Annotated in this window: 63 protein-coding genes and 1 pseudogene (1 of these 64 cut by a window edge); 9 read left to right on the plus strand and 55 right to left on the minus strand. The window is 27.5% G+C overall.

All coding sequences use genetic code 11. The annotated features are described in order from the left end of the window. Positions 1 to 11 precede the first annotated feature (11 nt). The 5 genes from cmk to BHW04_RS07650 form a co-directional block, all read right to left on the minus strand. Positions 12 to 668, minus strand: coding sequence for a (d)CMP kinase (gene cmk, locus BHW04_RS07630; RefSeq protein WP_186835352.1), 657 nt, complete (start codon positions 666 to 668; stop codon positions 12 to 14). Between the two features lie 76 nt (positions 669 to 744). Further along, positions 745 to 1,962: an NAD(P)/FAD-dependent oxidoreductase gene (locus BHW04_RS07635; RefSeq protein ID WP_302699322.1), complete on the minus strand. Its 1,218-nt coding sequence runs from the start codon at positions 1,960 to 1,962 to the stop codon at positions 745 to 747. 78 nt (positions 1,963 to 2,040) lie between these two features. Continuing rightward, positions 2,041 to 2,937, minus strand: coding sequence for a MurR/RpiR family transcriptional regulator (locus BHW04_RS07640; protein ID WP_186835354.1), 897 nt, complete (start codon positions 2,935 to 2,937; stop codon positions 2,041 to 2,043). Positions 2,938 to 3,050: 113 nt separating this feature from the next. Then, entirely contained in the window at positions 3,051 to 3,596 is a 546-nt protein-coding gene (locus BHW04_RS07645) for a tRNA (mnm(5)s(2)U34)-methyltransferase (protein WP_186835355.1), read from the minus strand. Positions 3,597 to 3,599: 3 nt separating this feature from the next. Further along, complete coding sequence (locus BHW04_RS07650) at positions 3,600 to 4,319, minus strand: pseudouridine synthase (protein WP_186835356.1); 720 nt, start codon at positions 4,317 to 4,319, stop codon at positions 3,600 to 3,602. Between the two features lie 188 nt (positions 4,320 to 4,507). Here BHW04_RS07650 and ilvA point away from each other — a divergent pair, with 188 nt between their 5' ends. Next, entirely contained in the window at positions 4,508 to 5,713 is a 1,206-nt protein-coding gene (gene ilvA / locus BHW04_RS07655) for a threonine ammonia-lyase (protein ID WP_302699323.1), read from the plus strand. A gap of 48 nt (positions 5,714 to 5,761) precedes the next feature. Here ilvA and pyrE read toward each other — a convergent pair whose 3' ends face one another. The 10 genes from pyrE to BHW04_RS07705 form a co-directional block, all read right to left on the minus strand. After that, positions 5,762 to 6,433 carry an orotate phosphoribosyltransferase gene (gene pyrE / locus BHW04_RS07660; RefSeq protein WP_302631433.1) on the minus strand — a complete coding sequence of 224 codons (672 nt, stop codon included), beginning with the start codon at positions 6,431 to 6,433 and terminating at the stop codon, positions 5,762 to 5,764. Between the two features lie 81 nt (positions 6,434 to 6,514). Beyond that, positions 6,515 to 7,519 (minus strand): hydrogenase expression/formation protein HypE, encoded by a 1,005-nt coding sequence (hypE, locus tag BHW04_RS07665; RefSeq protein ID WP_302699324.1) that lies wholly within the window; start codon positions 7,517 to 7,519, stop codon positions 6,515 to 6,517. Then, a complete protein-coding gene (hypD, locus tag BHW04_RS07670; protein ID WP_302699325.1) occupies positions 7,519 to 8,604 on the minus strand; it encodes a hydrogenase formation protein HypD in 1,086 nt (361 codons plus the stop codon). The genes hypE and hypD overlap by 1 nt, the downstream gene beginning before the upstream one ends. Further along, complete coding sequence (locus BHW04_RS07675) at positions 8,594 to 8,833, minus strand: HypC/HybG/HupF family hydrogenase formation chaperone (protein WP_186835361.1); 240 nt, start codon at positions 8,831 to 8,833, stop codon at positions 8,594 to 8,596. Before BHW04_RS07675 ends, hypD begins: the two co-directional genes overlap by 11 nt. Positions 8,834 to 8,950: 117 nt before the next feature. Next, on the minus strand, positions 8,951 to 9,865 hold the full coding sequence (locus BHW04_RS07680) for a S66 peptidase family protein (protein ID WP_186835362.1): 915 nt from the start codon (positions 9,863 to 9,865) through the stop codon (positions 8,951 to 8,953). Positions 9,866 to 9,967: 102 nt separating this feature from the next. Next, entirely contained in the window at positions 9,968 to 10,903 is a 936-nt protein-coding gene (locus tag BHW04_RS07685) for a hypothetical protein (RefSeq protein WP_186835363.1), read from the minus strand. 119 nt (positions 10,904 to 11,022) lie between these two features. Beyond that, on the minus strand, positions 11,023 to 11,751 hold the full coding sequence (locus BHW04_RS07690; RefSeq protein WP_186835364.1) for an HAD-IB family hydrolase: 729 nt from the start codon (positions 11,749 to 11,751) through the stop codon (positions 11,023 to 11,025). 67 nt (positions 11,752 to 11,818) lie between these two features. Then, on the minus strand, positions 11,819 to 12,631 hold the full coding sequence (locus tag BHW04_RS07695; protein ID WP_302622950.1) for a TerC/Alx family metal homeostasis membrane protein: 813 nt from the start codon (positions 12,629 to 12,631) through the stop codon (positions 11,819 to 11,821). Positions 12,632 to 12,801: 170 nt separating this feature from the next. Further along, complete coding sequence (locus tag BHW04_RS07700; protein ID WP_302622951.1) at positions 12,802 to 13,767, minus strand: YbgA family protein; 966 nt, start codon at positions 13,765 to 13,767, stop codon at positions 12,802 to 12,804. Between the two features lie 59 nt (positions 13,768 to 13,826). Next, a complete protein-coding gene (locus tag BHW04_RS07705) occupies positions 13,827 to 14,813 on the minus strand; it encodes a hypothetical protein (RefSeq protein WP_302622952.1) in 987 nt (328 codons plus the stop codon). 298 nt (positions 14,814 to 15,111) lie between these two features. Here BHW04_RS07705 and BHW04_RS07710 point away from each other — a divergent pair, with 298 nt between their 5' ends. Then, positions 15,112 to 15,933 carry a tyrosine-type recombinase/integrase gene (locus BHW04_RS07710; protein WP_302622953.1) on the plus strand — a complete coding sequence of 274 codons (822 nt, stop codon included), beginning with the start codon at positions 15,112 to 15,114 and terminating at the stop codon, positions 15,931 to 15,933. Positions 15,934 to 15,976: 43 nt separating this feature from the next. Here BHW04_RS07710 and pdxR read toward each other — a convergent pair whose 3' ends face one another. Next, positions 15,977 to 17,425 (minus strand): MocR-like pyridoxine biosynthesis transcription factor PdxR, encoded by a 1,449-nt coding sequence (pdxR, locus tag BHW04_RS07715; protein ID WP_302699326.1) that lies wholly within the window; start codon positions 17,423 to 17,425, stop codon positions 15,977 to 15,979. 42 nt (positions 17,426 to 17,467) lie between these two features. After that, on the minus strand, positions 17,468 to 17,965 hold the full coding sequence (locus tag BHW04_RS07720; protein WP_302699327.1) for a hypothetical protein: 498 nt from the start codon (positions 17,963 to 17,965) through the stop codon (positions 17,468 to 17,470). Between the two features lie 204 nt (positions 17,966 to 18,169). Here BHW04_RS07720 and BHW04_RS07725 point away from each other — a divergent pair, with 204 nt between their 5' ends. Beyond that, positions 18,170 to 18,778 (plus strand): methyltransferase, encoded by a 609-nt coding sequence (locus BHW04_RS07725; protein ID WP_302699328.1) that lies wholly within the window; start codon positions 18,170 to 18,172, stop codon positions 18,776 to 18,778. Positions 18,779 to 18,856: 78 nt separating this feature from the next. Here the strand turns inward: BHW04_RS07725 and BHW04_RS07730 are convergent, their stop codons facing one another. The 17 genes from BHW04_RS07730 to BHW04_RS07805 all read right to left on the minus strand — a co-directional run bounded on the left by BHW04_RS07730 (position 18,857) and on the right by BHW04_RS07805 (position 36,387). Continuing rightward, positions 18,857 to 19,693 carry a deoxyribonuclease IV gene (locus tag BHW04_RS07730; protein ID WP_302699329.1) on the minus strand — a complete coding sequence of 279 codons (837 nt, stop codon included), beginning with the start codon at positions 19,691 to 19,693 and terminating at the stop codon, positions 18,857 to 18,859. Between the two features lie 124 nt (positions 19,694 to 19,817). Next, entirely contained in the window at positions 19,818 to 20,771 is a 954-nt protein-coding gene (gene uvsE / locus BHW04_RS07735; RefSeq protein ID WP_302699330.1) for a UV DNA damage repair endonuclease UvsE, read from the minus strand. A gap of 112 nt (positions 20,772 to 20,883) precedes the next feature. Beyond that, on the minus strand, positions 20,884 to 22,266 hold the full coding sequence (locus BHW04_RS07740) for a L,D-transpeptidase family protein (RefSeq protein WP_302699331.1): 1,383 nt from the start codon (positions 22,264 to 22,266) through the stop codon (positions 20,884 to 20,886). A 171-nt stretch (positions 22,267 to 22,437) separates the two neighbouring features. Next, positions 22,438 to 23,028 (minus strand): zinc dependent phospholipase C family protein, encoded by a 591-nt coding sequence (locus BHW04_RS07745; RefSeq protein WP_302631424.1) that lies wholly within the window; start codon positions 23,026 to 23,028, stop codon positions 22,438 to 22,440. Between the two features lie 142 nt (positions 23,029 to 23,170). Then, positions 23,171 to 24,091 carry a putative ABC transporter permease gene (locus BHW04_RS07750; RefSeq protein ID WP_302631423.1) on the minus strand — a complete coding sequence of 307 codons (921 nt, stop codon included), beginning with the start codon at positions 24,089 to 24,091 and terminating at the stop codon, positions 23,171 to 23,173. Positions 24,092 to 24,302: 211 nt separating this feature from the next. Further along, positions 24,303 to 24,566 (minus strand): manganese efflux pump, encoded by a 264-nt coding sequence (locus BHW04_RS07755; protein ID WP_441294418.1) that lies wholly within the window; start codon positions 24,564 to 24,566, stop codon positions 24,303 to 24,305. A gap of 337 nt (positions 24,567 to 24,903) precedes the next feature. Further along, complete coding sequence (locus BHW04_RS07760) at positions 24,904 to 27,453, minus strand: ABC transporter permease (protein ID WP_441294419.1); 2,550 nt, start codon at positions 27,451 to 27,453, stop codon at positions 24,904 to 24,906. A gap of 9 nt (positions 27,454 to 27,462) precedes the next feature. After that, entirely contained in the window at positions 27,463 to 28,164 is a 702-nt protein-coding gene (locus tag BHW04_RS07765) for an ABC transporter ATP-binding protein (RefSeq protein WP_022212420.1), read from the minus strand. Between the two features lie 119 nt (positions 28,165 to 28,283). Next, on the minus strand, positions 28,284 to 28,724 hold the full coding sequence (locus tag BHW04_RS07770; protein WP_302699332.1) for a hypothetical protein: 441 nt from the start codon (positions 28,722 to 28,724) through the stop codon (positions 28,284 to 28,286). Between the two features lies 1 nt (position 28,725). Continuing rightward, the gene (locus BHW04_RS07775; protein ID WP_302699333.1) at positions 28,726 to 29,214 is read right to left on the minus strand and encodes a MerR family transcriptional regulator; all 489 of its coding nucleotides are present in this window, start codon (positions 29,212 to 29,214) and stop codon (positions 28,726 to 28,728) included. Between the two features lie 142 nt (positions 29,215 to 29,356). Continuing rightward, positions 29,357 to 29,881 (minus strand): tetratricopeptide repeat protein, encoded by a 525-nt coding sequence (locus BHW04_RS12290; protein WP_441294421.1) that lies wholly within the window; start codon positions 29,879 to 29,881, stop codon positions 29,357 to 29,359. A gap of 6 nt (positions 29,882 to 29,887) precedes the next feature. Next, positions 29,888 to 30,220, minus strand: a complete 333-nt coding sequence (locus tag BHW04_RS12295) for a tetratricopeptide repeat protein (RefSeq protein ID WP_441294420.1) — start codon at positions 30,218 to 30,220, stop codon at positions 29,888 to 29,890. Positions 30,221 to 30,464: 244 nt separating this feature from the next. Then, a complete protein-coding gene (locus BHW04_RS07785; RefSeq protein ID WP_302699334.1) occupies positions 30,465 to 32,009 on the minus strand; it encodes a sodium-dependent transporter in 1,545 nt (514 codons plus the stop codon). Positions 32,010 to 32,199: 190 nt separating this feature from the next. Beyond that, positions 32,200 to 33,609 carry a vWA domain-containing protein gene (locus BHW04_RS07790; RefSeq protein WP_302699335.1) on the minus strand — a complete coding sequence of 470 codons (1,410 nt, stop codon included), beginning with the start codon at positions 33,607 to 33,609 and terminating at the stop codon, positions 32,200 to 32,202. A gap of 3 nt (positions 33,610 to 33,612) precedes the next feature. Next, positions 33,613 to 34,743, minus strand: coding sequence for an ATP-binding protein (locus BHW04_RS07795; protein WP_022212415.1), 1,131 nt, complete (start codon positions 34,741 to 34,743; stop codon positions 33,613 to 33,615). A gap of 11 nt (positions 34,744 to 34,754) precedes the next feature. Next, positions 34,755 to 35,558, minus strand: a complete 804-nt coding sequence (locus tag BHW04_RS07800; RefSeq protein WP_302631421.1) for a hypothetical protein — start codon at positions 35,556 to 35,558, stop codon at positions 34,755 to 34,757. Between the two features lie 220 nt (positions 35,559 to 35,778). Continuing rightward, positions 35,779 to 36,387: a 50S ribosomal protein L25 gene (locus tag BHW04_RS07805; protein ID WP_022212413.1), complete on the minus strand. Its 609-nt coding sequence runs from the start codon at positions 36,385 to 36,387 to the stop codon at positions 35,779 to 35,781. A gap of 363 nt (positions 36,388 to 36,750) precedes the next feature. Here BHW04_RS07805 and BHW04_RS07810 point away from each other — a divergent pair, with 363 nt between their 5' ends. Beyond that, complete coding sequence (locus tag BHW04_RS07810; RefSeq protein ID WP_022212412.1) at positions 36,751 to 36,894, plus strand: hypothetical protein; 144 nt, start codon at positions 36,751 to 36,753, stop codon at positions 36,892 to 36,894. Positions 36,895 to 36,962: 68 nt separating this feature from the next. Here BHW04_RS07810 and BHW04_RS07815 read toward each other — a convergent pair. The 3 genes and pseudogenes from BHW04_RS07815 to BHW04_RS07825 form a co-directional block, all read right to left on the minus strand. Then, positions 36,963 to 37,066 (minus strand): annotated as a pseudogene (locus BHW04_RS07815) (IS3 family transposase); the annotation flags it as partial. Between the two features lie 131 nt (positions 37,067 to 37,197). Further along, on the minus strand, positions 37,198 to 37,392 hold the full coding sequence (locus BHW04_RS07820) for an HTH domain-containing protein (protein ID WP_022212410.1): 195 nt from the start codon (positions 37,390 to 37,392) through the stop codon (positions 37,198 to 37,200). Between the two features lie 223 nt (positions 37,393 to 37,615). Beyond that, positions 37,616 to 37,819 (minus strand): cysteine-rich CWC family protein, encoded by a 204-nt coding sequence (locus tag BHW04_RS07825; protein ID WP_022212409.1) that lies wholly within the window; start codon positions 37,817 to 37,819, stop codon positions 37,616 to 37,618. A 196-nt stretch (positions 37,820 to 38,015) separates the two neighbouring features. On the opposite strand from BHW04_RS07825, the gene BHW04_RS07830 reads away from it, so the two are divergent. Then, positions 38,016 to 38,306 (plus strand): hypothetical protein, encoded by a 291-nt coding sequence (locus BHW04_RS07830; protein ID WP_022212408.1) that lies wholly within the window; start codon positions 38,016 to 38,018, stop codon positions 38,304 to 38,306. Positions 38,307 to 38,437: 131 nt separating this feature from the next. On the opposite strand, the gene BHW04_RS07835 is transcribed toward BHW04_RS07830, so the two are convergent. The 7 genes from BHW04_RS07835 to BHW04_RS07865 all read right to left on the minus strand — a co-directional run bounded on the left by BHW04_RS07835 (position 38,438) and on the right by BHW04_RS07865 (position 43,477). Next, entirely contained in the window at positions 38,438 to 38,881 is a 444-nt protein-coding gene (locus tag BHW04_RS07835) for a zinc ribbon domain-containing protein (protein WP_022212407.1), read from the minus strand. Between the two features lie 219 nt (positions 38,882 to 39,100). Continuing rightward, on the minus strand, positions 39,101 to 40,123 hold the full coding sequence (locus tag BHW04_RS07840; protein ID WP_022212406.1) for a bifunctional adenosylcobinamide kinase/adenosylcobinamide-phosphate guanylyltransferase: 1,023 nt from the start codon (positions 40,121 to 40,123) through the stop codon (positions 39,101 to 39,103). Continuing rightward, positions 40,120 to 40,890, minus strand: a complete 771-nt coding sequence (locus BHW04_RS07845; RefSeq protein ID WP_022212405.1) for an adenosylcobinamide-GDP ribazoletransferase — start codon at positions 40,888 to 40,890, stop codon at positions 40,120 to 40,122. Before BHW04_RS07845 ends, BHW04_RS07840 begins: the two co-directional genes overlap by 4 nt. 39 nt (positions 40,891 to 40,929) lie before the next feature. Further along, positions 40,930 to 41,451: a bifunctional adenosylcobinamide kinase/adenosylcobinamide-phosphate guanylyltransferase gene (locus BHW04_RS07850; RefSeq protein ID WP_302699336.1), complete on the minus strand. Its 522-nt coding sequence runs from the start codon at positions 41,449 to 41,451 to the stop codon at positions 40,930 to 40,932. Positions 41,452 to 41,569: 118 nt separating this feature from the next. Further along, positions 41,570 to 42,634: a nicotinate-nucleotide--dimethylbenzimidazole phosphoribosyltransferase gene (gene cobT / locus BHW04_RS07855; protein ID WP_302699337.1), complete on the minus strand. Its 1,065-nt coding sequence runs from the start codon at positions 42,632 to 42,634 to the stop codon at positions 41,570 to 41,572. 73 nt (positions 42,635 to 42,707) lie between these two features. Continuing rightward, positions 42,708 to 43,121, minus strand: coding sequence for a hypothetical protein (locus tag BHW04_RS07860; protein WP_022212402.1), 414 nt, complete (start codon positions 43,119 to 43,121; stop codon positions 42,708 to 42,710). A 23-nt stretch (positions 43,122 to 43,144) separates the two neighbouring features. Next, complete coding sequence (locus BHW04_RS07865; RefSeq protein ID WP_022212401.1) at positions 43,145 to 43,477, minus strand: hypothetical protein; 333 nt, start codon at positions 43,475 to 43,477, stop codon at positions 43,145 to 43,147. Between the two features lie 158 nt (positions 43,478 to 43,635). Here BHW04_RS07865 and BHW04_RS07870 point away from each other — a divergent pair, with 158 nt between their 5' ends. Then, the gene (locus tag BHW04_RS07870) at positions 43,636 to 44,508 is read left to right on the plus strand and encodes a S66 peptidase family protein (RefSeq protein ID WP_302699338.1); all 873 of its coding nucleotides are present in this window, start codon (positions 43,636 to 43,638) and stop codon (positions 44,506 to 44,508) included. On the opposite strand, the gene BHW04_RS07875 is transcribed toward BHW04_RS07870, so the two are convergent. The 9 genes from BHW04_RS07875 to BHW04_RS07915 all read right to left on the minus strand — a co-directional run bounded on the left by BHW04_RS07875 (position 44,505) and on the right by BHW04_RS07915 (position 54,246). Further along, complete coding sequence (locus tag BHW04_RS07875; protein ID WP_022212399.1) at positions 44,505 to 45,464, minus strand: M28 family metallopeptidase; 960 nt, start codon at positions 45,462 to 45,464, stop codon at positions 44,505 to 44,507. The genes BHW04_RS07870 and BHW04_RS07875 overlap by 4 nt on opposite strands. Positions 45,465 to 45,542: 78 nt before the next feature. Then, positions 45,543 to 45,794 (minus strand): hypothetical protein, encoded by a 252-nt coding sequence (locus BHW04_RS07880; RefSeq protein WP_022212398.1) that lies wholly within the window; start codon positions 45,792 to 45,794, stop codon positions 45,543 to 45,545. Between the two features lie 375 nt (positions 45,795 to 46,169). Beyond that, positions 46,170 to 46,541, minus strand: coding sequence for a methylglyoxal synthase (gene mgsA, locus BHW04_RS07885; protein ID WP_022212397.1), 372 nt, complete (start codon positions 46,539 to 46,541; stop codon positions 46,170 to 46,172). 41 nt (positions 46,542 to 46,582) lie between these two features. Then, on the minus strand, positions 46,583 to 47,359 hold the full coding sequence (locus BHW04_RS07890) for a tetratricopeptide repeat protein (RefSeq protein WP_302699339.1): 777 nt from the start codon (positions 47,357 to 47,359) through the stop codon (positions 46,583 to 46,585). A 52-nt stretch (positions 47,360 to 47,411) separates the two neighbouring features. Then, entirely contained in the window at positions 47,412 to 48,284 is an 873-nt protein-coding gene (locus BHW04_RS07895; protein ID WP_302699340.1) for a DMT family transporter, read from the minus strand. Between the two features lie 307 nt (positions 48,285 to 48,591). After that, entirely contained in the window at positions 48,592 to 49,572 is a 981-nt protein-coding gene (locus BHW04_RS07900) for a hypothetical protein (RefSeq protein ID WP_302699341.1), read from the minus strand. Positions 49,573 to 49,592: 20 nt separating this feature from the next. Next, on the minus strand, positions 49,593 to 50,171 hold the full coding sequence (locus tag BHW04_RS07905; protein WP_302699342.1) for a TetR/AcrR family transcriptional regulator: 579 nt from the start codon (positions 50,169 to 50,171) through the stop codon (positions 49,593 to 49,595). 72 nt (positions 50,172 to 50,243) lie between these two features. Next, positions 50,244 to 50,981: a DeoR/GlpR family DNA-binding transcription regulator gene (locus BHW04_RS07910; protein ID WP_302699343.1), complete on the minus strand. Its 738-nt coding sequence runs from the start codon at positions 50,979 to 50,981 to the stop codon at positions 50,244 to 50,246. Between the two features lie 16 nt (positions 50,982 to 50,997). Then, complete coding sequence (locus BHW04_RS07915; protein ID WP_302699344.1) at positions 50,998 to 54,246, minus strand: DEAD/DEAH box helicase; 3,249 nt, start codon at positions 54,244 to 54,246, stop codon at positions 50,998 to 51,000. A 165-nt stretch (positions 54,247 to 54,411) separates the two neighbouring features. On the opposite strand from BHW04_RS07915, the gene BHW04_RS07920 reads away from it, so the two are divergent. Further along, positions 54,412 to 54,840: a tetratricopeptide repeat protein gene (locus BHW04_RS07920; protein ID WP_022212389.1), complete on the plus strand. Its 429-nt coding sequence runs from the start codon at positions 54,412 to 54,414 to the stop codon at positions 54,838 to 54,840. A gap of 35 nt (positions 54,841 to 54,875) precedes the next feature. Here BHW04_RS07920 and BHW04_RS07925 read toward each other — a convergent pair whose 3' ends face one another. Continuing rightward, positions 54,876 to 55,487: a DNA-3-methyladenine glycosylase gene (locus tag BHW04_RS07925; protein WP_302699345.1), complete on the minus strand. Its 612-nt coding sequence runs from the start codon at positions 55,485 to 55,487 to the stop codon at positions 54,876 to 54,878. 150 nt (positions 55,488 to 55,637) lie between these two features. On the opposite strand from BHW04_RS07925, the gene BHW04_RS07930 reads away from it, so the two are divergent. Further along, positions 55,638 to 56,414: a J domain-containing protein gene (locus tag BHW04_RS07930; protein WP_302699346.1), complete on the plus strand. Its 777-nt coding sequence runs from the start codon at positions 55,638 to 55,640 to the stop codon at positions 56,412 to 56,414. Between the two features lie 20 nt (positions 56,415 to 56,434). Next, positions 56,435 to 57,343 (plus strand): DUF5685 family protein, encoded by a 909-nt coding sequence (locus BHW04_RS07935; protein ID WP_302699347.1) that lies wholly within the window; start codon positions 56,435 to 56,437, stop codon positions 57,341 to 57,343. Positions 57,344 to 57,381: 38 nt separating this feature from the next. Here the strand turns inward: BHW04_RS07935 and BHW04_RS07940 are convergent, their stop codons facing one another. After that, positions 57,382 to 57,671, minus strand: partial view of a hypothetical protein gene (locus BHW04_RS07940; RefSeq protein WP_186835267.1) — the 3' portion only. 502 nt of this gene lie beyond the right edge of the window; only the last 290 of its 792 coding nucleotides appear in the window; its start codon lies beyond the right edge, outside the window; the stop codon is at positions 57,382 to 57,384.

Raw genomic sequence — 57,671 nt, forward strand, 5'->3', positions numbered from 1 at the left:
TCAATATAATTTTATTTTAATATATTTTCAATATAATTACAAATTATTTCAGTAACTTCATTTATATTATAATTTGAACTATCTATTTCTATTGCATCATCAGCTTTTCTTAATGGATCAACTTCTCTTGTGCTATCTATAGTATCTCTTCTAATTATTTCATTTAATATTTCATCATAATTAACTTCAAGACCTCTTTCAGTTAATTCTTTAAATCTTCTATTAGCACGTTCTTTTGCACTAGCAGTTAAAAAAAATTTGCATTTTGAATCTTTTAAAACCACAGTTCCAATATCTCTTCCATCCATAATAACATTATATTTTTCTGCAATATTTCTTTGTAACTGAACTAACTTAGATCTAACTTCTGGTATAGATGCATAGTTTGAAACTATTGCACTTATTTCTGGCATTGTAATTTCTTCTTGCACGTTAATTCCGTTTAAAACTAAATCATCATTTTCAAAATGAATTTCCATAGTATCAACTAATTTTACTAATTTTTCTACCTCTTCTGGCTTAATATGTTTACGTTCGGCCATTAAAGCAACTGCTCTATACATTGCTCCGGTATTTATATACATAAGATCAAATTTCTTTCCTACTATCTTTGCTATAGTGCTTTTCCCTGCACCAGCTGGTCCATCTATTGCAACTGATATTCTCATATTATACCACCTTTCAAAACTATATATTATTTTTATACTTTAAAATTATATAATCATTATTTAAAGTTCACAAGTGTTATAAATATTTTCCTGCCAAATATCCTGTAGATAATGCTATTTGTACATTATATCCACCTGTAAAAGCATCAATATCTATAACCTCACCAGCAAATGATAAGTTATTAATAATCTTTGATTTCATTGTTGAAGGATCTATTTCTAAAGTAGATACACCACCTGAAGTAACTATTGCTTCTTCTAAAGGTCTTAACCCCTTTACTTTACCTTTTATACCCTTAATAACACTTACAAGATTTTTTCTTTCTAACTTAGTAATTTCATTAACCTTCTTATAGTCATCTATCTTTGAAAGTTTTATTATTAATGGAATCATTTTTTGTGGTAATAAATCATCTAATGAATTTCTAAAATCCTTATTAATATATTTTTTAAAATCTTTTTGTACTCTTAAATCTAGCTCTTTATCATCTAAAGATGGTTTTAAATCAATAGAAATTGAATATGTATCTTTATAATCTATATATCTTGATCCTGAAAGTACTATAGGTCCAGATATTCCATAAGAAGTAAATTTCATTTCTCCTTGATTTGAATATCTAACCTTATTCTTACTATCTAGTATATCTAACTTAACATTCTTTAATGTTAAACCCATCAATTCTTTAAACCAGTCTCCATTTAATTCAACTGGTACCAATGAAGGTTTTAAATCAATTATTTTATGTCCTAGTTTTTCTGCTAAAACTTGCCCTTCACCTCTTGAACCAGTTAAAGGATAAGATGCTCCACCAGTGGCAATTATAAAATAATCAGCACTAACTTTTTGACTATTATTTATTTCAACTGATTTTATTGTATTATTTTCAAAGAATACATCTGTAACTTTAGAATTTAATTTAATATCCACCTTAGCCTTACTTAGTTTTTTAGATAAAGCTTTTATTATATCTGATGATTTATCAGACTCAGGGAATATTCTTCCACCACGCTCTATCTTTAATTTTGTTCCTTCACTTTCTATCATTTCTATAACATCATTATTAGTAAATGAATATAAAGCACTATATAAAAAATGCGGATTACCAGGAATATAATCAAAAAAGTCGCCAATATCTTTACCATTTGTTATATTACATCTTCCTTTTCCTGTGATAAATAACTTTTTAGCTATTTTTTCATTACCATCAACTAAAACAACATTATGGTTTTCAGCAGCTGTGATGGCAGCCATTATACCTGCTGGCCCTGCTCCTATTACCATTACCTTAGACATAATCTTTTCTCCTTTATGTTAAAAATTAAAGGAATTAACTTTTGCTAATTCCTTTAGTGTTACAATTACAATATTTCTTTAAAATTCATCATCATTATTATGATTATAAGAATATACATTATATTCTTTCCAAATCTGTTCCAGACTGTTAAAGGTAGTTGAAACACTTTCTTTCTGTCTTAATCCTACTGCAATTAGTAATGCATTAATAACAGACAATGGTGCTACTAATGAATCAACAAAGGAAGCCATATTGCTTTGAACAATTAAAGCATAGTCTGCTCTTTGTGCAAGTGGTGATATGATGCTATCAGTTAAAGCAACAATTGTAGCTCCCCTATCTTGTGCAAAACTTAATACATCAATAGTTCTATTAGCGTATCTTGGGAAGCCTATTCCTATTACAAGGTCACCTTCACCTATATTAATCATTTCTTCAAAAATATCAGAAATACCATAACCTACAGTTTTTACATTCTGCAATATTACATTTAAATAAAATCCTAAAAATTCTGCAAGAGCCATAGAACTTCTAAGTCCAATGATATAAATTCTTTTTGCTTCAAAAATATTATTTACAACATCTTCAAATGTTGAATAATTTATTTTTTCCATAGTTGCTCTAATATTTTCCATATCAGACTTTAAAACACCTTTAAGCGTATATCCATTACAAATATAATCGTTTGATAAATCAAGTCTTTGAACAGTTGTAAGCTTATTTTTAATCAGTTCCTGTAAAGATTTTTGTAAACTTGGATATCCAGAGAAACCTAGTTCAATAGCAAAACGCACTACTGTAGATTCAGACACCCCCACCGAATTTCCAAGTTTAGCTGCAGTCATAAATGCAGCTTTATCATAATTTTTAAGTATATATTCAGATATTAATTTCTGGCCCTTACTTAGTTTAGGAAACTTATTATGAATAATGGCCATTAAATCTTGAGCTTCATCGTTGTTGGTTTTATCCATTGTTAAATCCTTTCTTTTTTCAAATAATTAGCTTAAATTATTTTAGCACTTATAATAAATATTATCAATTATATTATAAATTTAAAATTCTATTTTTCAATATAATATCAATTTCATTTCTTTTCTATCACTATTAATAATGGTGCCGATTTTGCTCTATTTAAATATTCATGAAGCATGACTCCATATATGTTTTTAGGTAAGTTTCTTACATACTCCATGATAAAGTTTTCTTCATTTTTCCCTTCTGAATGCCCCCTATAAATTGCAATAGTCATTATACCGTTACTATCTAGAAGTTCTAATCCGGCTTCAATACTCTTCATAGTAGTTTTTGCTAAGGTAGTTATTTCTTTATTACTACCTGGAAGAAATCCTAAATTATACATTATGCAGTTTACCTTATCTTCTATAACATATTCATCAAATTTATGGTGAGAATCATTTACAACAGATACATTTTTCCTATTTTTAAGTTTATAATTTAAGCAAGCTTCTTCTTGAACATCAAATGAGTAAACTTTTTCAAACCTTTCGCACAGAAAATCTGTATCATATCCATTTCCTAAAGTAGCATCTATGGCTATAATTTTTTTTTCTAAATGATTTTCTATGATACTATGGGATAAATCGCTAATATCAGAAACATATTTAAACATAATTTATAGCTCCTTTATATATTGAAGTTCTTCTTTTGTCAGTTCTCTATATTTCCCCTGTTGTAAATAACCTAGTTTTAAATCACCTATAGATACTCTTTTTAAAGAAATAACTTCATGATTAAGAGATGAACACATTCTTCTTATTTGCCTATTTTTCCCTTCGTAAATAGTAATTTCTACAGTAGATATATATGAATTTTTTACTAAATCTTCTGAAATAATTCTTATCTTTGCTGGTGCTGTAACATATCCACCAATATCCAATCCTTTTTCAAACCTTTCCATATCTTCTTTTGAAAATACACCTTTACATTCAGCTATGTACTTTTTATCGATTTTAACTCTTGGATGAATTATATTATTATATATATCACCGTCATTAGTTAATAATAAAAGGCCTGAACTATCATAATCAAGTCTTCCTATTGGATATACTCTTTCTTCAACCTTAACAATATCTAGGATAGTCTTTCTTCCTTTTTCATCTTTTACAGATGTAATAACTCCCTCAGGCTTATTAAGCATTATATATACTTTATTTTCCTCTGGAAGTATTCTTTTGCCTTCGTATTCAACTATATCATCTAAAGTAACTTTAGTACCTAGTTCATTTATAACTATTCCATTAACCTTTACTTTCCCAGTTAATATTATTTCTTCGCATTTTCTTCTAGATGCAATACCGCATCTAGCCATATACTTTTGCAATCTTTCTTCCATGTTTTTCACTCCATTATTCTTATTCAAGCTAATTATATATTTTACTGACTGTTAATACAATATATAAATTTCATCTAAATTATTAGCTTTATTTATGTTTAAGTTTATATCATATTTTTCGCTATTATATGGTAAAATATATAGATAATTGAAATAAAGATTATCTTTTATAAAATTTGGGGTGTATTATGTATATTGATGAAGCAAAAAAAGCAAGAAAAAGAATTGAAGATATTATAGTTAAAACGCCATTATTACATAGCGATATTTTTAGCAAACTTTCTTCAAACAATGTGTTTATGAAATGTGAAAATCTTCAAGTTACAGGGGCTTATAAGATTAGAGGAGCTCTTAATAAAATCTCTCAATTATCTAAAGAAGAAAAAATTAAAGGAGTAGTATGCTCATCAGCCGGAAACCATGCTCAAGGAGTAGCTTATGCGTCTTCAATATTGGGAATTGAATCTACCATTGTAATGCCTAAAACAACGCCATACTTAAAAGTACAATCAACAAAGAATTATGGTGGAAATACAGTTCTATTTGGTTCATGTTATGATGATGCTTTTTTAGAAGCAAAAAGAATTGAAAAAGAAGAGGGAAAGGTTTTTATTCCACCATTTGATGATTTTGATATAATATATGGTCAAGGGACTATTGGTCTAGAAATCCTAGAGGACTTACCTGATGTAGACTATATAATATGTCCAGTAGGTGGCGGTGGTCTTATAAGTGGTATAAGCTTAGTTGCAAAATCTTTAAATCCTGGGATAAAAATTATAGGTGTTCAAACTTCTGGAGCGCCTTCAATGTATGAAAGTATTAATAAAGGTGAAAGGATTACCTTGGAACAAGTTAACACCATAGCTGATGGTATAGCTGTTAAATCTCCTGGGGAAAAGACTTTTGAAATTATTGATAAATACGTTGATGAAATAGTTACTGTAACGGAAGGTGAAATTGTTGATGCATTGCTATTATTAAGTGAAAAACATAAACTTTTAGGAGAAGCGTCAGGAGTTGTTTCTCTAGCTGCTCTAAATAAGTTAAACTGTAAAGATAAAAAGATTTGTTCAATAATAAGCGGAGGTAATATTGATATGCTTACAATATCAAATCTCATAAATAACGGCCTTGTTTCTGGAGACCGACTATTCTGTTTCTCAGTGGAGCTACCAGATGTTCCAGGACAATTAGTTGATATTTCTCAAATATTATCTGAAGAAAATGCTAATGTAGTCAAGCTTGAGCATAATCAATTTAAAGCAATGAATAGAATTAATAATGTTTTACTTGAAGTAACAGTAGAAACTAATGGTCATGAACACATTAATAAAATCATTAAACACTTTAACAGTAAAGGATATAAAATCAATATTATGTATAAAGGATAATTGATAATGAGAATTAAAAAAACAGTATCAGAGGATACTGCTTTTTTGTTAAGCTCCGTATATAGAATAATACTCTTCTATTCTAGCTTTTATTTCATCATCAATATAAACTTTTCCATTTACTTCTCTATTATATAGGTATTCAACAACTTCCTTCATTGAAACAATTGCATAAGTTGTGATACCAAAAGTTTCTTTTATTTCTGCTTGAGCTGATTTATCACCTCTACCCTTTTCCATTCTATCAACTGATATAACAAGCCCTTGAATTTTAACATCGCCTTGAGCCTTTAAAATAGGAGCTGTTTCATATATAGAAGTTCCTGCTGTCATAACATCTTCAACAATAACTACTCTCTTAGTGTCATCTAATTTAGCACCTAACAGTATTCCGCCTTCACCATGATCTTTTACTTCTTTTCTATTAGAGCAGTACTCAACATTTAAATCATATAGCTTATTCATTGATATTGCTGTTGTAACTGTTAATGGTATTCCTTTATAAGCTGGTCCAAAAAGCACATCAACTTCTTTACCAAAATATTCATTTATAGCCTTTGCATAAAACATTCCTAATTTATCTAACTGTTCACCTGTTGTATAATTTCCTGTATTAATAAAGAAAGGAGTTTTTCTTCCACTTTTTGTTATAAAATCTCCAAATCTTAAAACATTGCTTTCTACCATAAATTCTATAAACTCTTGTTTGTATTGTTCCATTATAAGCTTCCCTCTCAATTACGTATATTTTTCTAATCAATTGTAACATTAATCGTAAAAAAAGCCAATAAATTTATTTTTTTAACAAATTCTCGGTAATTCTTCACCTTTCATTGGAAAACATTTAATTTTAGCACCAATAATTGTCTCTAAGTATAAATTCTTCTTACCATCAGCAATAACTTCTCCGATAATAGTAGCTTCTTGTCCTTCTTGGCTATTTCTTAATAAGTTTAAAACATCTATAGCATGCTGGTTGGAAACAATAATGATAACTTTTCCTTCATTAGCCATGTACAAAGGATTTAATCCTAATAAACCACTGAACTCCGATACTTCTGAACTAATAGGAAGTTTATCCTCATAAATAAGCATCTCTTTGTTAGAAGCATCAATTATTTCTAATAGAGTTGTAATAACTCCTCCCCTAGTAGGATCTCTCATCACTTTTATTTCTGATGAACTATTTAAAATACTTTCTATTATGCCATTTAAACTTTGACAATCACTTTTTAGAAGAGAACTTTCACATAAATTATTCCTTTCATTCATAATGGCAGCTCCATGCTCACCTATTGTACCACTGATTATTATCTTATCACCTACTTTAATGCTTCTCATTCCTAATGGCCTATTTCTAGATATCACCCCTATGCCTGTGGTATTTATAAATAGCTTATCACCATTCCCCTTTTCTACTACCTTTGTATCACCACATACTATTTTGATATTAGCTTTCATTGCTTCATGACTGATTGTCTTTATTATTTCTTCAAGTTCATTTATCGCTAGTCCTTCCTCGATAATAAGTGAAAGTGATAAATATAAAGGAATAGCTCCCACCACTGACAGATCATTAACTGTTCCACAAATAGATAATTTTCCTATATTACCGCCATTAAAAAATATGGGATCAACCACAAAACTATCTGTAGTCATGGCAATTTCTCCTGATATTTTACCGAGAGTAGTAGCGTCATTTTTTTGCAAAAGAAATTCATTGCCTAAATATTTAAAGAATAATTCTTCTATTAATTTATTTGTTTCTTCTCCACCACTTCCATGTGATAACTGAATAAAATCCATTATTGCCCATCCCTTCTATACTTATAGTAATTATTACATGTGCCTTCATTAGAAACCATACAAGGTCCCATTGGATTGCTCGGTGTACATATTCTATCAAAATATATACATTCCATTGGTGTTTTCATTCCCTTAATTATGCTTCCACAAAGACATTTACTTGAAATTTCTATATTGTTAAATTTAACTCTAAACTTTTTTAATGCATCATACTGTTCATAAGAATCCTTTAATTTATAGCCACTATCACTAACTTCACCCAGTCCTCTCCAAAAGCTGCTATCTATATCAAAAACCTCTTCAATCTTTTTCCTAGCTACAATATTACCTTCTCTTTTTACTACACTCTTATAATAATTAATGCAGGTATACTCTCTTTTTTCTGCCATCATAGATAATTTCAAAATACTTGCCAAAATTTCAGATGAGGTAAATCCTGAGATAACCATTGGTATATTGTATTTCTCAGCTAAAGACTTAAATTCCTGGCTTCCAGTTATAGCACATACATTCCCTGGGCATATTAAGCCATTAATTCCTATATCTTTATCTTTAAGAATATATTCAATGATAGGTGGCATTCTCTTAATTGCTACAATAAAACTCAAGTTACTTATATTTTTCACTTTTGCCCTAATTAAAACATCGGCATATATAGGTACAATTGTTTCAAAGCCAACAGCTATAAAAACTATTTCATTTCCCTTATTACACTCTGCTAAAGTTAATAATTCTTCTGGAGAATATATAACTTCAATTTTCTTTCCCTTTGATTTTTCTTTTAATAAACTACTGTGGCTACCAGGAACCTTAAGCATATCTGCAAAAGTAACTATCACTACACCTTTATCTAACAAAGCAATAGCACTATCTATATAATTGATTTCAGTTACACATACAGGACATCCTGGTCCTGAAACAAGGTGTATATTTTTAGGCATAACTTTATCAATACCATACTTATAGATTGACATTGTATGTGTTCCACATACCTCCATTATCTTCATTGGCTTTTTAAGATAATCATTAATCTTTAGTATTATATCTTTAGATAAATTTATATCCTCCACAAGCTTAAACACCATTTTTTTCTCCTTCTAACACCGTTAATAACTCTTTAAAAATTTTTAAGGTTTCCTCAGCTTCAGCCTTTTCAATCTTAGTAATTGCAAATCCCGCATGCACTAAAATATAATCTCCTATCTTTAAATTAGGAATTAAAGTAGTTACAATATTCTTTTTTATTGTGCCGAAGCTTACTAAAGCATTACCATCCTTTATTTCCATTATTTCTCCTGGCATAGCAACACACATATAATCACCCCTCTTACATATTATTGTATAATATTGGAAAATGTTTTTAAATAGCCTTTCTTAGAATTTATGTAAAGCTTGTATAAACACAGTGAGATAATTAACATCTCACTATGTTTATACAAGCTTTATAATTTTATTTTTAGAATCAATAAGAACTTCAGCACCCATTGGTAGTGTTAGAGATGGCAAACTATGTCCACAAGCAACTCCTGTAATTATAGGTTTTCCTAAAGGTTTAAGCAACTCTTCAATAATTTCAGAAATTGTTAAGCTTTGCTGTGGCTTAGAAGCTTTACAATTTGAAAAATAACCTAAAATAATACCTGAACAAGCATTAATTTTTTTAGCTTGAATAAGTTGAAGAAGCATTCGATCAATTTTATAAGGTTCTTCAGCAATTTCTTCAATAAAAAGTATCTTATTATTAGTATCTATTTCATTATCTGTACCTAATGATGAACATATTATTGAAAGGTTTCCTCCAGTAAGCTTTCCACATGCTTTTCCCTCAACAATAAATTTAATTTTTTTACTCCGAGGATTATATAAATTACCCTTAAGGTCATTGGCAAAAATCATTTTTTTTAAACTATTTAATGTAAATTTATCGATTCCTTTATATAATTCCGTTGCTGGCATTGGTGCATGATAAGTAATCAAATTACATCTCTGATTAATAGCAATATGAAGCATAGTAATATCACTATAACCAAATAGTGCCTTAGGATTTTCCTTAATAGCTGTGAAATTTATCTTATCAAGCAATCTTGCGCAACCATAACCACCTCTTAAAGCATAAACAGCCTTTATATCTTTATTGTCAAACATTTCATTAATATCATCAGCTCTAAGAATATCTTCTCCTGCAAAATATCCATGTTCTAAGGTACAACTTTTACCTAATATTACTTTAAGACCTAAACATTCTAAAGCATTAATTGCTGATTCAAGTCTATCTTTTATTATTGGACCTGCTGGAGCAACATATCCCACCTTATCGCCATTTTTTAATGGAGTTGGCCTAATCACATAAACACTTCCTTTAAATATCTTTCTTTGTAAATATATTTAAATAACTAATATATTAGAATTATTCAATAAATAAAAGTCATCAGCTAAAAAACCAATGACTTAGATACATACGCTAATGGGAATTATTAAAATTGTTTCTCCTTCAATTTTAAATTTAGGTTGACTAGGTAATATTATTCCAGAGTCATTTAAATTATTGCCTATATCACAGCAACAATTAAGAAGATTTTCGTAAAATAAAGGCTGTCCCGTTTTTCTTAGTAAATGAATATTTTCATTTTTGCTACATATTTTAACTACTTTCCCTATAACTTTGCATGGGCATTCTACTTCATCAAATATATTTGAATAAGTATCAAAAAAATTTTTATTATTTACTATCACTACAATATCATTTCCTTCAGTCTTAATAATTAAATCTTTTGTATTATTGCTAGTAAGTAATGTTTTTAAATGTGCCATCTGCTTAAAAACAAGCTGAAAATTATTTAATATCTGTTCATTGCAATTACAATATTTTTTCATTTCAGATATTCCAATACAATTAATAGCATCATAAAATACATCTAAATATGCTAGTACCGACTCTGAACTTATACTTCCTGTAATTTCAATATAATCACCTACCTTTAAATCCTGATTTTTTCGCCAATCACCTGTAATACTTTTTAATAAATTAGAATTAACTAAACTATTCATAAGCTGTGAATGTAATTCGAAGCTTGTATAAATTCTTGTAAGCTCCTCTTCACGCCTACAAAATCTACGTCCATCTAAATTCTGTCTATTTTCTTTTCCTTCAGTAGTATTGCAGGCGTTATTAAAACTCTTCCCTTTATAACCGTCCCTTTCATCTTTCATTTGTCTATCTTCCTGAAAATATAAATCTTTATCTGTAAAATCAACTCCAGCAGAAATAGTTCTATCCTCTATCCACTTTGAAGTTCGTCTTTCTATATATCCATTTATAATAAGAGAATTCAAATTTTTAGTAAGGCCTTCATCAAGGTAAATTAGCAAGTCAGTAATATCCAAGATTAATAACACCCTTTCTTAGAGTATTTATTATAGATATTTTATTCCAATGCAAAAATAAATGTTACAATAATAAAATAAGTACCTATGCTTATTTACTTTAGCATAGGTACTTGCTATTATAAAATCTCTATTGAATTCATATCTAACTTATAAGTAACATCCTTTCTTTCAACAATTAAATTTATCTTTTCCTTTAAATTATTATCTTCTTTAATTTTACCAATTAATTCTTTTGTAGGATTTATGGCAAAAGGACAACCGACTGATTTAAACATTGTATAATCGCCAGAAGTATCTCCATAAGCATAACTATTATTTAAATCAATATTATACTTTTCTACTAATTCATTAATAGCTTTTTTCTTGCTATTTGAATCCCACATTGGTATTACTTCTCCATTATATTTTCCATTTTCATCAACCTCATAAATAGTACCTCTATAATCATCCATATGGTATTTTTCAGACATTTCTTTAACTAATTCTATTGGGGAACCAGAAATTGCAATAACAACATGTCCTTGATTTTTATGCCATTTTATTCTTTCTCTTGTGAAAGTATATACTCTATCACCTTTTTGCTCGATAACTTTTCTGGCTATATGCTTAATGTGTTCTTCCCCAGTTCCAATTATGGCTTCCATATATATATCTACCATCTTTAATAGATATGTATCATAATCTCCTTGTCTTTTATCCCAGCTGATATATGCAGGTCTTACTTCATTTTCCCACTTTTCTTTATCAACTAATTCATATTTAATTATCTTCTTAAATACTTCTGTTATTAATCCTTCTCTATATATTGTTCCATCAATATCAAAAAATGCTGCAATTCTACTCATATCTTACTCCTTCGTTTATATACTTTAATTTAACTATATATTACATCAACTATTAATTCAAGAAATATTAAAAAACAAATGAAAGCAAAATACTTAAAAATAATATTACCACTATTACAATAAGTGAAAGTAACGTAGGAATTGTTATATTAAAGAAGATAAGCAATAACTTTATCCCTGTAAATATTAAGATACACCCTACTCCATATTTTATCCCCTTAAACATACTATTAAGCTTAGATAGAATAAAATAAAGACTTCTTAGACCTATTATTGCAAAGATATTTGATAAATATACTATTACCACATTGGTAGTAATAGAAAATATCGCTGGAATGGAATCCATTGCAAATATTATATCCGAAGATTCAATCAGTAGTAAAATTAAAAATAACGGAGTTGCATAAAGTTTAGTATTCTTTCTGATGAAAAAGTATTCACCTTCTATTTCATCTGTAAAAGGTATTATACCTTTTAAAAATTTAACTATCTTTTTATCGCTATAATTAGTAGACTTATCTTCCTCTTTTATCATCATTTTAAAACCACTAAAGATTAAAATCACACTAAAAATGTAGGTTACAAAATGAAACTTATTGATTATTGTTATACCTAAGAAAATAAATATAAATCTTAGAACCATAGCACCTATTATTCCATAGGTTAATACTCTTTTTTGATACTCTTGTGGTATATTAAAATTGGTAAAAATCATGAGAAACAAGAATAAGTTATCTACACTTAAACTTAACTCAACTACATATCCCCCTAAATATTCTAAGGCAACTTCTTTACCTGAAATAATAAACACAATAAAATTTACAATGATAGATATACTTACCCAAAATATAAAATTTCTTACTGCTTTTTTTACTTTCATCATATACCCCTCAAAATTATATTCCCTAAATAATTTATATGTTGAATACATGAAATTTATTTCTTAATATCTCTATCTTCCATTTAGTATTATTTTGCTCTTTTGACCAACTTTATACCACATAAATAAAGAAGCATTTAAAATAATGCTCCTTGTTAGAATATTAAAGACTAATGTATTGATTTTCCAGAGTCAGTTACTTGTATTAACCCATCTGGATAAGGATGGAAAAACGATTGATTTTTTAAATTTTCTATATCAAATCTAATTATGTACCCTTTAATTAAATATTGCAAAACTGAAAATGGAACAATACCATTTCGATATTTATCAATAGTGCTCCAGATAAATTTTATTTCTTCATCAGAAAGCTCTTCTCTAAATTGCTCTATTGCTCGTAGGCATACATTGATATTAGATGTATATCTTGGTGTCCTGCTCAATAAAATATTTAATGTATTTTCATATTCATTTATTAAGGTGGAAAAATCACCATTGTCATAATTATAAATTAACTCATCCAATAGCTTTGAATATTTTTGACTATAAGAAATGAATAGCATTGAATTTTTTAAATGGAACTCTCTTAATTCTTCAAAACTATTTGATTTCTTCACTGATCTAAAATCAGATAAAATATAGATGTTGGTTAAAAAACGTTCTCTAATCTTATAATTTGTGAGCCTACCTTCATTTTCAACTAACAGATTAGGATACTTTTTTATTACTTCATCTGCAAATAATCCATTTCCTCTTTTGATTGAAGAGCATTTTTCTATCTTTGGATAAATCTTTGCATCCTTTATACCACAAGAAGGTGACTTGCTTTTTAAGATAAATCCATCTACTTCTCCTAATTCACTTAAGAACTTTGAAGTAAATCCTTTTAGTTCTTTTGTTAATACTATATTAGTCTTATTTTGTACTACATTATACCCATCATCATTTTCGACAATTTTCAAGGAACCTCTAGGCGTAGGGAGTCCACAGCCTTGTTCCGGACATACTTTGATAAATTCAACATAATCACCTAAAACTTCAATAAAACTATTAGGCTCCATGCCTCCATTATATCTACAAGGCTCAAATCCAAGACATTTACTAACAACTATTATTGGTTTTCCACTATTAGACATTCCTCATCCTGCCTTTCTTTAATATTCCTGTCTATTTATTATTAAGTAAAATATAATTATTAAAACTTTTTATTTTGCATAGATAGCTTTAATTTGAATATTTCTTCTTTTAATTTTTCAATGACTAAATCTTTTTCTTTTAACTTTTCGTTAAATCCTCTTTCAGTTTCTATAATCTCTGATCTAAATTGGTCTTTAAGGTTAGAAATTTCTTCAGTCTTATCATTTAAAATATTATGAATTTTATCGTTTAATGAATTGCTATATTCTCTATACTCCTTTATTTCAGCCTTTAGGCTTATAATTTCCTCTCTAGAACTTCTTTGATCTTCTTTAGTTATCTGTAGCTTTTCTTTAATTAGTTCATAATCTTTATATCTCTCTTCTAAAGACTCTAATTTTACTTTATACTCTTCAGCAACCTTATTGCTACGTTTTTCTTCCTCCAGAAGATCATTTAAAGACTCTATATGCATTTGAGAGCTTTTTATTATATCTGCTTTTTCTTTTAATTCTTTTTCAACATTAGTTAACGCCAGGTTAACTCTAGAAAAGCTATCTTTTACAGTATTAAGTTCTTTATTATTTTCTAGTAAGGTATTTTCTATTTCTTTTATTTTTTCTTCCTTTTTAGTTATAGTTTGTTGAAGTCTTACAATTGTCTTATCGCGATTTTTAATTTCCATCATTGATTTTTCAATTTGCTTTTCTTCTAAAAAACTAGCCATTTCTAAAGAATTAATATAACTATTCTTTATTGAATCTAAAAGATATGTAAACTTCTCAATTTCTGTTTTTCTATCGGCAAACCTAGTATCTTCAGTAATTTTAAAAACTTCATATTGATTTAACAATGCCGAAACCATACTTTCTGCATCATCAAACTTACTTTGTAAATCATTCAATCTATTTTTAGTATTTCTTTTTAGCTTAAGGCCTTTGGTTTCTAACTTCTCAGTAATTACTTCATTTGAAGTTTCTATATTTTCCTCAGTATTATTATTTTCTATTTTATTTTCTTTATTACTACTTAATACATTTTCCATAAAAAACTCTCCTATATATTTTATAACTTAGTTAACTATAGTTAACTAAGTTATCTGTAGTTAACTAATATTTTATATTATAACACAAATATATATTTTTACAATACAAATAAATGGTAAAACAACTTATAAAACTGCGTCTTTTCAGTAAAAAGCGCAGTTTTTATATAAAATCTTGATTTTAAGCCATTTATAAGCTATACTAATTTTATAAAATGTTAAAATACGCAGTTATAAAAATGCAAATACGCAGTTTTTAAAAAAGCAATTTAAATTTTCAGCAGAAAGGAATTTTTAAATGAATTTAAATGATGAAATGGTCGAAATGATGAAATTCTATGAATTTTATAAAAAAATAAAAGCAAGTGAAGAAAAAGATAAGTTAACTAATAAAAATTCTGAACTTTTTCATAAAACAGAGGAAGCAATTCATAAATCTAGAGAAGTAGAGTTAAATAGCTATAATAAAAAAGTAAATTCATCAAATAAAACAGAGGGAGCAAATACAAAAGATAAAAAAAGACTTAAAAAAAATCATATGGCTACAAGACCATTGGATAGAAACGAATATGAGGAAATAATTAAGTTATGTAATAGTGGTTTTACATATATAGATAAAAACACAGGGAAAGAGAGAACTTTTAGAAAAAATACTTCTCTAGCTTTTGCTTTTGTTTTACAAGCTACTTTAGGTTTTAGAGCAAGTGATATAGTTAATTTAAGGGTACGCGATTTTAGTAGAAATAAGTTTTCTGTTCAAGAAATAAAAACTGGTAAATGGCAAAATAGAGAAATAAATGATCATATGTATCAAAAAATATTAGAATATTCTATTGAAAACAACTTAGATAAAGATGATTACATATATCCTAACAAAATAAGAAATATGCAACAACAATTAAAGATAATTACTGATTATTTAGGATATAAGAACATTGGCACTCATTCATTCAGAAAGCTATTTGCTCATACCATATATGAAGAATCAAATCATGATATAGAATTAGTAAGACATGTCTTAAATCATGGTGATATCAGAACAACCATGAGATACTTAGGCGTAAGTCAAAAAAGAGTTAAAGAAGTTATTGATAAAATTGATTTTTCTTATATATTATAAAAGAAGAGGATATAGTTATTTACATATAGCTATATCCTCTTTATTACCGAATTTTAAGTTCATCTACACATTCACTTATTATCCTAATTCCCTCTTCTATTTCTTCCATTGTAATACGAGATAATCCTAGTCTCAATGTATCTGTTTTTTCATTATTAACATCAAAAATATCACCTGGAGCAAAGATAACTTTTCTTTCGTAGCATTTCTGAAGTAGTTTCCTTGAATCAATTCCTTCAATTGCTATATACACATGCATACCATATTCTCCCCAGATATATTTAGGTTTTAAATATTTATCAAGGCACTTTATGGCGAAATCATGTTTTTCCTTATAATACTTTCGAGTTCTTTTTATCTGTTTTTCAAAAGCTCCACTCCTCAGATATTCATATAAAATTGCTTGATCTAAAAAAGATGTATGAATATTATAGCAGCGTTTAACACTTTCTAAGGTATCAACTATCTTCTTATCAGCTAAAACCCAACCAACTCTGATTCCTGGGAAAAGTATTTTGGAAAAACTCCCAATATAAATTACACCATTATTCTTTCCATCAAAAGCTGCTAAAGGAGCTATATGAGAATTGTTATAATGTAACTCCTCATTAAATCCATCTTCAATTATAGGTACATTATATTGCTTAAATAAATTATATATCTTAAAACGCTTTTCACCATTAATAACTATTCCTGTAGGATTATTATAAGATGGAGTAAGATAACCTATTTTTATTTGATTATTTTTCAATTTATATTCAAGTTCCATTAAATCAATACCATCTTCAGCTATATCAACACCTATTAAATTAAGTTTATGAAGCTTCATTAATTTGATGCTTGTATTATGAGTTGGATTTTCGCAAAGTATATTATCACCAGCATTAGTATAAGAGGATAATATAAGCTGTAACCCTTCCGTAAATCCATTGGTGATAATAAAATCCTTGTTATCAGTATTAACACCCTTCTTATTCATATATAGGTGAAGATAATCAATTAAAGGTTTATATCCCTGTGCATACCCATAGTTTAATATTTTATGTCCTTCTAATGCTATCCTATTTAAAAATGCTTTTTTAAATTCTTCTACATCAAATAATTCTCCATCTGGAGAAATACTTTTAAAGGAAATCATTCCTCTTTCCCACGGAATTTCACTTTTTACAGTATCGAGATAGCATGATAAATCAGCATATTCATTACTCTTTTTTTCCCATTCAATATTCCATTCACCTTTTAAAGCTATATTTTTATCAGTAACAAAGGTACCTTTACCTTTAATAGTATATACAACACCTTCCAATTCTAAATTTTCATAAGCTGTAATTACAGAATTACGACTTACACCTATTATCTTAGATAATTCTCTAGTAGCTGGAAGCTTACTGTTAGATGATAATATTCCATTTTCTATAGTTTTTTTAATATGTTTTTCTATTTGATAATAAATTGGTTCATTGGAATTTAATTTCAAGTTAGAAAATATCATATTTCTCACCTCCAGTACCTAATTTTATAAAAAATATCTTTTTTAAATATATTCATTGCTAATAAATAAACCTTCTGACTTAAATATATCCATAATAAATTTTAAATCCTTACAGCCAAAATTAATAATTTTAACCTTCCAATAGCTTATTTCTAGACCAATTTTTAAATCATTAAATACAAAATACATTTCTTCATTTAAAATAGTTAAATTATACATTACATCATCAATAAACCTATTTATATCTTTATAATATTCTAAAAAACTAACACCATCTTCATAATCATCATTTAAAAAGTAAATATTATCATCAAAAATATAAAGTTTGCTTAAAGCCGCAACAAACTTATTAGCAACATTATAATTATTATTGCAAAGTATCTGCTTTTCAAACTCATCATACTTACTATTTTTAAATCCTTTTGGTACTACTGAAATAATAAATATATTTTTACATTCCCTTTGCTTATAATTTTCATCTGCTAATTTTTGAAATAGGATACGTATAGCTTTATTCTCATTAACAGTTTTTTCTGACACATTAAACATCTCCTTATACAAAAACATAATAATACCCTTAATAATATTATAGTACTAATTATTTCATAAATAAATTTAAATTTTAATCTACCTATATAATTTATATTTAAAAAATATAGTATAATAAATATGATATAAATATATTAAGTTAACCTACTTATATATTTATATATAAATTACATTAACATGAAAAGGATAAGATACATGGAACAAAGCTTTGAAAAATTATTAAACATCTCCACCAGTGGCAATCAAAAAAACTTTAATGAATTTATTCATTATAATAGATATGAACCAACTTCTTATTATGTATTAGAAGCCATACTTCATAATTATCCTCTTTTAGAAAGTGATAATATTGTTGACTTTGGTTCTGGTAAAGGTAGACTTAACTTCTTTTTAAATTATTTCTTTAAATGTAAAGTTACTGGCATAGAAATAAATAAGTACTACTATGAAGAGGCTTTAGAAAATATGAAAAACTATTTAAGTAAAAATAAGGGACATGATTGTTCTAAGATATCATTTGTTAACTGTATTGCTGAGGATTATGAAATAAATTCTAAGGAAAATAAATTTTATTTCTTTAATCCTTTTTCTGTACAGATTTTTATTAAGGTAGTAACTAACATAATTTACTCCGTAGTAGATGAATACAGACCAGTGGACTTAATTCTCTATTATCCATCCGATGATTACATATATTACTTAGAAAATTACACAATATTCCAGCTTATAAAAGAAATTAAGTTAAATAAGCATTATGAACAAGATAATAGGGAAAAAATCCTCGTATATAGACTTCAATATTAAATAAAAAATCACACCATGAATTATCCAAGGTTACATCATTTTGATATAACCTTGGATAATTTATTTATATTTAATATATTAATTATATTCATATGCTGCTCTTAGCATCTCAATTTCTTTAGCATATCCATCTAATTCATTAGGAGTTTCTAAGAAGAATGGTATATTTTTCAACTTAGGATGATTAATTATTTTCTTAATAGCTTCAAATCCTATCTCACCTTCACCAATCTTCTCATGTCTATCTTTGTGGCTGTTAAATGGGTTTTTACTATCATTTAAGTGTATAGCATGTAGTCTATCAAGTCCAATTATTCTATCAAACTCTTCTAAAACTCCATCTAAATCATTAACTATATCATAACCAGCATCATATACATGGCAAGTGTCTAAACAAACACCCATTTTTTCCTTTAACTCAACTCTGCTTATTATTTCAGCTATTTCTTCAAATGTTCTTCCTACTTCTGTACCTTTTCCAGCCATAGTTTCCAGTAGCACAATAGTTGTATGTTCTGGCTTTAATACTTTATTAAGCATTTCAACTATATAGTTTATTCCTAAATCTACGCCTTGCTTTACATGACTTCCTGGATGGAAATTGTAAAGACTTGTTGGTAAATATTTTAGCCTTTCTAAATCATCAGCCATCATTTCTGTTGCAAATTGTCTTGTGCTTTCATCAGCAGAACATCCATTAAGAGTATATGGTGCATGAGCTAATATTTTAGCGAATTTATTTTCTTCCATTAACTTTCTTAAAGCTAATATATCTTTTTCATCTATATCTTTTGCTTTTCCGCCTCTTGGGTTACGTGTAAAGTATTGAAAAGTATTAGCTCCTATTTTAATAGCTTCTTTTCCCATATTTTCATAACCTTTTGTAGTCGATAAATGACATCCTATGTTTAACATTTAATCCTCCAATTTATCTAAATCATACTATATGTATTCTTTTTATTTATATTTCTATAATACTATACCGCACTTCTATTATCAACTAATAATAATTATTTAATATTTAAGAATTCACTATTACTTATACCTCAAAGGTTGTTTCATCTATCCAGTGATAATACTCCTTAATATCATCTACTAATTTAAACAAAGCTATATCTTTTTCCTTGCATTCTAGCATAACATCAAAATCTCTATGGAGTTCTTTAGCTGAATTAATAAATTTCATAAATTCTTCGCTATTAATATAATCAGCATGTTTTCTATCGAATTTACCTTCTCTTGGTGATGAAAAATGTATTTTAGGTGGAAGAGGCTGATTATTCCATGTATTAACGATTTCTGCCCAAATATCATTTATATTTTCACCATTATTGTTACAATTATGATGATGTACATCTAATACCATAGGAATATTTAAAGCTTTACAAAGTTTTAGAGTTTCTGCTGCTGTATAAGTTTTATCATCATTTTCTAAAATCACCTTATTTTTTACTCTTTCAGGATAAGTACTAAAATTATGTATAAATCTTTCCATACCAGCTTCCTTTCCACCAGTAGCTCCTCCAACATGTAGTACCATCTTACCCTTATCATAATACATTTCTTCAAACCAATCTACATGAATATTTAATGTGGTCTTAGTACTTTCCACAACAGCAGGATTTACACTATTAATTACGTTAAATTCATCAGGATGAGTATCAACTCGCATATTATATTCATTTATAAGACTTCCTATATACTCAAAATCCTTTTTAAACATCTTCCTATACTCAAAGTATTTCACTTCTGGATGTGTTATTAATGGTATTAAGGCAGAAGTAATTCTATAAAAGTGTATATTATTTTCAATATTATATTTAATATGTTTTTCCAATCCATTTAAATTTGAAGCTATGACAGTTTTTAGCTTTTCAATCTTTTTTTCATCTGATAAAATCTTTTGATAATTGCTATATGTTACAGTACTAGAGCTAGTAGCTTTCTTTCCTAACCTATTAGAAATAGCAACATAACCTAACCTTACAATCATTTTTAATTCACCGTCCTTGTTTATATTTTGTCCTAACTTTGAAAGTTAATTATTTTTTCTTATGATATAAGAAAAAATAATTATAATAAACCATCCTCTTTCTTAAGGTTATTTACTTTTCTTCATAACAAATTACTGGTGTTCCTGCTTCAATTTCTGCAAATATTTTTTTAGCTAAATATTTAGGTGCATTTATACAGCCATGAGTACCATCATTTATATATATATCTCCACCATAAGAATATCTCCAAGAAGCATCATGAAGCCCTATATTTCCATTAAAAGGCATCCAATAGGTAACTTTAGCTTCGTAGTTTGCGCCACGCAAGGTAGAATTTTCCTGTTTATATGTTATTTCATATATCCCAATAGGAGTGCCATTTCCATTACTAACATTACCAGACACAATATCACCCTGTGCTATTAGTTCTCCATCTTTATAATACCAAATATGCTGTTTAGTAATATTTATTTCCAAATAGCTATCACCAAAATCATTTTCTCCTCTGCAAACACCCTTTTGCAAATATTCAGGTTCTTTTTCTATGATAGATCCATTTTCAATATATTCTTTTAATATCTGAGCTTCCTTCTTTTTATTAATCCTCCAACCATAATAACCACCAGATATACTTAATGTTTTTCCTGTTGAGGTTTTAAATTCACGTGCTACACCTACAGTGTCATATTTTTTTGCTAGAGTTGTAATATAATTTATAATTTGCTGATCATCCATGGATACATTTAATTCATCATCTATCTTTATCCATTGATTTATTAATGAATAATCTACTATTTCAGTTTCATCACTAAATACATAAGTTACCTTAGAAGACATATATTTATCTATGATATTTTTACCTTGTTTTACCTTATTAGAATAAGAACAGTATTTAGGATTTATATAACAATTAGATTCATCTAGATTCAAAAGTACCTGACCTGTGTATATTGACTTTTCTATTTCTGAATATACTTTTTCTTTATTAAGGTAATTACCATAAACTTCATCTACTATGACAAATTCAGTATCAATAAAAATAAAACTAGCATTTTCTGGATAAATAATTTCATCTTCATTAAAAAATTCTAGTTTATCTATTTTATTCTTAAGTAACTCTTCATCATAAGAATAAATATTTTTTATTATATAATTGTTCCTTTTAAATATATCTATTATCCATAAAAATGAATTTTGTTTTTTAACTATAGTGTCAATCTCATCATTGTCTATATATTTAAAATTTATACCACTTAAATCAATATCACTACTTTTTTCTCGTCCTTCTATAAGTAGTCTATACTCTCCAATAGTAGTTTTTATATGATTAGTTGCTTTATTTAAATTCATACAAGATAAATCAATTCCATTAATACTTGTCCCAATTAAGAAATGACTTTTAAAAAAGCAACCAATTATAATATACACTATAATAAATATTATAAATAATGTTATGCCCTTCTTAAACATTATATTATCCAAATTTCTTTTCATAGTATAATAGTCCTTTCATTTTAAATTGTCTATCAATACTATATATAATTATGTTTAATTCTATTTATTCATGCATTATAAGTAATATATTATATAAGAGGAGCAAAAACTATAAAAAAACTTCCACCAATTTTATATTTATTATAAAAACTAAGCTGCACATATTGTATCCTATAAATTATTTGAGATTCTAATCTTATATTCATTTTCAATTATGTTATTAATAATCATATTCATTATAGTATTACATACATAACAGGCATATCTTAAGTCATTCTCATAACTACTATCGCTTTCATATTCACTTAACATTTCATTGAGAAACTCAACAACTTTCGTAGGTTTAATTTCTGTATTTTTTTCAGCTGTAAAATTATATTCCTTTGCTATCTTATCTAAATTCTTTTCATAGATTAAATGTTCCTTTACTATATTAGCACTTTTAAATTCCCACCTTTGATTATGTGGTAGACAGAAATAGTCACAAAGAAAATGACATATCACTCCTAACTCTTGATTAAACTTATTAATACTATAGCTTGTATATAAATCTTTAATTGATAAATTACTTAAAAATTCAATTTTATTAATTATCATAATAAAGCTTTCATCTTTATAATGCTTCTTTAGCTTGTACTTAGAAACACAATCGGGTTTTATATTGCCCCAGATAAAATGAGTTTCTTTTATTAAAGCCTTCTTATCATAATCCATATTTTCAAATATTTTTCTGCCCATTAGCATATGAGTATTTATTAACATAATGTAACCTTCTTTATTATCTTATTATTAATATAATAGTATGTTCATCTAATATTAACAATATGTATTATAAGGTAATTATGTAATACTTTGAAATATATTTTAAGTTTTTGTATTTTAGCTCAAAAAAATTTTATTTTTACTAGTTGTATTTTTTTCTTATCTCTTCAAGCTTTTGAAGAATTAAATTTTTTCTATTTTCGATTTCCACATCTTCATTGCTATGTTTTTTTAATATTTCTTCTTTAAAATTTCTAAATTTATAATTAAATTTAGTAGAATAAGCTGTTGGATATCCTTGTACTAGTCGCTCTTTAATAAAGCTTAATTTAGCTACTTCTTTCCTTATTCCATTTGATAATCCCTCTATTTTATCTTTTAATGTATCTACAGAAGTCTTTATCTTATTACTAAACTCACTGATATCACCTTCATTACCATCTTTAATATAATATAACTGATTAGATGCATTATTAAGTATTAATTCAATTTCAGATTTTAATTCTTTTATCTCACTTAAAGCTTTCTCTGATTTCTCCATAAGTTTATTTATATCGATAGTAGCTTTAATGGATGTTATTGTATCAGCAATTACAAATAATGTTACTACTATAGATATAATCATAACAAATCTATCATCCAGTAATAATACATATCTTTCTATAGGTTTATGAACAAATTGTATAAGTAATATAGATAGTACACCCCAAAACAATGAACATACAAGACAAATTCTGCCTTTATATTGTATCTTATAATAGCTATAATCCCAATATTTAACCTTAAATATTGTTTCCATAAGCCAGCCAGTAAAATATTCTAATATAGTAGCTCCTATCATACCAACAAAATAAACAGCCAAAAGATTATCTCTAAAAGGTAAGGTTATAAATAGTACTAATACAGCTCCTAAACCATATATTGGTAGAAGAGGTCCACTTAAAAAACCTCTATTTATCATTTTTTTACTTTCAACTGATACAATTGTTGACTCAATGCACCATCCTAGAAAACAATATATATAAAAAAATATTAACCATTGATATATATTATATAATCCCATCTTATTTATCCTTTCTTTTCTAAATATCTTATAAAAACTATATATACTTATTTTACCACTTTTTATTTATTTTTTCTCTTTGCTTGTAAAATTTTCTTATTTTTAATCTTCTTTTATATAAAAAACAGCCTCTCTTATTTAAAAAACTCTAACTTATTATTTAATTATTTGCACTAATTTTTAAAATACAAAAAAGGAGTATTGCTACTCCTTATATTATTCCAGTATGTTCTAATAATATTTTTAAACCTATGCAAATTAAGATTACTCCACCAAGTAATTCTGCTTTAGACTTAAATTTATCACCAAATACATTCCCTATCTTTACTCCAGACATTGATATTACAAGTGTAATAATACCTATCAAAGCAACAGCTGGTATTATGCTTACCTTTAAGAATGCAAAAGTTATCCCTACAGCAAAAGCATCCATTGCAAGTCCTACTGAAAGAATTATTAATTCAATTAATCCCATATTATTTCCTCATTTCATTAGTATTTGTTTAAGTATTATTTTTCATTTATCACACCTTACATATTAATTTCAGTTATAACTTAAAATATAGCTAAATTTTATATACATAAATCTTTTTACAAACAAAAAGAGACTAAGTGTATAGCAAATAAAGCTATACACTAGTCTCATTATTTAAGACAAGCCAGATGTAAAAACTAGTATGTTGACTTGCCACGTATTTCTTATACGCCAATTACTCCCTAGTGAGTATAACAACCATTAAATTATATCATAAAATATAAATATTTCAATAATCTACTTATACCACCTAAAGACAAGATATCGCAAGCTACATTTATTCATTAGATTTTAAAGCATCTATCATATTTATTTTCCTTAATTTTCTATGCATCATAAACATTACAATTAATGAAAATACAATTGTTAATATAACAGAGTAAATAAAGCTCATTATATATATATTAGGTGAAAGCATCATATTATCTGCTTCTGCTGTTGTAATTACAAATCCATGAAGTATTTTCCCCATGAATACACCTATTATTATACCTAAAGCTGTTAAGATGAAGTTTTCCCTTAAAATATACATAGTTACTTCATAATCATAAAATCCTAAAACTTTAATTGTTGATAATTCTCTAATCCTTTCAGATACATTAATATTATTTAAGTTATAAAGAACAACTAGCGCTAGTCCTCCAGCTGAAATTATTAATATTATCACTACTACATTTAAAGTGTCCATTGATTCATTAGTTGTTTTTGCTAAATAAGAAGTCATTGTAACATTTATGACTTTATTAGATTCCATAAGTTGACTAGCAATATCATCTTCATTGTAATTATCTTGACTTAATTTTATAAATTGCGAATTATAAATAACATCATTATTAAATACATTTTTATAATATTCTTTTGACATATAAATTGCATGAGTTAAATAGTTTTCTGATATGCCTTTAACTTTAATTTTGTATGAATTATTATCTGCATTATTAAAACTTATTTCATCACCAATTTTTACTTCTAATAACTTGGCAAGTTTTTCATTTATTATAGCTCCATCAGTAGTTAACTGATATTTTTCTTTAGTTATTCTATTATTTAATAAAACAAAATTATCAATTTTAGTATTTGATTCTGGAACATATAAAGTAACATTTTGTTTATTTATATTCTCTTTTGAAATACTTACTATTTCTTGATGAACTTTTAAACTATCTTCATATCCTTCTATATTATTTAATTTATTAATATATTCATCTTCATTCTCATTATCTATGTTTTCATTAAATATTACCGTAGCTTGATACTTCCAAAGCTTGTTAAACTGTTTATTTGTTAAATCTCCTATTGAATCCTTAAGACCAAAGCCAGTAATAATCATAGCAGTACATGAAGCTATACCAAATACAGTCATTATCATACGTTGCTTATATCTAAATAGATTTCTAAATGTAACCTTTTCATTAAAATTTAATCTTCTCCAGATAAGTGTAATTCTTTCTAATAGTATTCTTTTTCCTATTTTAGGTGCTTTAGGTCTCATTAATATTGAAGGAGTACTATTTAAATCTACATTTAAAACTATTAATGCAGCTCCAACCGTACATAATATTGATATTATCATTGCTTGAAATATATATGATGAATAATACACTATTGTTAATTCAGGCAAATCATATTGAGTACTATATGCCTTATATATTATTCTTGGAAATAAATTAAACCCTATTATTACACCAAGAATTCCACCTAAAATACTTGCTAATGAAGCATATAGTATATATTTTATAGATATTTCACTATTACTATAACCTAATGCCTTCATTGTTCCTATCTCAATTCTATTTTCTTCTACCATTCTAGTCATTGTAGTAAGACAAATTAAAACTGCCACTATAAAAAATACTATAGGAAACACTGTTGCTATTGAATTAATTCTCTTAACTACATCATAAAATTCAGAGTATCCTGGGTTATCATTTCTATCAAAGAAATAATATTTTACATCATCAATCTTTGGTAATTGACTTTCTATCATAGATATATAGAAGTCACTTCCTATTGCATCCACATAGTTTTTTCTTATTTCCTCTATAGCCTTTATTTTTATTTCTTCAAGCCTTTCATCTGGTCTACTTGAAAATAATTCTTCAATATATTTTATATTTTCTTTCATTTTTTCAGCATATTCATCACTATATGTTTCTAAATCCTTAGTATTTTTAAAGGTAATATATATTTCTGAATAAACTTCCATAGAAAAATCGTTCTTATTTAATATAGCAAAATAATCTACAATCCCCTTACCTACAGTTGTTGTACCTTTTGCTAGCTTTTCTATATATAATGGACTTCTAACAATACCTACAATCTTAAATGAATTATTATTTAATTGATTTTCTATATTATCATCACACTGAATTGTATATGTATCACCAATTTTAAAATCACCATACTTTAAAGCTTGCTCATCTAGTGCTATCTCTCCTATATTTTTTGGTAGCCTACCTTCTAATATCTCTAAAGAGTTTATGTTGACAGATTTATCTTGGTCATATTCCATAAATTTAACAACACTATTTATATTAGTTAAATTGGCATCTATAGTATGTGATGCATAGTAATCTAATATTTTATCATTATTATCTAGTAACTTTAAATCTTCCTGACTTAACCCTACACTTGAAACTATCTTAGCATCCATCAAATTATATTCATTATAAAAATTTTCAATTGCTGCTTTCATATTAGGTCCTGAAGCTTTTATACCTGAATAAAAAGCAACACCTAACAAAATAATTACTAATATCGAAATAAATCTAGCTTTTGATGATTTAATTTCTCTTAATATTGACTTACTATATGCTTTTATTTTCATATTCTCCTCCTACCACTCTATTGTTTCAACTGGTGATGGATTTGAATTAACTTCAATGCTTCTTACTTTAGCATCATTTATTCTAATTACTCTATCAGCCATCGGTGCCAACGCTGAATTATGTGTTATAACAATTACGGTTGTCCCAGTATTTCTGCAGGTATCCTGTAATGTTTTTAATATTTGCTTTCCCGTAGTATAATCAAGAGCACCTGTTGGTTCATCACAAAGTAACAACTTTGGATTTTTAGCTATTGCTCTTGCTATAGCCACTCTCTGTTGCTCTCCTCCTGATAACTGAGCTGGAAAATTATTCTTTCTATGTTCAAGCCCCACTAATTTTAATGTTTCATCAATATCTAATGCATTAGTTACTATTTGCGAAGCCAGTTCAACGTTTTCTCTAGCTGTTAAGTTTTGTACTAAATTATAAAATTGAAAAACAAATCCTACATCATTTCTTCGATATTTGGTAAGTTGCTTACTATTATATTTTGAAATATCCACTCCATCTATAATTATTTGACCTTCATCACAGCTATCCATTCCTCCAAGTATGTTTAATACAGTAGACTTACCAGCTCCACTTGGCCCTAAAATAATAACAAACTCACCTTTTTCTATCTCAAAATTGATATTATTATTTGCTACTATTGTGCTTTCTCCCATTCTGTATCTTTTACATTCATTTATCACTTGTATATATGCCATTTTCTCCTCCTAAAATCATACTTATAGTTATTCATAGTATACGTTTTATACTTAATGATACTATTTTAGTATAATTATATTAGATTTAAATAACAACCATCAAATATACGATAATATTATTACTTTTTAAATAAGTCTTTAAGCTTATCTGTAAATGTAAATTTTCTTTCTGTAGTATATTCATTATTACCTAACCTCTTGCTTTCTACTTTATCTAAAATAAGCATTTGGTATTGATCAGATTGTCTCATTAGCTTATCACATTTTTCATTTAAGTCACTATTAATCTTAATTAACCTACGAATCTCTTCATCACGGTCTGCTTTTTTCTCTTTCTCTAGCTTGGCTATTTTTGCAAGCACTTGTATATAATTAGCTTTATAAACTTTCAGTTCTGCTATTTCAGAACTTTTAGTAGAAGCTTCCTTCACAATCCCTTTTATTTCTCCCACTAAATTATTGAAAGCCTCCTTAGCATTATTTCTAGTAGTTGTTAGTTCTACTATATCTGCTTGAGCTTTTAAGATTTCCTCATTTAATTCTAAATTATTATCTTTCAACTCACTTTAAACTCTCTATTTCTTTTTCAAAAAATTCCATGGTATTTTTATGTTTTCTTAAGTTATTCTCATTATCACCTATTGATAATGTTAATTGATTAACTTTTTTTGTTAATATAGCATTTTCTTCTGCATAATCATCTATTATTCGCCTAAGCTTATCTATCTCACTGGCACTTCTTCTGCTTTTACTACTTTTATTGTTGCTAGATACTATATCTTTAGGTTCAACAGTTTCTATATTATCTACCACTAGATCCTTTCTAATATTCTTCTTATTTAGCATAATATTATTTCTCAATATTTCTATATCTGAAAGACTATAATAATTTTTATTACCATAACGCTTAACTGATATTATATTTTTTTTCCTGTAATTATCTATAGTAGTAGGACTTATATTAGCAATCTTACACGCATCCTTTTTATCAAAGTATTCTATTCCTATTTTATCTTTAATATTTTCTTTACAAGTATCTGTACCACCCATTTCATCCTCCTCTTTAAATCACTGAATACTTATAAAGTTATTATTCTATATTTTTCTTCCAAATCCTTCATATTTTTCTAAAAATTCATTTTTCTTATGCCATAAATAGTTTATATTATACTAATTAAACTTATGTGAATCACTAGTTAAAGATTTTTTTATATCTCTCTAAAGTTCTAATTCTGTCTAATTCCCTATCTTTCTTCATGTACTCTACAAAAAAGTCATTGAGCTTAATGGATTTAAAAACATCATTTAATGCTAAATCCAATTCACTTATGGCCGCATAAAAACATGCTCTATTATAATAAAGAAAACCTTCTTCTGGATTTTCTTTTATTCCTTCATTAATTATTTCTATGGCCTTCATATAGTCTTCTTTTTCACGATAAATTACAGCATAATTAAGATAACTATACGGATAATATGGCTCTACTTCAATTGATTTCTTGTAATATTCTATAGCTGCTTCTTCATTACCTAATTTTTTACTAAATACTCCCATATTAAATAGAATTCTAAAATGTTTCGGTGAAAGTTCCAGCGCTTTTTCCATATATTTAAATGCTAGTCTTGTATCCCCTAATTCGTCATAAATACATCCTAAATTGGCATTTGCCCATAAATCCTTTGAATTTAACTTAAGTACCTCTGTATAGTTTTTAATAGCTTCCTACTTATTACCAAGTTCATCATAAGCATTCGCTAAAAAGAAATAAGCTTTTTCATATTTATTATCATTTTCTATGGCTTTTTTATAACATTCAATAGCTTCTTCATATGATTCATCATCATCATAAATTATACCTAAACCATAATAAGCTATAGCACAAGTATTATCAATGTCCAATGCCATCTTATACATCTTTTCTGCTGAATTAAAATCAGCAATTTTATCATAAAGAAATGCTAAATCTAAAATTAAATCTATATCTTTTTTCCCATCTGGACAAGCATAAGCTTTTTTTAAAAACTTTAACGCCTTAAGATAATTTTTTTCTGCCACAAAGCTTCTCCCAATCGAAATATAATTTTCAAACATATATGTATTATCCAAAATATCCACCTCTTCTTTATACAACTGCAAAAATAAAAGGCTGTAGTTAAAAACAGCCATTATTTTTTCTAAATATATTAATTAAAAAATACAATTCCATCTTTAATTATATCTTAAATTTATTTTTTTAATCCACCACTTTTCTAAAAATAATATGGCAGTTTACCATAATTAGTATACCGCCATATATAATCTAATCCCATTTTTTTATTTCATCATTAAAACTACTTTTCTTTCTATGATTTATTATAACTTTAGCAATAAATCCACTGGCAAAAACTAAAAATGTTACTGACCATCCTCCCATAATATTAGCCCATAATGGATATCCTGATTCCCTTCCATATATGCCTCCTCCAGCAAATAATGAATATAAATTCCAAATGCAGAATCCAGTTAAAGCTATTGGTGCAATAAACTTAATTGAGCCTATAAACCACCATTTAGGCATTTTATATCCTGATGCATTCCTATTTACTTCCTTTAAAACCTTTGCTGGTTTAAATATCCATCCAATTACTATACATTCTAAAGTGCCTATGATAATCATATTATATTGATTAGTCCAGTTATCAACAATATCTAGCCATGCTAATCCTGATCTAGATATAAATATTAAGGAAATTAAAGCTGCTACAATACATATGGTCATTGTAGTTTTTCTTTTATTTAGTTTAAATCTATCTGCCACTCCTGTTGAAACACCTTCTACTATAGAAAATGCTGAGTCTACAGCTAAAGAAGCTAAGCATAAATAAAATATCATACCGAAGATCGCATTAACCCATCCAGTGTTTGTTAAATTTGCGATTGCTTGTGGAAAAATAATAAAGGCAGTTGCTATTCCTGATGCTGACATATCATTTATAGTCATTCCAACACCATACATGGTAGTAAACATGACAATTCCTGATAAGATACTTACACCTAAGTCAGCAAAAGCAATTACTGTAGCATCTTTAGCAATATTAGCTGAATCACTTAAATACGAACCATATGCAATCATAATAGCCATCATAATAGATAGACTATAAAATACTTGCCCAATTGCATCAATAACTAAATTTGACATTAATCCTTCATCTATTATTTTAGCAAAATCTGGGGTAAATAGTTTTCCTATACCTTCTATACCACCTGGCATGGAAATACCCTTAATAGCCATTATTATTAAAAATAACAAAGGTAATGTAAGACCTGTATATTTTACTACCCTTCCTACACTAGAAGTTCCTCGCCTTATGCATAAATAAATTAAAGTCCAAGCCACTAAAAGCATTATTATCATAACCCACGGTATTTGAGCTCCTGAAATAGTCCATGAAGTTTCTGTTATATTAGCAAATAAAGAACTTGCTGCTTTAGAATCACCTACCATCCCAGTAAATTTAAAGCTAAAAACAGCCATAGCAATTACCCAAGCAAAAACTACTGCATAATAAGTTGAAATTGCAAAAGCATTAGTTGTAGCTGCCCAACCAACAAACTCTGATTTTTTATTTATGGTTCTAAATGCTCCTGGAGCTCCTTCTCTTGTTTTTCTACCAATAGCTATTTCCATAGTTAACAAAGGAATTCCTAGTGCTAGCATAGCAATTGTATATATCAGTAAAAAAGCTCCTCCACCATATTTTGCAGCCAGACCTGGAAATCGCCATGCATTACCAAGCCCCACTGCCGATCCTATTGCTGCCAAAATAAATGTAGTTCTTGAATCCCATTCTTCTCTTACCTTCAAATTATCACCTCATCAAAATAATAAAATACTTGTAATAATTATATTGATTTGGTAAAAATAAAATTACTTTTTTATAAATCATTTGCAAAAAATAGAAGCTATAATATAAATTTAATAAAATATTATATTCTCTATTTTTTAACTCTATCAACTCCTCTAAAATTATTAATTTCTATTAATTAAAATTAAACTAAAAAATAGGTTCCTGATTATTCATTGAGTATCCATCAGTCTTAACATCTTTAAGCTCAAGTTCAGTATCTTTAACTTCTACATTGCTGAGTTTTTTCACTGGTCCGTAAGATTCATCTAATGAAAGTTCATCTCCCCTTCCTGATATTACCCATAAAGTCCTATATCCCCTTGGAACCACTTCTAACTTTCTTTCACCCTTACCATCAGTGAAGTATATAAGAAGATTACACTTAGTGTTATTAGCATATTCAAATACAGGAGTAAACTTAGTAGCTCCTCCTGATGTCAGCCTTTTCTTTATGTCTCTCACTGATTTTGCCTTATAAACCCTTTTAACTTCCTTGTCACATTCAATGATAGTAATTTCATGATTATAGTTCTTTACAATAGACAACACTTCTTTTATAGCTTGTTTAAACTCTTCATTACTTATACTTCCACTTATGTCAATGGCCACAGCAATTTCAGACTTATGGTTTCGTATTTCCCCTCTTAAATCAAGTCTATTAGGTTGTCTTCTATTTCTTCTAGTTATAGTCTTCTTTTTATTACTTTCTACAGTACCCATAAGTTTCTTAAGCATAATATTCCAAGGTATTTCTCCTTGACTATTTTTTAAGTTAGCTATTAATGACTCCACTTGCGAAGGAATTGTTCCCTTTTGTGATGCATTAATAACTTTTTCCGCAAATTCTCTTAAAGTCTTTTCATCAAACTCATCACTTTCCTGCCACATATCATGCATCTTTTCAGGATTATAAGACTCTACCATAGAATTTGTCATTTGACTATCATCTTCTTCTCCTTCATCATTTTCTTCCATAAGATCCAATTCACTTTGTATTTTTTCAGCATAATACTCTAAGGTATTATATGCTTCCATATTAAGATTATATTTAAGATTTACACCCTTTAAAGTAGTTGAATAAGGAGGTAGATTGTCTAGATATTGATTTACTACTATATCCATTGCTAAATTCACAGTTAATGTACTATATTTATTTTTAAGCTCTTTTGCTCTAGATAAATGAAGTGATAGAACATGATGTATTTCATGCTTTATAGTTGTTTCCATTTGTTTCATATTCAATTGAAGAAACAATATAGGATTAAAATAAATAACATATTTAGCACCTTTAAAATTTACTCCACTGGCACTGGTTATATCAAATCTTATTTCTCTTCCCATTTGAAATAAAAAATATCCATAAAAATTATCCTTGTCTTCCATAAGACTTAAGATAACTTTATCAACTAATTTAAAAAAATCTTCCTTAAACTCTTTTGTTATTTCAGGTTGAAATTTTTCACCATTTCTCTTGGCTTTATACATCTCAGCACTATCTATAAGTTTATTTACTTGTTGATAAAGTTTATTTACTCGCTTTTCAAAATAACTTTCCATATTTTATCCCCTTATCATACTATAAGACTCAAAATAACTTTCAATAAACTTTTCATTATTAAGTGCTTCTTCATATATAACTGGATAATTACTTTTAATATCCTTCATTATGCCTACCATTAAATCAGTTGGATAAACTTTTAAAAATTCAATTAATCTCTCTAAATAAAAGTCATTAGACAAGCTTTCAGCAGTTAATTGAGTTTCTAATGCCTTTAAGATATTATTAGCGCATAAATACAATCTAGTATGGCTTTCTTCTTTAACTTTTTCCTTTACCTCTTCACTTAGAACCTCACCTGTAAAAACATCTTCATAAGCTATAAGAGGACTATGTTCTGCTTCCACAAAGCTAATAAATTCTTCTGCAATAACCTTTCCCACATTACCTCTTATTACATTTAAAAATACTGTTCTTGGTATTTCTCCATTACTTTCTTTATAAAGCTTATAGGACTTAGATACTCTTTCATAACTTCTTGGAGTTGCTCTTACATCCTCTTCATTTGACTTATTTAAGTATTCAGGGAATGTAGAAATAAATTCTATTACTTTACTATCTATATTTGATTCTATAGCCCATTTTATCCATGTATTTTTATCACTTTCCATATTAAGCCATACAAATCTATTTTCCTGTGCTGCATCCATATCAACTACTTGATAGTCAAAATCTGAACTATATTTGCTAGATGGATTCATAGCTGCTAGTATGTTTACATTATCATGTAGTTTATAGCCATTTATTTCTCTATTTAATATTAAATTCATTAATTCCTGTTGCACTGTATGTTCACATCTATTGATTTCATCAATGAATAAAAGTACTGAATTCCCTTTTGATATTTCTTCATCAACTTCTCTTAACTTACTATGAACAGCATATACTGTAGTTTTAATTTCATGTAATATCCCATTACTGTCAACTTTAGTGTAAGATTCAACAGTAGGAAGTCCACCTATTTCTCCTTCCTTTAATAAGTTTCCATCTATTACAATAAAGCTCCATCCGTTTTTTCTTGATAATTTCTTAGCTAACGCTGTCTTTCCTATACCACTTTCACCTACTACTAAAGGCACATCACCACTGGCTAATACTAATTCCACACTTTTTAATGTATCAATAAAATTCATTTTATGTCCTCCTAAATAATCCTTAGCTTTTCATCAACAGCTATTCTTTTTGCCTTCTTACTGCCATATTCATGAATAAATAATATCTTATCCAAATCTATCTTATCACTATCTCTATCAATGCAACTGCATTTTAAAAAGTCTCTTACATATTTTTCATCAACATCATCTTTTGATAATACCTCTTTCAATACTTCAATAACATCATCTTTTTCAACTCTTCTTACGATATATTTTATTACTAATATATTAGCCCTTAAAAAAGCCTTCATCTTATTAGCATCTAATCCATAAATAAAGTTTATGGCAGCTTCATTATTTTTAACAGCCTCTATTTCTGCCTTAAAACAAGGAGTTTTAATATATCTTAAAGCATCATACTTTGCCTTTACTGCTTCAATTTGAACCGCTTCAGATGGTTCCTTTATATATTTTATAGAATCATAATCTTTTCGTACAGCCATTATTTGCAACTCTTCAGCTACTTCCTTTACATACTGTATTGCCCATCCTCTCTGCTCTATAGCTAGCTTTATAACATCATAACTTGGTTTTTTTATATAATTTAAATTGCTCCATCCAGCAAGAACAGCATATTTCATCATTTCTTCTGATGGATTCTCTACAAACTCTATGGCTCTTGGATTTGATTTTATTGCTATCTCTTCCATTTCCTTTGTAGTATTTTCTATGTATCTTAATAAAAGCCCATCTCTTTTAAGAGCTATAATTTTCATTTCCTCAGTAGGATTATCTATATTTTTTATAGCAATTGGATTTAATTTCAGCATTCCTAATATCTTTGCTTCGTCCATTTTAATTGCTCCTTCCTTTTATTAAGTTTTTACTTAATAATAATTATCTACTAATATTATAAATAGTTTTTTCCTTAATTAAAAGTATAATTTTTTAATGCATATGAATAAGTAGAAATTAATACTAAATGATAATTTTTATTTTTAAGTAAAAAAGCATGGAATTTAAAAATCTCCATGCTTTTCATCATATATATCTTTATATAATGGTTTTCTACCTTTATAAATCTTCTTTTTTTCCTATTAATTCAGGTTCTTTTATCTCTTCATTTTCAGTATCATCAGTATCTACAGCGCTATTATCACCAATTGTTGCTACTATTGCATCCTCAACGGCATCTAATCTCATTCCTTCTGGAATAACTAAATCTTTAACAAGTATTTTATCACCAAAATTTAATTTTCCTACATGACATTTAATATTTTCTGGAAGCTTACTAGCTTCACCATATAATTCAACTTCTGAAATTAGAACTTCTAATAATAATTGACGCCCTTCTAGAGCAGATTGTCCATCAAATACCACTGGTATCTTCATCTTGATCTTTTCATTTTTCTTAATATCTTGAAAATCAATGTGTATCACCTTTCCAAAAGGATCTGTTTGTAATTCCTTAACTACACAATTTTCAATATGTCCATTTAAATTTAGAGAAAGAATTGAACTTTTAGCCAATGTTAAAAGTTTGTACATGTCTTTTCTAGTAATCTTAATTGACACTGTATTGTCTAAATGTGATCCATAAAGTACTGCTGGTACTTCTCCATGCATTCTTACTTTTTTACCTTTTTCATTTCTTTCACTTACATTAAATACTACACTTTCCACAATAACCCCTTCTTTCAATTATTGACTACATTTTTATTATAGTGATTATAAAAACTTATTTACTTGTAATTATTGCCATTTATTTAGCTATTAAACTTATTTTGTATAAATTTTCATAAATTCACTTAATAATTTTATTATAATACTTTATAGAAATTATTCCCAGAACAATTTTTACTTCTTTTTCTAATAAAGTTTATTCTACCTTTCTTTTTTAAAATTATTATTAAAATACTCTATAATCCTCAAATCTTCTTTTTAATTTACATATTAGATATTTGATAATTATTATTAAAAACTATATAATATTGCTAAATGAAATATATCATACAATTTTGTAAATACATATAAAGGAGATTTAATATGGCTAATAATGAAAATTTAACAAAGAAAACTATTGAGGTTCAAGCACCTAAAAAAATTAAATATCAATGTCTTCACACAACTGAAGAAAAAGAATGTACTTGTATCAGAAGCAAAGGCTTAGTATTAAAGAAAGAATCATAAAATCAAAAAGTATGGCTTAGATAATTGGTAAAGTGGTACCTATGTCAAGGACATTTTAAAAAAGAGAGTTAGGAATTTAAAAGCTGATTTCTGTATTGTACAGAGTTAGCTTTTTTAAATTCCATTTGCAACGATCATTGTTATAATAATCAATATAGTCATCTATAATTAATTGAAGTTCTTGCATCTTTAGCAAATTTTAAATTAGGATTTTCAATTAACTTACTAATATTCTTCTCTTGTTTAGGTTTTGAGTGTCTATATTTCAAAATTAATTCACGATATACTTTGAAACTTTTCTGGTTATTTTTTTTTCTTATTATTTTCATCAATAAATATTCCTTTTCCTCTAACAACTTTTAGCCCAGATACATTATAGTATTCTAACCATTCATTTAATTTACAAATATCATAATAAATACTTCTTTTAGATACTTCTAGTTTCTGGGATATTTGATTAAGAGAACTATAATATGTAGCTTTTAAAAGCATGTCCAATATTTTTTGCACCTACTATTAATGTAGACAATGATAACTCCTCCTAAATTCTACCTAATATAAATATAGTATATGAAAATATCCCATTTTTTCAAGTAAAACTAAATATGTATATTTTAAAATCAACATATTTAACTTTGTAAAATAAAAAATCAACTATTTTTCATATAGTTGATTTTTTATATAACTACTAAAATATATTAATCTCAAAAAACTTTATTATCTACTTCTTATTTTTCTCTTTATATTTAATTACACATTCTTTACAAATACAAGCCTTACCTCTTAAGTTTTCAGGTATCATTTCTCTTAATTCTTTGGGAACTTCTATTTTCTCACACCAGCAACCATTATGTGTTAAACCATTTTCATATCCACAATTATTATGTTTGCCACAAAGTGGACATATGCTTTTATTAATTTCCATTTTACTTTCTCCTTTATGTTTATTAATTAGCATCTGTGATTTCATATACTTTTTCATTTCATATCAAATCACTTTTATATTCTTTACACTTTCACTAAACTAAAGTTCTTTTATTTATTTCATAAATAAAATTTTAAACAAACCCTTCTTTTTTCAATAGTATATAATATAAATCTAATTATAGGAGATGAAATACATGTCATTTAATGACTATAATAATGAAATTTCTTGCTGTAACCCTTTTTATAATTATGGCAATGATTTTACAGCCTTTAGTAACTCCTGCTTTAACTCACTAGTAATATTATTCTTATTTTTTGGTGGTGGACGAGGTCCAGGTAGCTTTTGGAGCCCTTATAACCAAATATATGGATGTAGTGGCTTTAATTCTGATTGGTGTAATAATACTGGCTTTACGAAGCTTGGAGCCAATACTCCTACTTCACTTAATTCCATTGGACTTTCTAATGGTAACTACCAACCATAAAATATTCCTAAATCCATCTTCCTAAACTATTTTTTCATATAAAAATAACGCTCAGTAATATTCCAGTTACTAAGCGTTATTATATAAAATTATACTATATTGATTATAAATAGTCAAAGATTAATACTATTTTATTTATCTTCCTCCATGCTATTTTCTGTATCTTCTGCTTTTTCTTGAATACTCTCTACCTCTTCAACTACTTCAGCTTTCACTTCTTCCACAAGTTTTGCTCCACATTTTGAACAATATGCTACAGTATTATCTTGTTCTGTTCCACAGTTACTACAAATTTTTATTCCCTTTATAAGTTGAAGCTCTTTCTTCATTGCTTCCAATACTTGAAGTGACTCTGTTATACATGAACAAATATCCTGTATCTCCGCCACTTGATTTCTAGCATATAGTGTAAAATATTTCTTTCCTAATTCAGTATATAATCCATCAATCTTCTTTTCTTCATCTTTTATCTTATTACTTAGCTTGCTTATCTCAGCTATTTCCTTAGTTCTTTTAACAGTTTCTTGCCCTACATTAGATATCTTTTTACCAAAATTACTAAAAAACTCTGTCATAAAATTTCTCCTATTTTAATCAATCTATTCATTGTAATTTTATTATTTTTTTATGCTTTTATTACTATATTTAATTAAAGATACTATTTAAAGAATCTTAAATTAGACATAGAGATATTCATTTTTATAAAAAATAAAATAAGCATTCCAATAACCACTTTCTTTACTACCTAATATCAATATGAAACCATTTCTAAAATCTATATGAATCTTTTTTTATTATTTTATTTCTCTTATAACATGTGTTTTCTTATTATTAATCCAGCTATTTTTATCAATTTCAATAAAATAGCCTTGTCCATTTTTAACTTGCCAATTATAAAAGTCCTCATGTGGACTAGAATACTTGTCTAAAATAGCCATTATTGTACCGCCATGAACAATCAAGGCAACACATTCTTCACCTAACGATTGATTTATTATTTCTTCAAAGCACTTCTGACATCTTGTGATAAACTCTTCACGCCTTTCACCATTTGGTATATTGAAAGTTCCACCACTAGCCAACCATCTTTGATAATTAAGGTCATCTTTTAACTGATCATAATTCTTATTTTCAAAATCACCAAAGTTTGTTTCCTTTAAATCATCTTTTATTATGATTTCTGCTTTAGGATATATCATCTTAGCCGATTCCACACATCTCTTCATTGGACTTGAGTATACTTTATAAGCTCTTGGATAAATTTCTTTTGATATAGCATCAAATAATGAATATATACCATTTAGAGAAAGACTTTCATCTGTAACACCTATATATTTTTTATTTTTATTACCTTCAGTTATACCATGACGAATTAATGCAACACTTAAAGTTGAACTGAAATTTGTCTTTTCATTTCTCTCATCATGTGTATTTTCTTTTTTTATAATTACAGGTACACCAGCCATTACTCTGATAACAATGGCTGCTTTCTTAGCAATATTTGTACATGCCCTTCCTGTTTCTTCTCTCCAAATTCTTTCTTCTTTATCTAAAGGGACAATTCCACAACCAATTTCATCACTAATTATGATAATATCATTATTTTTTTCCAATAGTGCTTCAACAAAAGAAAGTATATTAATATTATCATTTAAAAGCCTTCTACATAATAAATGGAAATTGTATAATACCCTTTTATTTATATTATTGTAATCACATTCTTCACCATTACAAACATCCTCTTTAGTCAGATTATTCTTATCCAATACATATTTAAGCTTTCCTTGTGCTGTTCCGCCTATTACAAACTCTATCATGGTGTTCCTCCAAAAATAACTACAGCTATTAATAGTATAAATTCTAATATTTGCAAGAAATATCCAGCTAAGTCACCAGTTATTCCTTCAAATTCATTATACGACATTTTCTTATACTTAACAAAACATAAAATTGTCAAAATTATTGTACCAATGGCCAATAATCTATTTATAAATAGCATTATAACAAAAATAATCCCAATGTAAACAAACATACATTTCTTTACCACTTGTCTTTCAGCTGCATTGGAAAACATATATGCAAGACCACTATTTTTCGAACATTTAAATGTAACAATTGCAAATGCACTAAAAGCTCTTGATAGCATAAATACTAGAGCAATAAAAATTATATTATCTATTGTTATATTAACTTCTGTCCAAAAAGAAAATACTGCAATGAAATATACAACACAATATATTAAAGCAAAGGCTCCAATATGAGGATCCTTTAAAATTTCCAACTTTTTTTCTCTACTTTGATGTGAACTTCTAGCATCTACTGTATCACAAAATCCATCAATATGTATTCCACCAGTAATAATTACTGGTATAATAGTAGCAATACCAGCAAATAAAATACTACCTATTGCTAAAAATTTAGCTAAGTACATCCATGCAGCCATTATTATTCCTATTACAAGTCCCACCAATGGGAAAAAGCACATGGCATATTTCATATTTTCCTTTTTCCAATCAATATTAGGCATAGGAATTTTAGAGTACATAGAAAATGTAATTATCATTGATTCTAAAATATTTTTCATCTTTAATCACCTACAATTTCTAAACTTCTATAAGAAGAATTATTTTATTCTTACTTCTATTCCATAAACTATCTCTATAACTTCATCGGCCATAATTGATAACTCTTTATTTATTATAGCTAAATTTTTAATATAATCTTCTGTATCTAAATCATATTTATTCCCATCAGAAAAAATTTCATTACTTACAATAACCAAATTTTCACATTTACCTTTTAATATTCTAATTCCTCTTATAATTTCTGCTACAGCATTTTCTCTACATCTATTTTTATTATACATTTCATTAGCTAATAAATTAGAAATACATTCTAACAGAATTGTACTATCCTTAGTAATATCCTTACTTTTTATGGAGTCTAAACCATAAGGGCATTCTATTGTATGAAATCCCTTTTCTATTCTCATTTCTCTATGTCTTGCTATCTTTTTATGACATTCATCATCATAGGGCATCATTGTAGCAATATATATTAATGAACCTTTTTTTCGAGACATACTTATATTTTCAGCATATTCTGATTTTCCACTGGCTGCCCCACCAGTAACTAATGTAAGCATAAAACTACCTCCTTTAAAAGAATTTAACTATACAGTATTTTTATTTACAAGCTAATTAAATCAGAAACCCCTAATAAAGAAGTTTCTGATTCTTTGCTAAAAACTATATAATTATAAATTAACTTAATGGTTTGTATTTATCAATATTTATTTCTTCAAAGGTGCTCATATTTTTATACACTGTCATGGCCATATCTAATAATGGCATTACCGCTACAGCACCTGTACCTTCTCCTAAACACATATTGCAATCTATAAATGGCTTTAAATTCAATTCTTCCATAATTGCAATTGCGGCAGGTTCTTTTGATAAATGAGATGGTATGATATATCCTTTAACTTTTGGACAAATCTTCACAGCCACTAAAGCTGCCACTGCAGAAATAAATCCATCAATGACTATAGGAATATTTAATGCTGCTCCACCAATAAATACACCCACAAGTCCTGCAATATCAAGGCCTCCAACTTTACTTAAAACATCAATCGGATCTTCCTTTTCTGGATTATTAATTTCGATGGCTTTCTTTATTGAATTTATCTTCTTATCTAAACCACTTGATGATAACCCTGCTCCTCTTCCTGTTACCTCTTCCACATTTCTATCTAAAAGAACAGCTGCAATTGCGCTGCTAGTAGTTGTATTACCAATACCCATTTCACCGGTAGCAATTATTCCATATCCTTTATCCTTTAAATCTTTAACTATTTTAATACCACATTCAACAGCTTCTATAGCCGTATATTTTGTCATTGCAGGCTCTTTAGTCATATTCTTAGTACCATACATCAACTTTTTTTCTATTAGACCATCAATATACATATCTTTTGCTATGCCTATATCAACAGGTATTACATCTACATTTACACACTTTGCCATATTATTAACAGATGTCTCGCCATTAACCATATTTGCAGCTACAATTGCTGTAACTTCCTGTCCTGTCTGTGTTACTCCTTCTTCAACTACCCCATTATCAGCACACATCACTACAACAGCTCGCTTTTTAAGATTTACATTGGGGTTCCTTGTTATTCCAGCTATCTTAATAACTACTTCTTCTAATAGACCTAAACCATTAAGCGGCTTTGCTATATTATTCCAACGTTTTTCTGACACTTTCATAGCATCTATATCTAGTTCCTTAATTACTGATAACATATCTTTTAAATAAACTGACATCCTACCTCACCTTTTTATAATCATTACATTTATCTATGAAATTACTTGCAAAGGCAATATTGAAATAATAATGCTACTCAACTTGAGTTAATAATCTTTTCATTACATCCTTAACTTTAGGCATTCCTAACTCTTCTTGCGCTATGACAATAACTGCCTTTATATCATTATCTGATGAATCCATTTTATATGCTGCAAACTTCATTATTACATCATCATCAAGGAATTCTTCTATTTCTACTGCAATTTCTTCTGTAAGAGCCATATACTCTTCAAATAAAATGTCTTCATCTAATTCACTTAAATTAAATTCTTCACTTAACTCTTCATTTAACAAATCAATGTTCATACTTAAATTGAAAGCAACTATATCTTCTCTCTTAGAGCCTTTACTCATATCTTTTATTACTTTAAATTCAGTATTATCCTCAATTAATTTTTTCATATCCATGCTGTCTACAACTCTATTTCCAAATGCTATATACATTAAACTATCTCCTATATTTTTTATTATTTCATTGTTATATTGTTTGTCTTTGGGAATAATCCTTCAAAGAATTTATCAAATCCATCATCACATAATTCAATATTCTCATTATCATTTACATAGAAATTATTCATAGTTCCTACTATTAAATCAAATTTCTTTAAATTGCTTTCTTCTAATAATACATTATATAAATATGCTAAATGATTTTGCATATAAACTTGCATTTCTTTTACTTCTTCATCAGTAAGCTTTCCTTCTTCTTGTAATTTCTTTACTGGTCCATTTTTAAATATAAAATATGTACTTGCTTTAGTAATATTTTTTATATATTCTTGTAAAATTTTTCCTTCCATTATTACAACACCTCATACACTTAATTTTTCACTCATACAGTATATCATATTTACATAACTAATATCAAAATATGGTGATTTTTAATAATATTATCTATAAATTTAGCAAATCTATGCTTATAATATAATAAATAAGTATAAATAAAGGAGATGTTTATTTGAATTCATTATTAAAAACTAATGACTATATTGGACTTGTAGCTAATTCTAATGGTATTGATATAGCAAATAAAGATAAAATCGATACTTTAATAGCATGTCTTAAAGAGCTTGGATTAAATCCCCTTCTTTCATCTATATTTTATAAAAAGCAAGGAGCATTTAATGGTACTGGGCAGGAAAGAGCTGATGTACTCAATACATATTTTAATGACCCTAACATCAAGGCTATCTTTGACCTTTCTGGTGGAGATCTTTCTAATGAAACACTAGATTACATCGATTTTCAAACTATATCAGATAATCCTAAGCCTTTTTTTGGCTATAGTGATTTATCAACACTATTAAATGCCATAAATACTAAATCTCATATAGCTACTTATCATTATCAATTAAGACACCTTATAGGTAGAAACTCTCTTGAACAAAAAGAATACTTTTTAAATAGCTTTATGAAGTCTAATATGCCTAAATTTAAATATGAATTTATTCGTGGTTCACAAATGGAAGGTATTGTTATTGGAGGTAATATACGTTGTTTCCTTAAGCTTATGGGCACCAAATATCAACCTGACTTTAATAATAAAATCTTATTCCTTGAAAGTTTAAGTGGAGATTGTGCAAAGATGGCAACATTTCTTAGACAATATAAGCAAATAGGTGCCTTTGATAATCTTAATGGAATCATACTTGGAACCTTCACTGAAATGGAAAAAGAAAAATATAAACCTACCATTGAAGAAATGATTATTTCTTTAGTAGATTCCTCTATTCCTATAGCTAAATCTTTGGAACTAGGCCATGGTGAAGATTGTAAATGTATTATAATTGGCAATCATTATTCATTAAAAAAACAAAAACTGGAAGTTTAATTTCCAGTTTTTATTTCATTCATATCATAAAAATTTTCAGATATAAACTTAAATAGTACTTCACTTAATTTTTCCAAATCACTATAATCTATGTTATCAAGATTATCATTATTAGTATGAACAATATCTATTATATTATCATCACCAAGGACAAGTGATGGGTATCCATACATTCTAAATATTTGATGATCACTGGTTCCTCTGAGAACACCATTTTTAGTTGCATAAATATTATCATTATATGCAACTCCTTCTTCATTAAACAGTTCTCTCATAGCACTATATAATTTCTCAGATTTTACATCATTATTTCCCATTGCTAATTCCATACAATTTTTTGCACCAACACAATCAATATTTATATTATAGCATTTGTTATATTTCTTATTATATTTTTTCATAAATTCATTACTTCCATTTAAACCTGTTTCTTCAGCATTATAGGCAACAATTACAATATCATCTTTAAAAACTTTTTTCTTGGCTTCTACATTTAGTTTTCTAGCAGTTTCTAAAATTACGCTTATACCTGACGCATTATCAATAGCTCCCATTAATTTCTGTCCATTATCACCTACAATATGATCAAAATGTGCTGTTAAAAATACAGCATTTTCTCCTTCAGTTCCTTTTATAACACCTACCACATTATTAATAGCGAAATTCTCCTTACCTCGATATCTCAATCCTGTTTCATTATAAAAGCTTTTTCCATCAAATATATCCAATTCTATTTCTGTAAAATAATCTTTTATATACTCAGCAGCCTTTATATTTTCATCTGTTGCTACTACTCTACCTCTATATTCATCTGAGCATAATGTTTCCATTATCTTTTGAACATTTTCTGTACTTTCAACTTCATACTGTTCTTTATTAATTAATGCCTCAGCACCAATATTACTTAATATAAATATTAGCACTGATAGTAAAACTTTAATTACTATTTTTTTCATTTATCAACTTTCCCTTTACAATAAATATAAAATTTTAAATGACATAAAACTTTTAATTCTATGTCATTTAACATTCAACTACCTTCTTAATAAATATACTCCTAGAGCACCTAATGCCATTCCAACTCCTAAATACATTAAGGGTTTGGAATCAAATTGCATCATATTTCTAATATTAAATCCTTCATCTTCCTGCTCATCATTTTCATAATCATAATTATCATCACAGCAAAATATACACTCTTCCTTATCATGAATTTTCGGTCTTTTCACTCTTCTCATAATTGCATTTAATTCTTTTTCAAGATTTATTCCTGTACTTAAATTCATTAATTATCACCTCAAAGTTATTATAAACATTTTATTTAAGTATTACTCTCCATATCTTATTCTATTTAATATATTTTTTTTATTTTTCTTAAATCTAATTGTTACACTAATTTTTTTATTGCTTATTCTCATTTACGAGTATTTTATTTAAGACTTTATATGGTATAAATTTTTAAATCATATCTGCTTTTTCATATTAAGTCTAATGCAATATATGATTATAAGAATGAGTAACAACTAGTATATATTTACCTCTTCATAAAAATCTAACAGTTACTTTTTATTATTACTTATACTTATTTACGAGTATTTTATTTAAGTTTATATAAAAAATATTAATACCCTCTTCATAATAGAAGAGGGTATTAATATTTTTTATAATTTTATGTTAATTGCATCTAATAAAAGCTGAGCTGATTCCACATTAGTTGCTAGTGGTACCTTATATACATCACATAACCTTAAAAGTGCCATAATGTCAGGTTCATGTGGCTGTGATGTTAGAGGATCTCTTAAAAAGATTATCATGTCTACATTGTGATCTGCCACTAAAGCACCTATTTGTTGATCTCCTCCTAAAGGTCCACTCTTATATCTATAAATTTGTAAATTCGTATTTTCCATTACTCTAAGACCAGTTGTTCCTGTAGAAACCAATTCAACTTTCTTTAAAATACTTTCATTCTTTTTTGCAAATTGAATCATTTCTTCTTTTTTCTTATCATGTGCTATTAAAGCTATTCTCATTTTCTCATCCTCCATATTCCCTATTTACCTATATACTATCATTATTTGCTATTTAATTCATCTATTATTTTTTTTACATCTTTATATCTAGGATCATATTGATAAACTATATTGAAATATTCATAAGCATCTTCCTTATGTCCCATAATCTTAAAACATCTTGCTAAATTATAATAAACATCAACACTGCCTTCATCTAAATCTATCGCTCTTTCATAATTTTCTAAAGCTTTTTCATAATTCTTATTAGCCATATGATATTCTGCTATACCAATATATACACTACCTATATTTGCATCTAAATTTAGAGCATCTTCAAAATCTGTCATTGCCTCACTAGATTTATGTAAATATTTAAGCTTAATCCAACCTACATTTGCCTTTATATGTGCTGCATCTGAACTACTTAATGTATTTGAACTAAGCACTTTTTCTGCTCTTGCTATCCCTTCTTCATATCTTCCAAGTTTAATATCTATATCTGTAAGATATGCTACTACAAAAAAACTATTAGGATTACTATCTAATATTTCTATAAAGACTTTCTTACTTTCTTCATATCTTTCTAAATAAAATAAAGCTTCACCTTTTAAGCTTTTAGCATAATTAACATTAATAATATTCTTTTCTAGAGCCTCATTTATTTCTTCTATTGCTCCCTCATAATCCTCTAATGCCATTAAAGCATCAGCTACATAAACATGTATTTCTGGATTTTTACTATTTTCTAATTCTTCCATGGCATAAGCAAGAGCTGTTGCTGCATCTTCCTCTAATCTTTCTGCGTATCCCCATAAAAATTCTTCTCTTATTTTCATTTATAAATTCCTCCTAATTAATCGAAGTGATTAAACTTCATAACTATTTCTCCTATGCTCTTTCTTTATCTAATTTTCTATTATATAAATACATATATAATGACGCTCCAAAAATTACTACGTATCCTATTATACTCATATAATCTGGTAATACTCCAAAGATTACAAAGCTAATTATAGCTGAGAAAATTATATTGGAATAATCAAAAATTGAAATTTCTTTTGATGGTGCATATTTATATGCTAAAGTAATTCCAAATTGCCCTACAGTAGCAAATATTCCAGCAAATATCAAGTACATAAACTGCATAATTCCCATAGGTTTATATACAGCTATCATAAATGGTGCTATTACTATTAAAGAAAAGGTTGAAAAATAGAATACAATAGTATAATGCTTTTCCTTTCCTCCCAAAAATCTTAAACATGTGTAGGCTGCCGCTGCACATATTGCTCCTAATACTCCCACCATCGCTGGAACTACTGCCATATTAAATTCTGGCCTAATGATAAATAAAGCTCCTATAAAGGCAATTATTATGGAAATCAACTGTCTTGAATTTATTTTTTCCTTTAAGAATAATGCTGAAAAAATAATAACAAGAAATGGGCTTAACTTATTAAGCATATTTGCATCTGATAAGACAAGATTATCAATAGCATAAAAATTAAATATTATACCTAAAGTTCCAAAAGCTGATCTTGTTATTAATATATTCTGGTTCTCTCTTTTACCAAAGAAACTCTGCTTATGTTTGATAATAAAAAACATTGCTACAAAACAAGAAACCAGATTTCTAAAAAATGTTTTCTGAAATGATGGTAAATCACCTGCTAATTTTACAAAGGCAGACATCATAGCAAATCCAAAGGCAGAAATTATAATTAAAATTATTCCTTTGCTTCTATTTCCTATCTTATCCATATTGTATATTCTCCTTATAAATTTTTTAATATAATTTAGAATAACATAATTAATTTATAAATTCTACTTAAAAGCTATCTATATGCCCTTATCACATTTCTTATCACTATAATATTTCCTTAATCCTTCAAAAGTTGCTTTTTTTCCTGAAGTTATACACTTTTCAACATACTCTTTCAATACATAAATACTCATTTAAATCACCTCTGAATTTATTTATATTCATATATATGTATCTATAATTATGTAAATGACAAAAAAAGAAATCAGCAAAAATTAATTTTTACTGATTTCTTTATTTAAGATATTAAACCGATTCTAAAATTTTAATCTGCCTCTGTCTCAAACCTATTTTCTTATTAATTATCCATGAGAAAGCAACAAGTAATAAAAACGTAATTCTAAAGTTTGTTAATAAGGAGAATACTGAGAATATTAATGATAATTTATATAATGCCTTTGACTTATTTCTTATTATTATATACTTCATAACAAATGAAAGTGAATCTTTTATAATGAAGTAAAAGAATATTACTTCTACTGACATAATAACTACTCTTAAATAATCCATTGTTATTTCTATATTATAAGCTTTAATAAATTCTACTATGGCTACATATACTATAGAAAATCTATACGCTTCTTTACTACAACATAAAAATGCACCATATTTATTAAATTGCTTTATTATGTTAAATTTTCTTTTAGTATTTTTATCTAATATCCTTAGTTTATTTCCTAAAAACATAGCTCCTAAATAGACCGCAATCACTGTTCCTACTGGTATGGTTGCAATACTTAAATAAATAACCAATGATGAATAATACTCTGGTAATATTATATTAGGATTATATGTACTTACTGCCATTATTACAGTTTGTAGAATTTCTTCTGAATCTTTAATGAGACTGTACCCTGTAAGTGTTGAAAAATATATATCCACAAATATTATTATAAAAGTGGCAAGTACTGATGACAATAATAAATCATCAAAAATACTGCTATCCTTACTAATAAATAATGTACATATAAATCCAATTATCATACCTTGTGCCATCCAAACTGCTGCTATAACATTACCTAATACAAAAAAAACAATTGTCAATGAAGTAATGCTCATAAATAATGCTTGCTTTCTGTCAAGCTTAAAAAATACAATACAAATATATATAGGTACTATTACGTCTAGAAATAAGGTACATGCAATACCCGTACTAATGGCTATTACACTTAACAAAATAAATATAGCTGAGAAAACAGCTGAATAAGTAATATTTTTTGTATTCATAAATATTATCTCTTTCTTAATTATACTCTTTTATCAATATTATCTATTGCAAAATTAACATATTCCATAAATCTATCTACTATATGGTTTTCTGAATATTGATCATCATATAAAATTTCATATAGAGCTGAAGAAAATAATATTCCTACAAAGCAACATCCCATAACCTCCAATGCTTCTTTATCTGCTTTTCCCTTAGTTATATCATTTATTCTATTGGAATTTATATTTACAAGTCTTCTAAGTTCTTGTCTCATTTCTTGATGCCTATTCTTATCTCCCCATATTTGACTCATTATTACTCTAAAGAATTCTTTATTCTTATAAACATATCTTAACTGTACTTTAGCTGATATTTTTAACTTTTCAAGAGGATCACCAATTTCCTTTATGGCGTCAAGCACTTCACTCTTAATTACTTTCATTCCTTCATCTATGACAAATTTAAAAATTTCCTCTTTACCCTTAAAATTATAATATAATGTTCCTTTTGCTACTCCTGCTTCTGAAGCTATTTCATCCACTGTGGCACTATCATATCCCTCTATAGAAAACACCTTTATTGCTGCATTAAATATTGCCTTTTTTGTTTTATTCATTTCTTCCTCCCTTTTCTCCATACGCTTTCTTTAAATATCTTCATAAATAGCAGCGACAAACTATTGCTACTACTATACTTTTAATATTTCACTTGTATACTTTTCACAGTTTTCTTTATTAGTAATTATTATTACATCTTCCATTTTACAAAAAGTTATAAAGCTACTTTCATCAAATTTACTTTTATCTGCAAGTAAATATGCCTTGTTACATTTCTTTATTGCTTCTTTCTTTACCATGGCTTCATTAGCATCTGGAGTAGTACAACCATTTTCTACACTTACTCCATTAGCTCCAAAAAAGCCTTTAGTAAAATTATAGCTTTCAAGGTCATCTACAGCCTTTACACCTACAATAGCTTCTGTAACACCTTTTATTTCTCCACCTAAGATAAAAGTTTTTATATTCATATCAACTAATTTTTTAGCATGGGCAATTCCATTAGTAACTACGGTAATATCTTTATTCTTTAAATAATCAATCATATGTTCTGTGGTTGTTCCAGCATCTATATATATATAGTCTCCATCTTCAACCATTTTAGAAGCAAACTTTGCTATTTCACTTTTTTCACTTTTATTTATTTTCTGCCTAAAAATAACCTTATAATCATTCCTAAAGTAATCATCGCCAATGGCTATTGCTCCTCCATGGACCTTTTTTAACTTTCCTTCCTTATCAAGCATTTGGAGGTCTCTTCTAATAGTTGATTCAGAGGCACCAATTTCATCTATAAGTTCTGTCAAAGTTACCATAGAATTAATTTTCAACTTTTCTAAAATTATTTTCTTTCTCTCTTCAACTAGCATTTTTCTTCCTTCCTCTTTATAAGAACAATTCCTTTATTTCATCTTCACTTAATGTTCCAAGTAGACTTCCATCCTTATAATCTCCATTCATTATTTCTCCAATTACTTCTTTTTTATCCTCTTGTAACTTAAGTATCTTTTCTTCAATAGTCCCTTTTGCAATAAGTTTTATTACTTCAACATTACTTTTTTGCCCAAATCTATGAGCTCTATCTGTTGCTTGATCTTCTATAGCTGGATTCCACCATGGATCAAAATGAATTACCATATCTGCGGATGTTAAATTAAGTCCTGTACCTCCAGCTTTTAAAGATATTAGAAAAACACTTACATCATTCCTACTATTAAAATCATTAACAAGCTTTATTCTTTCTTGTGCTTTTGTTGATCCATCTAGATAATAATAATTTATCTTATTTTCATTTAATGTCTTTTTTATACTATCCAATACCGATGTAAATTGCGAGAATAAAAGTATCTTTCTTTCTGCATTAATGGCTTCACTAACAATTGAAACTGCTGTATCTATTTTACTACTTCCGCCATTATACCCTTCAACTATAACAGATGGATCTAAACATAACTGCCTTAGCTTTGTTAAATATGAAAATATAGTTATCTTATCCTTAGTAATATCCTTATCATTCATCTTTTCCTTTATATCGGCAATATAAGATGAATAAACCTTCTTCTGCTCTTCATTCATTTCCACATAATATTTCTTTTCTATCTTATCTGGTAATTCCAACATAACATTTTTCTTAAGTCTTCTTAAAACAAAAGGTTGTATCATTTTCTTAAGCGCTACAGTACCTTCTCTAGTTCCAACAAATCTTTCCTGGAACCGATTTTTATTATAAAGGTACCCTGGCATTACAAAGTCAAAAATTGACCATAATTCTAAGAGATTATTTTCTATTGGTGTACCTGTAAGGGCAAATTTAACTTTAGCTTTTATTTCTTTTACAATTTCACTGCTTATAGATTGAGAATTTTTTATATGTTGTGCTTCATCTATTATACAATAATCAAACTCCTTGCCATCATACCATTCATAATCATTCTTAAGTGTTCCATATGTTGTGAGTATAACATCATAGGAAGATATATTTTCCATAATTTCAACTCTCTCTTCTTTATTTCCATGCAATACAGCAACATTCATTGATGGTGCAAAATTTTCAAACTCACTTTTCCAATTATAAATTAATGATGTTGGTGTCACTATAAGTGATTTTTTATGGTTATCCTGTTCTGAAAGCAAGAATGTTATGGTTTGAATTGTTTTTCCAAGTCCCATTTCATCTGCTAAAATCCCACCAAATTCATAATGACTTAAATTTTTAAACCAATTATATCCAGTTATTTGATAATCTCTAAGCTTAGCATTCAATTCTGTTGGAATATTATAATTAACTTCCTCAATAGTCTTAAGCTTATTAGAAATATGTGATACAATTTCCTTGCCATCTATATAGGACATATTTCCACTTTCTATTGCTTCATTTATAAATGCTGCTCTATTTCTATGAACTCTAATTCTATTATCATCTATTCTATTATCTAAAGCTAATATTTCAGCCAAAGTAAAAAAATCTTTCACCTTTTCATCAGTAAAGTTGACAAATGAATCATTCTTCAATTTATAAAACTTTCTTTTTTCTTTAAAAGCTCTCAAAATATCTGCAAACTCTGATTTATCAATTTCCTCCACTTCAAAGGTAAACTCTAGGAAATTGCTATTACCATCTTTCTTTATAGATCCTTTCATAGATGTAGCTCCATAAATCTTCCTATCTTTAAACCTATCAGAATAAAATACCTCTGCACATTCTTTCACATCTTTTAAATCACTTAAAAAAAATTCATATAAATTCTCATCATTACCATTAAAGATAAATTTTCCTTTATCTCTATAAAATTTATGTCCATTTAAAACATTTTCAATATGTTGTTCTTTATTTAAATTTCTTATTATATATTGTTCATTATTTGGCCCATTAGCAAGATTGAAAGACTCTTCACCATAATTCATCTTTACATCAGCCCAAGTGCTTTTCTTATCTCTATCAAAAAATATCTCTATCTTTAAATCTTCTTTTACTATATTTTTCTTTAGGTTATCATCAAGATTAACCTCTTTTGTAATTATATCTAAAGCAGGAATTATCTTAGTAAATACATCTTTCTTCTTTTCACCTTTAAATGATAATTTTTCATTATCCTTTAATGCTGAGTAAAATAATTTATATTTTTGAGCCTGCTTTTTTGATGGTAGATATACTACATCATCGTAAATATACACATCTCCTTTATATGTAAGCGGCTTTGGAAGGTTATTTGCTATGGTTAAATTAATACTGTTATCGCTTTCTTCCAAATTAAACATTAGTGGCATATCTTCTTTCTTTATCTGTATCTTTTTTTCTTCATCTTTCTCCATAAATATTATTTTCTTATGAGATAAGCATTCTAAAAATCTTCTTAATGTCTGTGATGGTATTAATAACATCTTATTTTTAGAAATTAGTCCACTGCTCGTTCTTCCATAAGAAGGACCACTGCCTAATGCTTCATTTAACCCTGCATATTCTTCAATAAAATCAATAATTCTTTCATCTTCCTCTGAAAAGTAATGTCTTTTTGGATCATAAATGAAATTCTTACCATAAATTAATTTTTCCTCATTTATTTTTGCTTTCACAAACTCAGGAATATTTTTCATTACATAAAGATGATTACTACCTATTTTAAAATCTGCTTCAAAAAAAGGTTCGCCTCTAAAATAGCTTTTCTTTTCTAAAGAAACCTCTATATTTAACATTTCTTTTTCATTATCATCTTCATCTAACTGTTCTAACAGTTTTTTGCTATAATCCATATCTATTTTCCTAGGATTTAAGCCTTGATCTCTACTATCTTCTTTAAGCCTTTCTTCTAGGATATCTATAAATCTATAAAATGTGGCAGCTACGTGCTTACATATATAATTTTCATTAAAATCAGCATTATTTCTATAATCAAGGCATTCACATTCTGTATATATTAACTTTAAATTCTTTATGTCTATAGAAATATTAATACTATACATTTCTCTGCTTTCACTAGACATAACCTTACCATAAATATCTAAAGAGTCATACTGTGGGTCTACCATAGATTTAACTTGATGTACTAACCCTTCATTTACAGATCTTCGTCCCCTTGGGAGCCTATTTTTTATATCATGACTTGTCATTAAACTATTTAACTCTCTAATATTCACTGCTCCACCTCACGCTTTTAATAAATTAACTATTATATTATATACCATGTTTTTCTTTTATTAAACATTATTATTTATTAAGTAAGTTGTTAACTTATTTTCTCTTGTATATAATTAAATATAACTACATAAAATTGTAATATACCTTAAGGAGATGATTTATCCATGGAAACTAGTAAAAGTTATGATGAAAATATATTTAATGAAATACTTAGTCTTATAAATAAAAATAAAGCATCTTTAGCAGAAGAAAAACTTAATTCCATTGCTGAAAAAAATGCTATGTGGAATTACCTTTATGGGCTTATACTATTTAATAAATCATGGTATGATAGTGCCCTATCCTACTTTAATAACGCTATATCATTAGATCCATCCAATGTATTTATTAAGGAATCCTATGTTAATCTTATGGCAAGGCATAGACATTATTCTGATGATTACTATAGTAGTGGCTACAGAAGACGAAATCGTGGTTGCTCTTGTTGTTGCTGTGATGACTGTTGTTGCAATTATGAAATAAGCTGTTGTGATCTTATATGCTTAGACCAATGTTGTGAATGTATGGGTGGAGATTTTATTAACTGTATATAAAAAAGTACTGCCAAATAATCCTGGCAGTACTTTTCTTATTTTTTAGATACATATACGTTATTTTTTATATAAAATCTCCATGGAAAATTGATAGCTTCTTCAGCATAATCTATTCCAACTCTTGTGGTTTCAACTATGTCTATTTCTTCCTTATTTCCTTCTTCAATATATAAAGTACTTTCTTCGTATAACCTATGATAATTTTCCTTCTTTGTAATATTAAGTGCCATGCATAATTTAGCAGGTCCATTGGTAAGACTCTTTTTTTGTGTTTTACTTAATTTATCATACTTCTTCTTTAATCTTATTTCTGCTAAATACTCAAAATTATCCAGAGGTTCCACTGCTCTTATAAGTACTCCTGATGCTACATCTTCTTTGTCACTTATGACATTAAAGCAATGATATAATCCATAAATAAAATAGACGTATGATATACCTCCGCTATGAAAAAGTGGCTCTGTACGTTCTGTCCTTCTACCATTGTAAGCATGTGAAGCCTTATCAATATCTCCAATATAACTTTCTGTTTCTACAATTTTACACTTTATAACTTTACCATCTACTTTTCTCACTAAGACTTTTCCTAATAATTTTTTAGCTACAGTTATGGCATCTTCTTCATAAAACTCTTTTGGTAATATCATCTTTTCCTCCTAAATGTATCTTTCTTATTAGTATTTTAACTTACTATTCAAAATATTATAACTTATTATTGGCTATTATAACTAAGCACTCATTTACCATATTTAGAATATACTATACTGAATTATCAAATCTTTAAGGAGATTTATTTAATGAATCCATATAAAATTTTAGGCATTCCGCCTACAGCATCAAAGGATGAAATAGAAAATGCTTATGAAAGAATCGTAGATACTTATCAAATTGATAATGCTGATTCTGATGATTATTATTTGATGGAAGATAAAATTTCTGAAGCTAATGAAGCATATAACACACTTATCAATGACTTAAAGTATAAAGAGATTAGAAGTCTCATTGAAAATGAACAATTTATTTCTGCTGAAACAGAATTAAATTTAATTTCTGATAAGAATAATGCTGAATGGAATTATTTAAAGGGTTTTGTCATGTTAAAGAAAGGTTGGGTACAATCTGGAGTAAATCATTTAAAGACTGCTGCTGAATTAAACCCAACAAATCCTGAATATAAAGAAACCATGGCTATTTTATCAAGAAAGATCAACACCATAAAGCAAAATTATGCTAGAGCTGCTGCCGCTGCCAATATTAAAGCTAATCAAAATAATATGAACATGTGTGGTGGAAATAATGGCGGTGGTAACGGCATGTGCGGAGATATGGGTAATTTAGGAAATATGATGGGTGGAGGGAATCCTTTAGCAAATATGATGGGCGGCAATGCTAATCCAATGGGTAATAATCCAGCTGGTGGTGCAGTTCCAAATGGAGGAATGGCTCAAAATCCTACTGGTGGTAATGCAATGAATGGCAATCCTTTCCAAAACATGCTACTTCAAAGCCTATTCTCAGGAGGAAATAATGGTGCTATGAACATGTGCGGCAACAGTGGTGGAAAAATGTGTTAAGTAAGGTGGCTAGTAAATAAATGTTTGGTTATATTACACCACTATACAATGAGTTAAAGCTTGGAGATTACTATTATTTTAAAAGCTATTACTGTGGTCTTTGTAATACCATAAAAGAAAACTTTGGCAATCTTCCTCGATTAACCTTAAATTATGATTTAACCTTCATTGGTTTCCTTTTAGATGGGCTAAGCAATGAACCTATCAATACTAAATCAATTCATTGTCTTAAACATTTAACAACTAAAACTGTAATCTGTCAACCTACAAATGCATTAAATTATATTTCTGCCGTTAATATAATCATTTCCACCTTAAAGCTTAAAGATGATATAGTAGATGATGGAAGTATTAAAGGTAGACTATTTTATACACTTTTTATTCCAGCTGATAAGAAGGCCAAAAATCATTTAAAATCACTTTTTTCCATTATTGATGAAAATATGACCATCTTATCTGAGTATGAAAAAAATCTTAATTTTACATCATTAGATGAGGTATGTCATCCCTTCAGCGTAATAATTGCCTCCATCCTAAGTCTATATCCATATAGTTTTCCAGATGACAATGCTAAAATACGAGAAGCTCTCTATAATCTTGGCTACTCAATTGGAAAATGGATTTATCTAATGGATGCCTTAGATGATTGGCATGATGATTTAGATAATGATAAATTTAATCCACTAAATACCATATATAATGGAAATAGCATTCCTTTTGAAGATATTATAAATTTAGTAATTGAAGATATTGACTTTATCATTTTTAGCTGCTTAAATAACTGTAGCGAATATATTAAGGCTCTTCCTTTTAAAAAACATTATCCAATTATTGAAAATGTTATTGACCTTGGAATGCCTAAATCGTATTATGCTGTAATATTTAAGCTTAAAGAATTATTAAATTTAAAAGAAACTAGTGTCACATAAAGTTAGACACTAGTTTCTTTTAAATTTAATATGTTTTTTTATTTTTCATAAATAACAATATCTCTCATACTATCTTCTTTTATAACATCATCTTCTATATCATATACATTAGTGATAGTAACCTTCTTAACTTCTCCCTTTAACTCATCAGCCCTTGCCATAAAGTAAGTTTTTACTTTCTTATCAAGTTTAACTTCTTCTAACATAGGTGTTTTGTATTGTCCCTCCGTTGTTTCTACTACAACTTCACATAAATTTCCTTCCTTACCAAAGCTATATGCTTCTGAACTATTATTTGATATATCAGCCCTTAAAATATATCCATCTA

Origin of the sequence: Clostridium sp. 29_15, assembly GCF_001916075.1 — a bacterium.
Classification (GTDB): Bacteria; Bacillota; Clostridia; order Clostridiales; family Clostridiaceae; genus Clostridium; species Clostridium lentum.

Excerpts from the sequence above, each read along its gene's own strand:
- BHW04_RS07930 (WP_302699346.1), top strand. The coding sequence starts at position 55,638 with ATGAATCCATATAAAATTTTAGGCATTCCGCCTACAGCATCAAAGGAT.
- BHW04_RS07750 (WP_302631423.1), bottom strand. The coding sequence starts at position 24,091 with ATGGGATTATATAATATATATCAATGGTTAATATTTTTTTATATATAT.
- BHW04_RS07725 (WP_302699328.1), top strand. The coding sequence starts at position 18,170 with ATGGAACAAAGCTTTGAAAAATTATTAAACATCTCCACCAGTGGCAAT.
- BHW04_RS07935 (WP_302699347.1), top strand. The coding sequence starts at position 56,435 with ATGTTTGGTTATATTACACCACTATACAATGAGTTAAAGCTTGGAGAT.
- pyrE (WP_302631433.1), bottom strand. The coding sequence starts at position 6,433 with ATGGAACAATACAAACAAGAGTTTATAGAATTTATGGTAGAAAGCAAT.
- BHW04_RS07875 (WP_022212399.1), bottom strand. The coding sequence starts at position 45,464 with ATGAAAAAAATAGTAATTAAAGTTTTACTATCAGTGCTAATATTTATA.
- BHW04_RS07645 (WP_186835355.1), bottom strand. The coding sequence starts at position 3,596 with ATGTTTAAATATGTTTCTGATATTAGCGATTTATCCCATAGTATCATA.
- BHW04_RS07705 (WP_302622952.1), bottom strand. The coding sequence starts at position 14,813 with ATGGAAAATGTATTAAGTAGTAATAAAGAAAATAAAATAGAAAATAAT.
- BHW04_RS07755 (WP_441294418.1), bottom strand. The coding sequence starts at position 24,566 with ATGGGATTAATTGAATTAATAATTCTTTCAGTAGGACTTGCAATGGAT.
- BHW04_RS07745 (WP_302631424.1), bottom strand. The coding sequence starts at position 23,028 with ATGTTAATAAATACTCATATGCTAATGGGCAGAAAAATATTTGAAAAT.
- BHW04_RS07650 (WP_186835356.1), bottom strand. The coding sequence starts at position 4,319 with ATGGAAGAAAGATTGCAAAAGTATATGGCTAGATGCGGTATTGCATCT.
- BHW04_RS07690 (WP_186835364.1), bottom strand. The coding sequence starts at position 11,751 with ATGAGTAGAATTGCAGCATTTTTTGATATTGATGGAACAATATATAGA.
- BHW04_RS07835 (WP_022212407.1), bottom strand. The coding sequence starts at position 38,881 with ATGACAGAGTTTTTTAGTAATTTTGGTAAAAAGATATCTAATGTAGGG.
- BHW04_RS07850 (WP_302699336.1), bottom strand. The coding sequence starts at position 41,451 with ATGCTTACATTAGTTACTGGTGGGGCAGCCAGTGGAAAATCAGAATAT.
- BHW04_RS07925 (WP_302699345.1), bottom strand. The coding sequence starts at position 55,487 with ATGATATTACCAAAAGAGTTTTATGAAGAAGATGCCATAACTGTAGCT.
- cmk (WP_186835352.1), bottom strand. The coding sequence starts at position 668 with ATGAGAATATCAGTTGCAATAGATGGACCAGCTGGTGCAGGGAAAAGC.
- BHW04_RS07675 (WP_186835361.1), bottom strand. The coding sequence starts at position 8,833 with ATGTGTGTTGCTATGCCAGGAGAAATAATGGAAATAAAGGATGGTAAT.
- BHW04_RS07635 (WP_302699322.1), bottom strand. The coding sequence starts at position 1,962 with ATGTCTAAGGTAATGGTAATAGGAGCAGGGCCAGCAGGTATAATGGCT.
- BHW04_RS07795 (WP_022212415.1), bottom strand. The coding sequence starts at position 34,743 with ATGAATTTTATTGATACATTAAAAAGTGTGGAATTAGTATTAGCCAGT.
- BHW04_RS07890 (WP_302699339.1), bottom strand. The coding sequence starts at position 47,359 with ATGAAAATAAGAGAAGAATTTTTATGGGGATACGCAGAAAGATTAGAG.
- BHW04_RS07775 (WP_302699333.1), bottom strand. The coding sequence starts at position 29,214 with ATGGGTGGTACAGATACTTGTAAAGAAAATATTAAAGATAAAATAGGA.
- BHW04_RS07900 (WP_302699341.1), bottom strand. The coding sequence starts at position 49,572 with ATGAATACAAAAAATATTACTTATTCAGCTGTTTTCTCAGCTATATTT.
- BHW04_RS07825 (WP_022212409.1), bottom strand. The coding sequence starts at position 37,819 with ATGGAAATTAATAAAAGCATATGTCCACTTTGTGGCAAACATAATAAT.
- BHW04_RS07640 (WP_186835354.1), bottom strand. The coding sequence starts at position 2,937 with ATGGATAAAACCAACAACGATGAAGCTCAAGATTTAATGGCCATTATT.
- mgsA (WP_022212397.1), bottom strand. The coding sequence starts at position 46,541 with ATGAGAATAGCTTTAATAGCACATGATAAGAAAAAAGAAGAAATGATT.
- BHW04_RS07895 (WP_302699340.1), bottom strand. The coding sequence starts at position 48,284 with ATGGATAAGATAGGAAATAGAAGCAAAGGAATAATTTTAATTATAATT.
- BHW04_RS07765 (WP_022212420.1), bottom strand. The coding sequence starts at position 28,164 with ATGGCATATATACAAGTGATAAATGAATGTAAAAGATACAGAATGGGA.
- BHW04_RS07860 (WP_022212402.1), bottom strand. The coding sequence starts at position 43,121 with ATGTATATAGCATTTGGAAATAGAGTTGTAGACAGCATGGATATGAAA.
- BHW04_RS07830 (WP_022212408.1), top strand. The coding sequence starts at position 38,016 with ATGTCATTTAATGACTATAATAATGAAATTTCTTGCTGTAACCCTTTT.
- pdxR (WP_302699326.1), bottom strand. The coding sequence starts at position 17,425 with ATGATATTTTCTAACTTGAAATTAAATTCCAATGAACCAATTTATTAT.
- cobT (WP_302699337.1), bottom strand. The coding sequence starts at position 42,634 with ATGTCAGTTTATTTAAAAGATATGTTATCAGTAATTAAGGAACTAGAT.
- BHW04_RS07810 (WP_022212412.1), top strand. The coding sequence starts at position 36,751 with ATGGCTAATAATGAAAATTTAACAAAGAAAACTATTGAGGTTCAAGCA.
- BHW04_RS07740 (WP_302699331.1), bottom strand. The coding sequence starts at position 22,266 with ATGAAAAGAAATTTGGATAATATAATGTTTAAGAAGGGCATAACATTA.
- BHW04_RS07910 (WP_302699343.1), bottom strand. The coding sequence starts at position 50,981 with ATGCTAGTTGAAGAGAGAAAGAAAATAATTTTAGAAAAGTTGAAAATT.
- BHW04_RS07865 (WP_022212401.1), bottom strand. The coding sequence starts at position 43,477 with ATGGAAGGAAAAATTTTACAAGAATATATAAAAAATATTACTAAAGCA.
- BHW04_RS07710 (WP_302622953.1), top strand. The coding sequence starts at position 15,112 with ATGAATTTAAATGATGAAATGGTCGAAATGATGAAATTCTATGAATTT.
- hypD (WP_302699325.1), bottom strand. The coding sequence starts at position 8,604 with ATGGTGTTTAAGCTTGTGGAGGATATAAATTTATCTAAAGATATAATA.
- BHW04_RS07700 (WP_302622951.1), bottom strand. The coding sequence starts at position 13,767 with ATGTCTAATAGTGGAAAACCAATAATAGTTGTTAGTAAATGTCTTGGA.
- BHW04_RS07760 (WP_441294419.1), bottom strand. The coding sequence starts at position 27,453 with ATGAAAATAAAAGCATATAGTAAGTCAATATTAAGAGAAATTAAATCA.
- BHW04_RS07840 (WP_022212406.1), bottom strand. The coding sequence starts at position 40,123 with ATGATAGAGTTTGTAATAGGCGGAACAGCACAAGGAAAGCTTAAATAT.
- hypE (WP_302699324.1), bottom strand. The coding sequence starts at position 7,519 with ATGGATTTTATTCAGTTATCACATGGAAGTGGTGGAGAAGAAACAAAT.
- BHW04_RS07905 (WP_302699342.1), bottom strand. The coding sequence starts at position 50,171 with ATGAATAAAACAAAAAAGGCAATATTTAATGCAGCAATAAAGGTGTTT.
- ilvA (WP_302699323.1), top strand. The coding sequence starts at position 4,508 with ATGTATATTGATGAAGCAAAAAAAGCAAGAAAAAGAATTGAAGATATT.
- BHW04_RS07695 (WP_302622950.1), bottom strand. The coding sequence starts at position 12,631 with ATGAAAGTAAAAAAAGCAGTAAGAAATTTTATATTTTGGGTAAGTATA.
- BHW04_RS07920 (WP_022212389.1), top strand. The coding sequence starts at position 54,412 with ATGGAAACTAGTAAAAGTTATGATGAAAATATATTTAATGAAATACTT.
- uvsE (WP_302699330.1), bottom strand. The coding sequence starts at position 20,771 with ATGATTGTAAGGTTAGGTTATGTTGCTATTTCTAATAGGTTAGGAAAG.
- BHW04_RS07790 (WP_302699335.1), bottom strand. The coding sequence starts at position 33,609 with ATGGAAAGTTATTTTGAAAAGCGAGTAAATAAACTTTATCAACAAGTA.
- BHW04_RS07880 (WP_022212398.1), bottom strand. The coding sequence starts at position 45,794 with ATGAATTTAAGTACAGGAATAAATCTTGAAAAAGAATTAAATGCAATT.
- BHW04_RS07730 (WP_302699329.1), bottom strand. The coding sequence starts at position 19,693 with ATGTTAAACATAGGATGTCATTTATCGACTACAAAAGGTTATGAAAAT.
- BHW04_RS07800 (WP_302631421.1), bottom strand. The coding sequence starts at position 35,558 with ATGGACGAAGCAAAGATATTAGGAATGCTGAAATTAAATCCAATTGCT.
- BHW04_RS07845 (WP_022212405.1), bottom strand. The coding sequence starts at position 40,890 with ATGAAAAATATTTTAGAATCAATGATAATTACATTTTCTATGTACTCT.